Annotated in this window: 45 protein-coding genes and 3 pseudogenes (1 of these 48 cut by a window edge); 30 read left to right on the top strand and 18 right to left on the bottom strand. The window is 72.2% G+C overall.

What is annotated here, in order from left to right; translation table 11 throughout:
• The 5 genes and pseudogenes from ACY35P_RS04515 to folE form a co-directional block, all read left to right on the top strand.
• Nucleotides 1-1,735, top strand: a pseudogene (locus ACY35P_RS04515) (exodeoxyribonuclease V subunit gamma); the annotation flags it as partial.
• A 62-nt stretch (nt 1,736-1,797) separates the two neighbouring features.
• Nucleotides 1,798-5,352: a UvrD-helicase domain-containing protein gene (locus ACY35P_RS04520; RefSeq protein ID WP_462114689.1), complete on the top strand. Its 3,555-nt coding sequence runs from the start codon at nt 1,798-1,800 to the stop codon at nt 5,350-5,352.
• On the top strand, nt 5,349-7,097 hold the full coding sequence (gene recD, locus ACY35P_RS04525) for an exodeoxyribonuclease V subunit alpha (protein WP_462114646.1): 1,749 nt from the start codon (nt 5,349-5,351) through the stop codon (nt 7,095-7,097). Before ACY35P_RS04520 ends, recD begins: the two co-directional genes overlap by 4 nt.
• A gap of 154 nt (nt 7,098-7,251) precedes the next feature.
• Nucleotides 7,252-7,713, top strand: coding sequence for a glycine zipper domain-containing protein (locus ACY35P_RS04530; RefSeq protein ID WP_462114647.1), 462 nt, complete (start codon nt 7,252-7,254; stop codon nt 7,711-7,713).
• A gap of 259 nt (nt 7,714-7,972) precedes the next feature.
• Nucleotides 7,973-8,566, top strand: coding sequence for a GTP cyclohydrolase I FolE (folE, locus tag ACY35P_RS04535; protein ID WP_462114648.1), 594 nt, complete (start codon nt 7,973-7,975; stop codon nt 8,564-8,566).
• A gap of 15 nt (nt 8,567-8,581) precedes the next feature.
• On the opposite strand, the gene ACY35P_RS04540 is transcribed toward folE, so the two are convergent.
• On the bottom strand, nt 8,582-9,730 hold the full coding sequence (locus ACY35P_RS04540) for an aminotransferase class V-fold PLP-dependent enzyme (protein WP_462114649.1): 1,149 nt from the start codon (nt 9,728-9,730) through the stop codon (nt 8,582-8,584).
• Between the two features lie 87 nt (nt 9,731-9,817).
• On the opposite strand from ACY35P_RS04540, the gene egtB reads away from it, so the two are divergent.
• The 5 genes from egtB to ACY35P_RS04565 all read left to right on the top strand — a co-directional run bounded on the left by egtB (nt 9,818) and on the right by ACY35P_RS04565 (nt 15,650).
• The gene (gene egtB / locus ACY35P_RS04545) at nt 9,818-11,110 is read left to right on the top strand and encodes an ergothioneine biosynthesis protein EgtB (protein WP_462114650.1); all 1,293 of its coding nucleotides are present in this window, start codon (nt 9,818-9,820) and stop codon (nt 11,108-11,110) included.
• A gap of 5 nt (nt 11,111-11,115) precedes the next feature.
• Nucleotides 11,116-12,102, top strand: coding sequence for an L-histidine N(alpha)-methyltransferase (gene egtD, locus ACY35P_RS04550; protein ID WP_462114690.1), 987 nt, complete (start codon nt 11,116-11,118; stop codon nt 12,100-12,102).
• On the top strand, nt 12,099-13,091 hold the full coding sequence (locus tag ACY35P_RS04555) for an NAD(P)/FAD-dependent oxidoreductase (RefSeq protein ID WP_462114651.1): 993 nt from the start codon (nt 12,099-12,101) through the stop codon (nt 13,089-13,091). Before egtD ends, ACY35P_RS04555 begins: the two co-directional genes overlap by 4 nt.
• Before the next feature lie 86 nt (nt 13,092-13,177).
• Nucleotides 13,178-14,428, top strand: a complete 1,251-nt coding sequence (locus tag ACY35P_RS04560; RefSeq protein WP_462114652.1) for a TCR/Tet family MFS transporter — start codon at nt 13,178-13,180, stop codon at nt 14,426-14,428.
• 19 nt (nt 14,429-14,447) lie between these two features.
• Nucleotides 14,448-15,650: a DNA topoisomerase IB gene (locus ACY35P_RS04565; RefSeq protein ID WP_462114653.1), complete on the top strand. Its 1,203-nt coding sequence runs from the start codon at nt 14,448-14,450 to the stop codon at nt 15,648-15,650.
• Nucleotides 15,651-15,668: 18 nt separating this feature from the next.
• Here ACY35P_RS04565 and ACY35P_RS04570 read toward each other — a convergent pair whose 3' ends face one another.
• Nucleotides 15,669-16,223, bottom strand: a complete 555-nt coding sequence (locus ACY35P_RS04570) for a GAF domain-containing protein (protein ID WP_462114654.1) — start codon at nt 16,221-16,223, stop codon at nt 15,669-15,671.
• 200 nt (nt 16,224-16,423) lie between these two features.
• Here ACY35P_RS04570 and ACY35P_RS04575 point away from each other — a divergent pair.
• A pseudogene (locus tag ACY35P_RS04575) lies at nt 16,424-18,232 on the top strand (PAS domain S-box protein); the annotation flags it as partial.
• A 190-nt stretch (nt 18,233-18,422) separates the two neighbouring features.
• Here ACY35P_RS04575 and ACY35P_RS04580 read toward each other — a convergent pair.
• From ACY35P_RS04580 to ACY35P_RS04600, 5 genes and pseudogenes are all read right to left on the bottom strand, one after another.
• Entirely contained in the window at nt 18,423-18,749 is a 327-nt protein-coding gene (locus ACY35P_RS04580; RefSeq protein ID WP_462114655.1) for an I78 family peptidase inhibitor, read from the bottom strand.
• A gap of 78 nt (nt 18,750-18,827) precedes the next feature.
• Nucleotides 18,828-19,151 (bottom strand): I78 family peptidase inhibitor, encoded by a 324-nt coding sequence (locus tag ACY35P_RS04585; protein WP_462114656.1) that lies wholly within the window; start codon nt 19,149-19,151, stop codon nt 18,828-18,830.
• Between the two features lie 59 nt (nt 19,152-19,210).
• Nucleotides 19,211-20,164: a ribonuclease H-like domain-containing protein gene (locus tag ACY35P_RS04590; protein ID WP_462114657.1), complete on the bottom strand. Its 954-nt coding sequence runs from the start codon at nt 20,162-20,164 to the stop codon at nt 19,211-19,213.
• Nucleotides 20,161-22,590, bottom strand: a pseudogene (locus ACY35P_RS04595) (DEAD/DEAH box helicase); the annotation flags it as partial. The pseudogene ACY35P_RS04595 and the gene ACY35P_RS04590, both read right to left, overlap by 4 nt.
• Before the next feature lie 193 nt (nt 22,591-22,783).
• Nucleotides 22,784-23,275: a hypothetical protein gene (locus ACY35P_RS04600; RefSeq protein ID WP_462114658.1), complete on the bottom strand. Its 492-nt coding sequence runs from the start codon at nt 23,273-23,275 to the stop codon at nt 22,784-22,786.
• Between the two features lie 216 nt (nt 23,276-23,491).
• On the opposite strand from ACY35P_RS04600, the gene ACY35P_RS04605 reads away from it, so the two are divergent.
• A complete protein-coding gene (locus tag ACY35P_RS04605; RefSeq protein ID WP_462114659.1) occupies nt 23,492-24,175 on the top strand; it encodes a L,D-transpeptidase family protein in 684 nt (227 codons plus the stop codon).
• Between the two features lie 61 nt (nt 24,176-24,236).
• Here the strand turns inward: ACY35P_RS04605 and ACY35P_RS04610 are convergent, their stop codons facing one another.
• From ACY35P_RS04610 to ACY35P_RS04625, 4 genes are all read right to left on the bottom strand, one after another.
• Nucleotides 24,237-25,427: a hypothetical protein gene (locus tag ACY35P_RS04610; protein ID WP_462114660.1), complete on the bottom strand. Its 1,191-nt coding sequence runs from the start codon at nt 25,425-25,427 to the stop codon at nt 24,237-24,239.
• Complete coding sequence (locus ACY35P_RS04615; RefSeq protein WP_462114661.1) at nt 25,402-26,817, bottom strand: MBOAT family O-acyltransferase; 1,416 nt, start codon at nt 26,815-26,817, stop codon at nt 25,402-25,404. Before ACY35P_RS04615 ends, ACY35P_RS04610 begins: the two co-directional genes overlap by 26 nt.
• Nucleotides 26,818-26,898: 81 nt before the next feature.
• Nucleotides 26,899-28,764: a beta-propeller domain-containing protein gene (locus tag ACY35P_RS04620; protein ID WP_462114662.1), complete on the bottom strand. Its 1,866-nt coding sequence runs from the start codon at nt 28,762-28,764 to the stop codon at nt 26,899-26,901.
• Nucleotides 28,765-28,883: 119 nt separating this feature from the next.
• Nucleotides 28,884-32,564 carry an indolepyruvate ferredoxin oxidoreductase family protein gene (locus tag ACY35P_RS04625; RefSeq protein ID WP_462114663.1) on the bottom strand — a complete coding sequence of 1,227 codons (3,681 nt, stop codon included), beginning with the start codon at nt 32,562-32,564 and terminating at the stop codon, nt 28,884-28,886.
• Between the two features lie 213 nt (nt 32,565-32,777).
• On the opposite strand from ACY35P_RS04625, the gene ACY35P_RS04630 reads away from it, so the two are divergent.
• The 4 genes from ACY35P_RS04630 (at nt 32,778) to ACY35P_RS04645 (ending at nt 35,997) form a co-directional block, all read left to right on the top strand.
• Complete coding sequence (locus ACY35P_RS04630; protein ID WP_462114664.1) at nt 32,778-33,419, top strand: tetratricopeptide repeat protein; 642 nt, start codon at nt 32,778-32,780, stop codon at nt 33,417-33,419.
• Nucleotides 33,420-33,521: 102 nt separating this feature from the next.
• On the top strand, nt 33,522-34,217 hold the full coding sequence (locus ACY35P_RS04635; protein WP_462114665.1) for a 2OG-Fe(II) oxygenase: 696 nt from the start codon (nt 33,522-33,524) through the stop codon (nt 34,215-34,217).
• 68 nt (nt 34,218-34,285) lie between these two features.
• Nucleotides 34,286-35,185 (top strand): diacylglycerol/lipid kinase family protein, encoded by a 900-nt coding sequence (locus ACY35P_RS04640; protein ID WP_462114666.1) that lies wholly within the window; start codon nt 34,286-34,288, stop codon nt 35,183-35,185.
• On the top strand, nt 35,185-35,997 hold the full coding sequence (locus ACY35P_RS04645) for a metallophosphoesterase family protein (RefSeq protein WP_462114667.1): 813 nt from the start codon (nt 35,185-35,187) through the stop codon (nt 35,995-35,997). Before ACY35P_RS04640 ends, ACY35P_RS04645 begins: the two co-directional genes overlap by 1 nt.
• Before the next feature lies 1 nt (nt 35,998).
• On the opposite strand, the gene ACY35P_RS04650 is transcribed toward ACY35P_RS04645, so the two are convergent.
• A complete protein-coding gene (locus tag ACY35P_RS04650) occupies nt 35,999-36,202 on the bottom strand; it encodes a hypothetical protein (RefSeq protein ID WP_462114668.1) in 204 nt (67 codons plus the stop codon).
• 98 nt (nt 36,203-36,300) lie between these two features.
• Complete coding sequence (locus tag ACY35P_RS04655; RefSeq protein WP_462114669.1) at nt 36,301-37,785, bottom strand: AAA family ATPase; 1,485 nt, start codon at nt 37,783-37,785, stop codon at nt 36,301-36,303.
• A gap of 137 nt (nt 37,786-37,922) precedes the next feature.
• Here ACY35P_RS04655 and ACY35P_RS04660 point away from each other — a divergent pair, with 137 nt between their 5' ends.
• The 3 genes from ACY35P_RS04660 to ACY35P_RS04670 are packed head-to-tail and all read left to right on the top strand — an operon-like array spanning nt 37,923 to nt 40,886.
• Nucleotides 37,923-38,399, top strand: a complete 477-nt coding sequence (locus tag ACY35P_RS04660; RefSeq protein ID WP_462114670.1) for a SixA phosphatase family protein — start codon at nt 37,923-37,925, stop codon at nt 38,397-38,399.
• The gene (locus tag ACY35P_RS04665; RefSeq protein ID WP_462114671.1) at nt 38,396-38,950 is read left to right on the top strand and encodes a YceI family protein; all 555 of its coding nucleotides are present in this window, start codon (nt 38,396-38,398) and stop codon (nt 38,948-38,950) included. The genes ACY35P_RS04660 and ACY35P_RS04665 overlap by 4 nt, the downstream gene beginning before the upstream one ends.
• The gene (locus ACY35P_RS04670; RefSeq protein ID WP_462114672.1) at nt 38,928-40,886 is read left to right on the top strand and encodes a phospholipase D family protein; all 1,959 of its coding nucleotides are present in this window, start codon (nt 38,928-38,930) and stop codon (nt 40,884-40,886) included. Before ACY35P_RS04665 ends, ACY35P_RS04670 begins: the two co-directional genes overlap by 23 nt.
• A 9-nt stretch (nt 40,887-40,895) precedes the next feature.
• Here the strand turns inward: ACY35P_RS04670 and lnt are convergent, their stop codons facing one another.
• Genes lnt through ACY35P_RS04685 form a run of 3 tightly spaced genes read right to left on the bottom strand, consistent with a single transcriptional unit; the run spans nt 40,896 to nt 45,080 of the window.
• A complete protein-coding gene (gene lnt, locus ACY35P_RS04675; RefSeq protein WP_462114673.1) occupies nt 40,896-43,277 on the bottom strand; it encodes an apolipoprotein N-acyltransferase in 2,382 nt (793 codons plus the stop codon).
• A gap of 32 nt (nt 43,278-43,309) precedes the next feature.
• Entirely contained in the window at nt 43,310-43,990 is a 681-nt protein-coding gene (locus ACY35P_RS04680; protein ID WP_462114674.1) for a hypothetical protein, read from the bottom strand.
• 7 nt (nt 43,991-43,997) lie between these two features.
• A complete protein-coding gene (locus tag ACY35P_RS04685) occupies nt 43,998-45,080 on the bottom strand; it encodes a hypothetical protein (protein ID WP_462114675.1) in 1,083 nt (360 codons plus the stop codon).
• Nucleotides 45,081-45,461: 381 nt separating this feature from the next.
• On the opposite strand from ACY35P_RS04685, the gene ACY35P_RS04690 reads away from it, so the two are divergent.
• The 8 genes from ACY35P_RS04690 to ACY35P_RS04725 all read left to right on the top strand — a co-directional run bounded on the left by ACY35P_RS04690 (nt 45,462) and on the right by ACY35P_RS04725 (nt 52,430).
• Nucleotides 45,462-45,671 (top strand): hypothetical protein, encoded by a 210-nt coding sequence (locus ACY35P_RS04690; protein ID WP_462114676.1) that lies wholly within the window; start codon nt 45,462-45,464, stop codon nt 45,669-45,671.
• Nucleotides 45,672-45,732: 61 nt separating this feature from the next.
• The gene (locus ACY35P_RS04695; RefSeq protein ID WP_462114677.1) at nt 45,733-46,083 is read left to right on the top strand and encodes a PDZ domain-containing protein; all 351 of its coding nucleotides are present in this window, start codon (nt 45,733-45,735) and stop codon (nt 46,081-46,083) included.
• Between the two features lie 32 nt (nt 46,084-46,115).
• Nucleotides 46,116-46,562: a hotdog fold thioesterase gene (locus ACY35P_RS04700; RefSeq protein WP_462114678.1), complete on the top strand. Its 447-nt coding sequence runs from the start codon at nt 46,116-46,118 to the stop codon at nt 46,560-46,562.
• Between the two features lie 49 nt (nt 46,563-46,611).
• Entirely contained in the window at nt 46,612-47,412 is an 801-nt protein-coding gene (locus ACY35P_RS04705) for a lysophospholipid acyltransferase family protein (RefSeq protein ID WP_462114679.1), read from the top strand.
• 2 nt (nt 47,413-47,414) lie between these two features.
• Complete coding sequence (locus ACY35P_RS04710) at nt 47,415-48,398, top strand: YheT family hydrolase (protein WP_462114691.1); 984 nt, start codon at nt 47,415-47,417, stop codon at nt 48,396-48,398.
• A 45-nt stretch (nt 48,399-48,443) separates the two neighbouring features.
• Nucleotides 48,444-50,513: a tetratricopeptide repeat protein gene (locus ACY35P_RS04715; RefSeq protein WP_462114680.1), complete on the top strand. Its 2,070-nt coding sequence runs from the start codon at nt 48,444-48,446 to the stop codon at nt 50,511-50,513.
• A gap of 25 nt (nt 50,514-50,538) precedes the next feature.
• The gene (locus ACY35P_RS04720; RefSeq protein WP_462114681.1) at nt 50,539-51,165 is read left to right on the top strand and encodes a YbhB/YbcL family Raf kinase inhibitor-like protein; all 627 of its coding nucleotides are present in this window, start codon (nt 50,539-50,541) and stop codon (nt 51,163-51,165) included.
• A gap of 95 nt (nt 51,166-51,260) precedes the next feature.
• Entirely contained in the window at nt 51,261-52,430 is a 1,170-nt protein-coding gene (locus tag ACY35P_RS04725; RefSeq protein ID WP_462114682.1) for a hypothetical protein, read from the top strand.
• Between the two features lie 7 nt (nt 52,431-52,437).
• Here ACY35P_RS04725 and ACY35P_RS04730 read toward each other — a convergent pair whose 3' ends face one another.
• Complete coding sequence (locus ACY35P_RS04730; protein WP_462114683.1) at nt 52,438-53,268, bottom strand: undecaprenyl-diphosphate phosphatase; 831 nt, start codon at nt 53,266-53,268, stop codon at nt 52,438-52,440.
• Nucleotides 53,269-53,518: 250 nt separating this feature from the next.
• Between ACY35P_RS04730 and glnA the strand changes: the two genes are divergently transcribed.
• The 3 genes from glnA to ACY35P_RS04745 all read left to right on the top strand — a co-directional run bounded on the left by glnA (nt 53,519) and on the right by ACY35P_RS04745 (nt 56,731).
• Complete coding sequence (gene glnA / locus ACY35P_RS04735) at nt 53,519-54,928, top strand: type I glutamate--ammonia ligase (protein WP_462114684.1); 1,410 nt, start codon at nt 53,519-53,521, stop codon at nt 54,926-54,928.
• 93 nt (nt 54,929-55,021) lie between these two features.
• Nucleotides 55,022-56,344 carry an ammonium transporter gene (locus ACY35P_RS04740; protein WP_462114685.1) on the top strand — a complete coding sequence of 441 codons (1,323 nt, stop codon included), beginning with the start codon at nt 55,022-55,024 and terminating at the stop codon, nt 56,342-56,344.
• Between the two features lie 84 nt (nt 56,345-56,428).
• Nucleotides 56,429-56,731, top strand: coding sequence for a hypothetical protein (locus tag ACY35P_RS04745; protein ID WP_462114686.1), 303 nt, complete (start codon nt 56,429-56,431; stop codon nt 56,729-56,731).
• A gap of 294 nt (nt 56,732-57,025) precedes the next feature.
• On the opposite strand, the gene ACY35P_RS04750 is transcribed toward ACY35P_RS04745, so the two are convergent.
• A protein-coding gene (locus tag ACY35P_RS04750; protein ID WP_462114687.1) for a bifunctional diguanylate cyclase/phosphodiesterase crosses the window boundary here: on the bottom strand, nt 57,026-57,517 show its 3' portion. 2,439 nt of this gene lie beyond the right edge of the window; only the last 492 of its 2,931 coding nucleotides appear in the window; its start codon lies off the right edge, out of view — the gene reads right to left on this strand; it ends in the stop codon at nt 57,026-57,028.

Below are 57,517 nucleotides of genomic sequence, written 5' to 3' on the forward strand. Positions count from 1 at the left end.
GCCCGACCTCGAAGGCGGCGACCTCGCCGCGCTCGACACGCTGATCGGCCTGGTGCGTGTGCTCACCCGCTACGAGCGCGTGCTGTCCAACGCGATGACCGCCGAACACTGGCGCGAGCGCCTGCTCGCGCTGCTTGGCGCGGTGCTGCCGGAGCGTCCGCGCGATCCGCGCGACGAACGCGCCCTCGACCGCCTGCGCACGCTGATCGACGAGTTCGCCGACGCGGCACGTCGCGCGCGCTTCACCGGCCCGGTCGAGCCCGAGATCGTGCGTGCGCACTTCGACGCGAAGCTGGCCGAGCCCGACACGCGCGCACCGCTGATGGGCAGCGGCGTCAGCTTCGGCCGCATGGTGCCGATGCGCCTGCTGCCGTTCCGCGCGATCTGCATCCTCGGCATGGGCGACGGCGAATTCCCGCGCTGCGATCCCGGCGGCGGCATCAACCAGCTCGTGCGCGAGCTCGACGGCCCGCACCGGCGCCGCGGCGACCGCTCGCTGCGCGACGACGACCGTTTCATGTTCCTGCAGCTGTTCGCGTCCGCGAACGATGCCTTCTACGTGAGCTACCTCGGCATGGACCCGCGCGACGGCAGCACGCGCGAGCCGTCGGTGCTCGTCAACGAGCTGCTCGACGTCGCGGCCGCCTACCACGCGGATCCGAAGCGCGCGCGCGACGGCTTCGTCGTGCGCCACCCGTTGCAGCCGTTCTGCGCCGAGGCCTTCGGTGCCGACGGCGAGGGCGTTGAACCGCGACGCTTCAGCTATCGCGACGACTGGCAGGCCGCGGCGCGCATCGCGCTGCCGCGCCGTCGTGAACTGGCGCCGTGGATGGGCCTCGCGCTGTCGCCCGTCGAACCGCGCGTGCCCGACGTCTCGCTCGGCGAGCTCGCGCGCTTCCTGCGCAATCCGCCCGACGCCTTCCTGCGCCAGCGCCTGACGCTGCACCTGCCCGACGTCGGTGCCCCGGTGCTCGACGTCGAGCCGCTCGTGCTCGAGCGCCACATGCACGACCGCCTGCGTGCGGCCGTGTTCGATGCGCAGGTCACCGGCCGCACGCACCAGCTTGCGCGGCGACTCCGCGCGCAGGGCCTGCTGCCCGGCGGCGTGTACGGCCTGCGCGTGCTCGACGACACGGTGGAGACGGTGCGTCCGTTCGCCGAGCTGTTCACCGGCTGGCGCGGCGACGCCGAGGCCGAGTCGCTCGGCTTCGAACTCGACCTCGGCGTCACCCGCCTGCACGGGCGGCTTCCGGCCCTGCATCCGCACGGGCTCGCGCGACTGCGCTTCGACGTGCCGAACGGTCCCTCGCAGATCGCGCACGGCCTCGACTGGCTGGTCGCCTGTGCGCTCGGGCGCGGCGTACCGCTCGTGCAGTTCGTGCTGCGCGACGATCGTGCCGATGCGATCGAACGCGCCCCGGTACCGCCGGCGCAGGCGCGCGACATGCTCGCCCGCCTGCTCGCGCTGCGGGAGGACGGCCTGCTCGCGCCGCTGCCGTTCGGCGCCTACTCGGGCTGGTTGCTGTACGACGGTGGCGAGGAGAAGGGCTGGGGTCGCGCGCGCGACAAGTGGTTCGCCGAGCGTGGCTTCGCCGAAGGCCTGCAACCCGCGGTGCGGCTCGCCCTGCGCGGCCGCGATCCGTTCGTCGACGAGGACGCCGGACGCCAGTTCCGCGCGCTCGCCCGGCGCGTTTTCGATGCGGTGCTGCATGCGCGCGCGGAGATCGACGCGTGAGCATCGTCGACCTGCCGCCACCCGCATCGCTCGACGCCGACGATGCCGACGCGTTCCTCGGGATGCCGCTCACCGGCACGCGCCTGATCGAGGCCAGCGCCGGCACCGGCAAGACGTTCACCCTCGCCACGATCGTCACCCGCCTGATCGTCGAGCGCGGGCTGCGCGTGGGCCAGGTGCTGGCCGTCACCTATACCGAGGCCGCCACCCAGGAACTGCGCGAGCGGCTGCGCCAGCGCCTCGCGCTGCTCGCGCGCGTGGCCTCGGGGGCCGTGCTCGTGGAGGACGGCGAGGTCGCCCTGTGCCGCAGCCTGGTCGAGCGCCAGCAGCGCGTCGAAGATCCCGTCGCACTGCGCCGACGCCTGCAGCGTGCCGCGCGCGAGCTCGACACCGCGGCCGTGCACACGATCCACGGTTTCTGTACGCGCGTGCTCGCCGACCATGCGCTGGAGACCGGCGAGTCCTTCGACCGCGCCGGGCTGGTCGGCAGCGACCGCGAACTGCGCGAAACCGTCGCGCACGACCTGTGGCGCGCGCTCGCGGCCGAGGCGGGCGACGCCGACGTGCTCGCGCAGCTGTGGGCCTCGCCCGATGCGCTGGCGCGTTCGCTTGAGCCCCTGCTGCGCGCGACCCGCGTGCTGCCGGCGCCGATGGACGCGGGCCCCTCGCCCGCAGCGGACGTGCGCGAGGCCGCCCAGGCGCTGCGCGAGGCCTGGTACCTGCACGGCGTCGACGCGCGACGTGACGTCGAGGCGGCGCTCGCGGCCGGCGTGCTGAACAAGCGCAGCTACAACGCGAAGGCCCTGTCGACGCTCTGGGACGCCCTGCACGACTGGTCGCGCGGCACGTCGCCGTCGTGGACGCGCGGCAAGCTCGAACTGCTGACGACGGCCAAGCTCGCCGCCTGCACCAACAAGGGCAAGGACGCGCAGCGTCCGCAGTCGCCCCTGTGCGACGCCGCGCAGGCCCTGCTCGATGCGCTCGCCCGCCATGCGGAATGGCTCGACCGTCGCAAGCTCGCACTCGTGCACCGCGTGCGCGACGAGGCCGCGCGGCGGCTGGCCAAGCTCAAGCGCCAGCGCGGCATGCGCAGTTACGACGACCTCATCGACGGCGTCGCCCGCGCGCTCGACGGCCCGCATGCGCGTGCGCTCGTCGCGCAGCTGCGGCGCCAGTACCACGCCGCGCTCGTCGACGAATTCCAAGACACGGATGCGCGGCAGTGGTCGATCTTCCGCCGCGTCTTCGGCGACGACGGCGACGAGGCGCTGCCGGCGCTCGACGATGCGGTGCGTCCCGCCCGCTTCCTCGCGCTGATCGGCGACCCGAAGCAGGCGATCTACGGCTTCCGCGGCGGCGACGTCCACACCTACCTGCGTGCCCGCGAACACGCGCAGCCGGGCCCGGTGCTGGCGCGAAACTTCCGCTCGCGGCCGTGCCTGCTGCGCGCCGTCGATGCGCTGTACGAGGCCGCGGGCGAGGACGCCTTCGGCGCGACGGGCATCGGCTTCCGTCACGTGTCGCCCGGCGGTCGACGTTCCGACGATGCCTGCCTGCGCGACGGCGTTCCGGCACCCGCGCTGACCCTGCGCCGGCTGCCGCCGCGCGCGGACGGCAAGGAGTGCAGTGCCGACGAGTCGCGGGACGGCGTCGCGCTGGCCTGCACGCAGGCGATCCACGAGACCCTCGCGCTCGCCACGGCCGGGCGCCTCACGATCGACGGCCGCGACGGCACGCGCGCGCTCGGGCCCGGCGACATCGCCGTGCTCGTGCGCAAGCATCGCGACGGGCTGCGCTTGGCGCGCCTGCTGGCGCAGGCCGGCATCCCCGCCGTCACCGCGGCGCCGACCAGCCTGTTCGAGACCGAGCAGGCGGTCGAACTCCTGGCGGTCTTCGACGCGCTGCTCGCGCCGGCCGATCCGCGGCGCCTGCATGCCGCGTTGTCGAGCGTGCTGCTGGGCCTGGACGCCGCACGCATCGATGCCTTGCTGCACGACGACGTCGCGCGCGCCCGCGAACTCGGCCGTGCGCTCAGCTGGCGCGAGCGCTGGCTGCGCGCGGGCCCGCTCGCGCTGGTGGAGGAACTCTGCGCGCAGAATGCGCCGCGCCTGCTCGAGCTGGCCGACGGCGAGCGTCGACTGTCGGACTTCATCCAGCTCGGCGAAGCCCTGCAGGAAGCGGCGCAGCACGTGCTCGGCCCGCAGGCGCTGGTCGACTGGCTGCGCGCGCGCATCGCCGGCGCCGACCGCAGCGACCGCGAGCAGCAGCTGCGGCTGGAATCCGATGCGCGCCGCGTGCAGATCCTCACCGTGCACGGCAGCAAGGGCCTCGAATTCCCGTTTGTGTTCCTGCCGTTCGCGGCGGTGGGCGATGGCGGTCGCCCCACCGACTGGTGCGACTACGACGACGGCGAAGGCCGCGTGCTGCACGTGCGTCCGGACACGGCGGTGCGCTCGATGCAGCAGGCCGAAGCCGCGGCCGAGGACGCGCGCCTGCTCTACGTCGCGCTCACCCGCGCGCAGCATGCGCTGTGGCTCTGCGACGGCCCGCTGTTCCGCCGCGCTCGCACGCCGCTGTCGCCGATGCTCGAAGCCCTGCAGGCCGACGGCGGCTCGATCGTCGTCGACGAAAGCCCGCTGGACGAAACGCTGCCGGCGCCCCTGCGCACCGCCGCGCCGCCGCGACCGCCGCGCGCGCGCCAGCCGCGCCGCGTGCTCGCGCGCGACTGGTCGATCTATTCCTTCAGCGCGCTCGCCCGGCTCGGTACGGGCAACGTCGAAACGCTGCTGCCGCGGGGCGAGCGCGTCGACGCCGCCGAGGAACTGCTAGCCGCGGACGCGCCGATCGACCTCGGCGCCGAGCTGCGCGCCGCAGCGGCCGACGACGCGCGCTTCTCCGGCACGCGGTTCGGCGACGTGGTGCACGGCGCGTTCGAGACGGTCGACTTCGCCGCCTGGCGCGACTGGCGCGACGGGCCCCCGCCGGCCGGCCAGCACGAGGCGCTCATCGAAGCGTTCCGCGCGCAGGGCTATTCGCAGACCGACGTTGACGACGGCCTGCCGCTGCTCGCCGCGCTCGTCGGCCACACGCTCACCGTATCGATGCCCGAAGGCGCGCGGCTGTGCGACGTGCCGGCCGCGTCGCGTCGCGCGGAGATGGAATTCCACTTCGCGCTGTCGCAGGTCGACGTCGAGGTGCTGCTGTCGACGGTACAGGCGCACGGCCTGCTCACCGAGCGTTCGGGCTTCGGCGCGCGTCGCGTGCTGGATGGCCTGATGACCGGCAAGATCGATCTCGTCTACGCGCACGACGGGCGTTACCACGTGCTCGACTACAAGACGAACCGCCTGCCCGATTACACGCCGGCGACGCTCGAGCGCGCGATGCACGAGGGCGAGTACACGCTGCAGGCCGCGATCTACTCGCTCGCGCTGCATCGCTGGCTGCGTTTCCGCCTCGGCGATGCCTACGACTACGAACGCCACTTCGGCGGCGTGCGTTACGTCTTCTGTCGCGGCGTCGACGCGCGCGAGGCGGCGTCGCCGGGGATCCACGCCGCGCGCCTGCCCGTCGCGCTCGTGGACGCGCTCGATCGCCTGTTCGGGGGCATCGCATGAGCCTGCTCGAGGCCCTGCAGCGCGGCGGCGCGGTGCGTCCGATCGACCTCGCGCTTGCGCAGGCCCTGCAGCGCGTGGACGGGGACACCGCCGATCCCGTGCTCGCCGCTGCCGCGCTCGCCTCCTATGCCGTGGCGCAGGGGCATGCCGCTTTCGACCCGGGCACCGTCGCCGCGCTGGTCGACGCGCCGATCGACTGGCCGGACGCGACGCAGTGGTTCGACGTCCTCGCGGCGTGTCCGCTTGTGGCACGACCGGAGGACGGCGACGCGGCCGACGAATCTTCGCCGCTCGTGCTCGAGCACGGGCACGTGTACCTGCGTCGCTACCGTGAGTACGAGCGGCGCCTCGCGGTCGCGCTGCGTCGACTGTGCGCGCCTTCCGTCGCCGCACCCGCCGCAGCGGTGCTCGCGCTGCATGCGCGACTGTTTCCTGTGGACGCCGGCAACGAGGCGCAGGCGCGTGCTGCACGCCGTGCGCTCGATGCGCCGGTGATGCTCGTGACCGGCGGGCCCGGCACCGGCAAGACGACCACCATCGCGCGCCTGCTCGCGCTGCTCGTCGCGCAGGCGCAGGCCACGTGCGATGTCGCGCCGCGCATCGCACTCGCCGCGCCGACCGGGCGCGCGGCCGATCGCATGGCCGGCGGCGTCCGACGGGTGGTCGACGCGCTGCGGGCCGACGGCATCGACGCCGCGATCTGCGACGCGCTGCCGACGCAGGCGTCCACGCTGCATCGCCTGCTCGGGCTCGTGCCCGGCCGTCCGCAGGCGCGCTTCGATGCCGTCGAGCCGCTGAAGTTCGATGTGCTGGTGGTCGACGAGGCGTCGATGGTCGACCTGCCGCTGATGTGCAAGCTGGTCGAGGCCCTGCCGACGGGCGCACGCCTGCTGCTGCTCGGCGATCGCGATCAATTGCCGTCGGTGGAGGCCGGCGACGTGCTCGCCGCACTGGTCGACGCGAGCGATGCGCCGGCGTCCGCCGGGGCGCCGCTCGCCGGTCGGCGCGTGCACCTCGACCGCGGCTACCGGCAGACCGATGCCCTGCTGCTGGCGCCCGTCGCCGATCCGGTGCGCCGTGGCGATGCCGATGCGGCGCTCGCCGCGCTGCGGGCCGGTGCGGGCGGCGTGTCGTTCCACGAGGACGCGGGCGACCCGCTCGCGCCCGGCACGCGCGAGTCGCTGCTCGCGCCGTGGCGCCGCCTGCGCGACTGCAGCGTGCCAGGCGACGCGCTCGCGCAGGTCAATCGCGCGCGCCTGCTCACCGCGCTGCGCGAGGGCCCGCAGGGCGCGGTGCAGCTCAATGCGCGCATCGAACTCGCGCTCGCGGGTGCGCAGCGCGACCCGTACTTCCACGGGCGGCTGCTGATGGTCACCGAGAACAGCGCGCGGCATGGCCTGTTCAATGGCGACGTCGGCGTCTGCCTGCGCGACGTCGACGGTGCGCCCATCGCCTGGTTCGATGGCCCCGACGGCCCGCGCGCGTTCCATCCCGGGGCGCTGCCTGCGCATGCGAGCGCGTTCGCGACGACGGTGCACAAGGCGCAGGGTTCGGAATTCGACAGCGTCTGGCTGCAGCTTCCGCTCGTCGACACGCGCGTGCTCACGCGCGAGCTCGTCTATACGGGCCTCACGCGTGCGCGCAGCGCGTTGCACGTGCTCGGCCCCGCGTCGGCGATCGAGCGTGCGCTCGCCCGCCACGCGCGTCGCGTGTCCGGTCTTGCACGGCGCCTCGGCGCCGTCTGATCACGGTCGCGTGACGATGCACGCCGGTTGCGTTAAGCAGCCGTTGGCTCGAAGCCCCGGTTTCTTCACTCGCGTTGTACCGGTGCCCGCCCACAGTCGGTGCACCGCTGCCGGCCGGTTGCCGGCTCCCCCAAGAAAAACAACGGAGTCCACCATGAGCGACGTCAAGAAAGACCACAACCTCGGTTCCGGCACGGGTGCCGTCGCAGGCGCCGTCACCGGCGCGGCGATCGGTTCCGCCGCGGGCCCTGTGGGCACCCTCGTGGGCGCCGCGATCGGTGGCGTGGTCGGCTCGAAGGCCGGCGACTCGATCGCCGAGGCCGTGAACCCGACCGAGTACGAGAGCCACTTCAAGAACAACTACACGAACACCGAGTACTACAACAGCTCGCGCGACTGGAACGACTACCAGCCGGCGTACAAGTACGGCTACGAGACCTACGGCCAGTACCGCGGCCAGAGCTTCGACACCGTCGAGCCGGAACTGCAGCGCAACTGGGACAGCACGCGTGGCGAGTCCCGCCTGGCGTGGGGCGAAGCGCGCGGCGCAGTGAAGGACGGCTGGCACCACATCGAGCGTGCGATGCCGGGCGACGCGGACCGCGACGGCCGCTGAGCCACGGCGCAGGCGCGCGGACCGCGGTCCGCGTCGCCTGCGACGACTCAACTGCTGCGATTGCTACCCGCAGCATCGGGGGCCGGGAAACCGGCCCCTTTCTTTTTGCCTGACGGGCGAACGCCGACATCGCTCTGCAGGCCGCCACCACGGACCGCGGCCGGATGCGCATGCGGCCGGGACGCGGCATCCCGCGACGGTCGGCCTCGCGCGACGGCCGCTGGGCTACGATGCGCGCGTTCAATTGCGTGGATCGACCATGTCCGACATCGACAAGCCCAGCCGCGAGGAAGCGGAATCCGCCGTGCGCACCCTGCTGCGCTGGGCCGGCGAGGATCCCGCCCGCGAGGGCCTGCTCGACACGCCGCGTCGCGTCGTCGACGCCTACGGCGACTGGTTCAGCGGCTACGGCACCTGCGCGAAGACCTACCTGGAGCGCACGTTCGAGGAAGTGGCCGGCTACGACGAGATGGTCGTCCTGCGCGACATCGAGTTCGAGAGCCATTGCGAGCACCACATGGCGCCGATCATCGGACGCGCGCACGTCGGCTACCTGCCGAACGGCAAGGTGGTGGGCATCAGCAAGCTCGCCCGCGTGGTGGAGAGCTTCGCGCGCCGCTTCCAGGTGCAGGAGAAGATGACCGCGCAGATCGCGGAGGTCATCAACCGCGTGCTGCAGCCGCGCGGCGTGGGCGTGGTGATCGAGGCCAGCCACGAATGCATGACCACGCGCGGCGTGCACAAGCGCGGCGTGTCGATGACGACGTCGACGATGCTCGGCGCGTTCCGCGAGGACGCGCGCACGCGGGCCGAGTTTTTGCAGTTCATCCGCAGCGGCCAGCCGCCGCGCTGACGTACGCGGCCGCGCTCAGCGCGCGGCGATCACCGCCGCGGCGACGGCGTCCCCATCCGCGGCGGTGACGTGCAGGTGCGGCGCGAGCCGGAAGACGCCGTCGCGCTCGATGCAGACGACGCCCGCCCGCGCGAACGCATCGCGCAGCGCCCCCAAGCGATCGGCCGGCGGCGCGAGACCCAGAAGATGCGGCGACGACGGCTCGACGCACCAGGCGCCCAGCCCGGCCCCGGCGAGGCGCGCCTTCAGGGCGTCCGTCCACGCACCGAGCGATGCGGCGATCGCCGCCGGCGTCCAGCCGACCACCGCGCGCAATCCGGCCTCCGCGATGGCGAGCCTGAGCGGATCGGCGATCTCGCCGCCATCGAACCGGCGCGCACCGTCGCGGTAGGGCGGCGGGGCATTCGCGTCGAAGCGCCATGCCTGTGCCGGCGCGCGACCCTGCCAGTGCTGCTCGAGCGGGGCGATGCGCGCCCGCCAGTCCGCGTCCGCCCACAGCAGGCACAGGCCCTTGTGCCCGAGCAGCCACTTGTAGCCGACGCTCATCGCGAACGCGGGCCGCCAGCGCGCGACGTCGCAGGGCAGCGCGCCGAGGCTCTGGCTCAGGTCCAGCACCAGCGGCACGCCGGCGTCGTGTGCGGCGGCGGCGATGCGGTCGAGGTCGAGCCGACGACCGTCGCGCCAATGCGACTGCGACAACACGAGCACGGCGGGTCGCGCATCGGCGATCAGCGCGAGCACGCCGGCCGTCGCGTCCGCGCGCGGCGCGACCTCAATGCGCGCCCCCACGGCCGCGCACCGCGCCTGCCAGGGCAGCAGCGCGGAGGGAAACTCGCCGTCGACGAAGCCGACCACGGCACCCGCCTGCAGCGGCCAACCGGCGGCGACGGTCGACATCGCATGCGCGACCGACGGCACGACGGCCACCGCGTCGGCGTCCTCGCGGCCGTCGACGTGGAACAGCCGCGAGCCCAGTGCGCGCACGCGCTCGACCTGCGCCTCCCAGTCGCTCCACGCCAAGCGCCACGGCGCGAGCCCATCCGCCCAGGCGTCCCGCAGCGCGGCATCGACGTCGCGCAGGCGGGGCGCATTGGACGCGGTGTCGAGGTAGATCGCGCCTTCGGGCAGCAGGAAGGCGTCGCGGGCGTCGTCGGGCACGGGCATGAGCGCACTGTAGCGGGGGCCGCGGAGGCGTCGCGTCGCGCCGACAGCCGTCACCCGTCCGTCGCGGTTCGGCCGTAGGCTGACCCGATGGGACCCGCCCTGCTCACCCCGCCCGCCTCGACGCGGGATGCGCCGCCTTGTGCGGCCGCGCCGCTCGCCGCGCGCTTTGCCGCGGTGCGCGAGCGCTCGGTCGAACTGGCGGCGCCCGTGTCGGCCGAGGACGCGATGCTGCAGTCCATGCCCGACGCGAGCCCGACGAAGTGGCACCTCGCGCACACGACGTGGTTCTTCGAGACGTTCGTGCTCGCTGCGTTGCCCGGGCATGCGCCGGTCGATCCGGACTGGGCGGTGCTGTTCAACAGCTACTACCAGAGCGTCGGCCCGCAGCATGCGCGCCCGATGCGCGGCCTGCTGTCGCGACCGTCGCTCGCACAGGTGCTCGACTACCGCGCGCGCATCGATGCACGGCTGCTCGACGGCCTCGCGCGCGATGCGTTCGACGCGCCGCTCCGCCAGCGCATCGAGCTGGGCCTGCAGCACGAGCAGCAGCACCAGGAACTGCTGCTCACCGACCTGCTGCATGCCTTCTCGTGCAATCCGCTGCGCCCGGCGTACCGCGACGACCTTCCCGCGCGCGGCCCGGCCGCCGGTCCGCTCGGCTGGCAACGCTTCGACGAGGCGATCGTCGAGATCGGCGCGCCGTCGTGGCCCGCCGGCGACGCCTTCGCCTTCGATCCGGAATCGCCACGACATCGCGTGCTCGTCGGCGCGTATGCGCTCGCGACGCGGCCGGTGACGTGCCGCGAGTACCGGGAGTTTATCGACGACGGCGGCTATCGCACCGTCTCGCTGTGGCTCAGCGACGGCTGGACGCGCGTGCAGGCCGAGGACTGGCAGCGCCCGCTGCACTGGCTCGACGAGGCCGCCGAATTCGGCCTCGGCGGCGTGCGCGCCATCGACGACGATGCGCCGGTCGCGCACCTGAGCTACTTCGAAGCCGATGCCTTCGCGCGCTGGGCCGGCGCGCGCCTGCCCACCGAAGCCGAATGGGAGCGGGCCGCGGCCTCGCAGGCCGTGGACGGCAACTTCGTCGAGAGCGGTCGCCTCGCGCCGGCCGGGCACGCCGGCACCGGCCTGCGGCAGATGTTCGGCGACGTCTGGGAATGGACGTCCAGCGCCTTCGTGCCGTATCCGGGCTTCCGGCCGTGGGACGGTGCGCTCGGCGAATACAACGGCAAGTTCATGGTCGGCCAGCAGGTGCTGCGCGGTGGCAGCTGCGCGAGCCCGCGCGACCATCTGCGGCCGAGCTACCGCAACTTCTTCCCGCCCCGCGCGCGCTGGCAGTTCGCCGGCGTGCGCCTCGCCCAGGACGTCGCATGACGCTGCTGCATGCCCGCGCCCGCCGCGCCGCGCCCGCGCTCCCCACGCTGCTCGACCTCTCGCCCACGCCCGACGACCTGCGCGGCGACGTGATCGCCGGGCTGTCGTCCACGCCGAAGACGCTGCCGTCGAAATATTTCTACGACGCGCGCGGCTCGCAGCTGTTCGAGGAGATCACGCGGCAGCCCGAGTACGACCTCACGCGGACCGAAGTCGCGCTGCTGCAGCGCGCGATGCCGGCGATCCGCCAGGCCGTCGGCGCCGATGCGCACGTCGTCGAGTACGGCAGCGGCAGCGGACGCAAGACGCAGTTGCTGCTCGCCGGGCTCGATGCGCCCGTCGCGTACACGCCGGTCGAGATCTCGAAGGAGATGCTGCTCGACGCCACGCAGCGCCTCGCCTACGCCTTTCCCGAAGTGCAGATGCTGCCGGTGTGCGCGGACTTCACCGCGCCGGTCCCGGTGCCGCCCGCGCTGATGGCAGCGGCGCGCACGCTCGCCTTCTTCCCGGGCTCCACGCTCGGCAATTTCGACCAGGCGCAGTCGGTCGACCTGCTCGCGGCTATGCGCGAAACCATCGGCGCGCACGGCCAGGCGCTGATCGGCCTCGACCTCGTCAAGCCGGTCGCGGAGATGGAAGCCGCCTACAACGACGCCGCCGGGGTCACCGCCGCGTTCACGCTCAACCTGCTCGCCCGCATCAACCGCGAACTCGGCGCCGACTTCGACCGCCGCCGCTTCCGCCATGTCGCGCGGTTCTCGGCCGAGCGCAGCCGCATCGAGACGTCGATCGTCAGCCGCGGCCTGCAGATGGTGCGCGTGGCGGGGCAGGCGTTCGTGCTCGAGGACGGCGAGCCGATCTGCGTGGAGATCTCGCACAAGTACACCGACGCGTACTTCGACGCGCTCGCCGCGCAGGCCGGCCTGCGCGTCGTCCACCGCTGGAACGCGCCGGCCGATCGCTTCGGCCTGCGCCTGCTGGAACCCGCATGAGCGACGACGACCTGCTCGACTGCCTGATCATCGGCGCCGGCCCCGGCGGGCTTACCGCCGCGACGTACCTGGTGCGCTACCACCGGCGCATCCTCGTGGTCGACGCCGGCAAGAGCCGGGCGCGCTGGATCCCCGCCAGCCACAACGCGCCCGGGTTTCCGCGCGGCATCGAAGGCCACACGCTGCTGCAGCAGCAGCGCGAGCAGGCGATCGGTTATGGCGCGGACATCGAGGACGCCTGCATCGCGCAGCTCAACCGCATCGACGACGGCTTCGAGGCGGTCGCCGCGGACGGCCGCCGCTGGCGCGCGCGCTTCGTGATCCTCGCCACCGGCATCGTCGACGTGATGCCGCCGCTGGACGGGCTGGAGGAGGCGATCGCCGGCGGCGCGGTGCGCCTGTGCCCGGTCTGCGACGGCTACGAGGCGAGCGACTGCCGCGTCGCGGTGTACGGCCCGGTGGACAGCACGGTGAGCCATGCCGTGTTCCTGCGCACGTTCTCGCGCGAGGTCAGCCTGATCGCGAGCGATGCCGATGCCGACGACGGCGCGCTGGCGAAGGCGCGCGAGGCCGGCATCGACGTGTTGCCAACGCCGTCGAAACTCGCCTTCGAGGGGCGCTCGACGGTCGCGCGTTTCGACGACGGGCGCGAGATGCGCTTCGACACGCTGTATCCGACGCTGGGCAGCCAGCCCAACAGCGGCCTCGCCGAGCAGGTCGGCGCGGAGCTCGACGAGGCGGGCGAGGTGGTCACCGGCGGCGACCAGCAGACGAGCGTCGACGGCCTCTACGCGGTCGGCGACGTGGTGAGCGCGCTGAACCAGATCGCCGTCGCGGTCGGGCATGCGGCGATCGCGTCGACGAAGATCCACAATCGCCTGCCGCGCAACTGGCGCGAGCGCGCGGACCTGCAGCCCGAAACCGCGCAGGCGCTGCCGCAACCGGCGGGCACCACCGGGCCGGAGACGCCCAAGTCCGCACGGCCCTGAGGCGCGCGCGGCCGCCTGGGCCTTCGGCACCGGCACGCCGCGCCCGCCGCGGCTAGACTGCGCGCCTCCCTCCGAGGACGACTCCCGTGGACGCCGCGACTTCCGCAGGCCCGCGCCGCGCCGCGCTCGCCTTCATCTTCGTCACCGTGCTGATCGACGTGCTGTCGTTCGGCCTGATCATCCCGGTGCTGCCGCACCTCGTGCAGAAGCTCAACGGCGGCGACCTCGCGCACGCCGCGGTCTGGGTCGGCATCTTCGGCACCGTGTTCGCCGCGGTGCAGTTCCTGTCCTCGCCGATCCAGGGCGCACTGAGCGACCGCTTCGGACGCCGGCCGGTGATCCTGATCTCGTCCGTCGGCCTGGGCCTCGACTTCGTGTTCATGGCGCTGGCGCCGACGCTCGCCTGGCTCATGGTCGGCCGGATCATCTCGGCGGTCGCCTCGGCGAGCTTCACCACCGCGAACGCCTACATCGCCGACGTCACCCCGCCCGAGGGTCGTGCGAAGGCCTTCGGCTTGATCGGCGCGGCATTCGGCCTGGGCTTCATCATCGGCCCGGTGGTCGGCGGCCAGCTCGGTGCGATCGACCTGCGGCTGCCGTTCTGGGGCGCGGCCGTGCTCGCGCTGGCGAACTTCTGCTACGGGCTGTTCGTGCTCCCGGAATCGTTGCCGGCCGAGAAGCGCGCGAAACGCTTCGACTGGACGCAGGCGCGGCCGTTCGCCTCGCTCTCGATGATCCGCCGCTATCCGCAGATCACCGACCTCATCCTGATCGTGCTGCTCGCAGCGTCCACGCACTACGTCTACCAGAGCACGTTCGTGCTGTTCGGCGACGCGCGCTACGGCTGGGGCCCGAAGGAGGTGTCCTACGTGCTCGCCGCGGTCGGCGTGCTCAGCGTGATCGTCAACGCGGGGCTCGTGGGCCGCATGATCAAGCGCTTCGGCGAACAGCGCGCGATGTCGATCGGCCTGGCCTGCGGCGTCGTCGGCTTCGCGATCTACGGCTTCTCGTCGCAGCCGTGGATGTTCTGGCTCGGCCTGCCGATCAGCGCGCTGTGGGCGGTGTCCCAGCCCGCGGCGCAGGCGCTGATGACGCGCGAGGTCGGCCCCGAGGCGCAGGGCCGGCTGCAGGGCGCGATCATGAGCCTCGTCAGCCTGATCGGCATCGTCGCGCCGATCACGTACGCCTCGACCTTCAGCTTCTTCATCGGCAAGGCGTCGCCGGTCTACCTGCCGGGTGCCGCGTTCTTCCTCGCCGCGATCGTGCTGTCGGTGGCGTGGTTCGTCGCGGTGCGCCACGCGCGCCGCGCGGCGGCCGTGGAACCCGCCGCCGCCTGAACGCGCGTGGCCGATTGGCATGCCGTTGACGACGGCATGCCGATGCTCGGCCGACATGACTCTCTCCGCACCGCCTTCCGCCGAGGGCGCGCTCGCCGCGCGCCAGGCCGGCCTCGTCTACGTCGGCGACGTCGAGCCCGGCCTGCGCCGACGCAAGGCGGGCGCGGGCTTCGCCTATGTCGACGCGCAGGGCCGCGGCGTCGACGACGAAGCGACCCTCGCGCGCATCCGCGGCCTCGCCATTCCGCCGGCCTGGACTGACGTCTGGATCTGCCCGGACACGAACGGCCACCTGCAGGCCACCGGTCGCGACGCGAAAGGCCGCAAGCAGTACCGCTACCACCCCGACTGGGCGGCAGTGCGCGGCGACGGCAAGTTCGAACGCATCGTCGCCTTCGGCGAAGCGCTGCCCAAGCTGCGGCGCCGGCTGGGCCGCGACTTGCGCCTGCCGGGCTTTCCGCGCGAGAAGGTGCTCGCCATCGTCGTCTCGGTGATGGCGCGCACGCTGATCCGCGTCGGCAACGACTGCTATGCGCGCAGCAACCGCTCGTTCGGCCTGACCACGCTGCGCAACCGCCACGTCGGCTTCCTGCGCGGCGGCCGCGCGAAGTTCGCGTTCCGCGGCAAGTCCGGGCTCGAGCACGAGATCGTGCTCGACGACGCGCAGCTGGTGAAGCTGGTGAAGCGCTGCCAGCAGCTGCCGGGGCAGGCGCTGTTCCAGTACGTCGACGACGACGGCGCCTCGCAGCCGGTCGGCTCGGCACAGGTCAACGACTACCTGCGCGAGGCGATGGGCGAGGCGTTCACCGCGAAGGACTTCCGCACCTGGGGCGGCACGCTCGCGGCCGTCGAACGCTTCGCCGCGATCCCACCGCCGGACGACGCGAGCGACCGCGAAGTCGCCTCGATCGAAAAGCAGGTCATCGCGGAGGTCGCCGACCTGCTCGGCAACACCCCGGCGGTCTGTCGCCGCGCCTACATCGATCCGGCCGTGCTGGACGGCTGGCGCGCGGGCCGGCTGCGCGCCCCGGAAGACCGCGTGCGCGGCTGGGAACGCATCGCATTGGCGTTCCTGCGCGAGGAGCGCCGTCGCGTGGCGCGGGGCCGTGCGACGACGTCGACGCCCCGTGTCGCCTCGCGGGCGAAAAAGCGCGGGGTCGTCGCGTCCGCGCACCGGCGGCGTTCGCCCGGCGTCGGTGCGACGGCGCACGCCGCGCCCTGAGGCGGCGTCGACGCGTCGTCAGGCGTTCGCGCGTTCCGGCAGCATCCGGAAGAGCTGCTTGGCGACGTCGTTCATGTCGGCCACCGAGAGCAGTGTGGTGAGTTCGCTGCGCAGGCAGTCCGCGAGGTCGTGCATCGCCTGCAGCTGCGCCGGGGTCGGTTCGCGCGGCACGCGGTCGATCGCGCAGAGCGTGCCCACCGCGATGCCGTCGGGCAGCACGATGGGATGGCCCATGTAGAAGCGGATGCCGGGCTCGCCGGTGACCAGCGGGTTGTCGGCGAAGCGCCCGTCGGCGAGCGCGTCGTGCACCACGAACGGGGCGTCGGCGAGGATCGCGTGGCCGCAGAAGGACACGGCGCGCGACGTACGGTCGACCGGCAGGCCCTCGCAGCCGCGGAACCACTGCTCGTCGGGGCCGACGATCGTCACCGCGGCCATCGGCGTGTCCATGATCGTGCGGGCGAGCCGCGCGTAGCGCTGGCACCGCTCGTCGCGCTGCGCGCCGGACAGGTCCATGCGCTCGAGCACCCGCAGTCGCGCACACTCGTTGTCGGGGAAAGCGGGGACGAGCATGGCGTACTCCGTGCGGGCGCCGGTGCGGACAGGGGCGTCGGCGGCTCTCCCGCGGTTATCGGCAGCGACGCCGCGGCCTTCAGCACGGCGGGCACTCGTGAAACACAGCGGTTCAGGCGACGCGCTGCAGCCGCTCGCGGCGCGGCCGTTACCGAACGACAGCCCCGGTCATCACGGGGCGCATCACGAGATCGCTTGCCATGTCGACCGCCGAACGTTCCCGCAGCTTGCTTACCCATCTGCGGCTGCGTCGGCACGATGCCCACCTCGAAGGACGGCTCGCGGCGCTCGAGCGCTCGCAGGCGGTGATCGAGTTCGACCTCGAAGGCCGGGTCCTCGACGCCAACGCGAATTTCCTCGACGTGTTCGGCTGCCGCATCGAGGACGTGCGCGGCCGCCACCACCGGATGTTCGTCGGCGACGAGGTGGCGAGGGGGCCGGAGTACCGCGACTTCTGGCTGGCGCTGGCGCGGGGCGAGTTCATGTCGGGGCAGTTCCGGCGCGTGCGGCCCGACGGCCGCGAGGTCTGGTTGCAGGCCACCTACAACCCGGTGTTCGACACCGCGGGGCGGCCGGTGCGCGTGGTGAAGTTCGCCACCGACATCACCGCGCGCAAGCAGCGCGAGCTCGACGTGGCCGGCCAGATCGATGCGATCGACCGTGCGATGGCCGTCGTCGAGTTCGCGCTCGACGGCACGATCCTGCGCGCCAACGCGAACTTCCTGGCGGCGCTGGGCTATGCGGAGCACGAGGTCGTCGGGCGCCCCCATTCGATGTTCGTCGACGCCGCGACGCGCACGTCGACCGAATACGCGGATTTCTGGCGGGCGCTCAATGCCGGCGAGTTCCGTGCCGGGCAGTTCCTGCGCAGGGGCAAGGGCGCCCGCGACGTCTGGATCGAGGCCAGCTACAACCCGATCCTGGGCGAGGACGGGCGACCGCTGAAGGTCGTGAAGTACGCGACGGACATCACCGCGCAGCGCAATCGCAACGCGGACTTCGAGAGCCAGCTGCGCGCGATCCACCAGGTGCAGGCCGTGATCGAGTTCGACCTCGACGGCACGATCCTCGATGCCAACGCGAACTTCCTGCAGGCGGTGGGCTATGCGCGCGAGGAGATCGTGGGCCACAACCATGCGCTGTTCGTCCCTCAGGCCGAGCACGCCTCGGCCGCCTACCGCGCGTTCTGGGAACGGCTCGGGCGGGGCGAGGCCGACAGCGGCCAGTACGAACGCCGCACGAAGGACGGCCGCGCGCTGTGGCTGCAGGCGAGCTACAACCCGATCCTCGACGGCACCGGCAGGCCCTACAAGGTGGTGAAGTACACCACCGACGTCACTGCCCAGGTGCAGCTCGCCAACGAGCTCAAGGTGCTGGTGACGCGCGTGGAGACGTTCTCGCAATCGATCACCGCCGGCGCACGCGAGATCGCGATGGGCAATGACGACCTCGCTTCGCGCACCGAGCAGCAGGCCGCCGCGCTGGAGGAGACCGCGGCGACGATGGAGCAGATCGGCGCGACCGTGCTGAGCACCGCGCAGAACGCGCAAACCGCGCAGGAGCTCGCCGGCACCGTGGCGACCGCGGCGCGAGCGGGGCAGGCGGCGGTCGACCGCGTGGGCGAGTCGATGCAGCACATCCGCGATTCCAGCCGCCGCATGATGGACGTGCTCGGCGTGATCGACGCGATCGCATTCCAGACCAACATCCTCGCGCTCAACGCCGCGGTCGAAGCCGCGCGCGCGGGCGACGCCGGGCGCGGCTTCGCGGTCGTGGCCTCGGAGGTCCGCGCACTCGCGCAGCGCTGCGTCGCCTCGTCGAAGGACATCAAGACGATGCTGTCGACGTCCGGCGATGCCGTCGCCCAGGGCGGCGAGCGTGCGCGCGTGGCCGAGCAGGCCATGAAGGCGATCCTCGCCGCGGTGGCGCAGAGCACCGAGCTCATCGAATCGATCAGCCATGCCACGCGCGAGCAGGGCATCGGCATGGGCCAGATCAACGACACCGTGGGCAGCCTCGAGGAAGCGACGCAACACAATGCCGCGCTCGTCGAGCAGGTCGCCGCGGCCTCGGCCTCGCTCGACCGCGTGGCGTCCGAGCTGCAGGCGACGATGAGTGCGTTCGCGGCGCGGCGCACCCAAGCGACGCCGACCCCGCGGCCGGCGATGCGCGCCGCCGGGTGACCGTGGCGGCGCTGGATCAGCCGCAGGCGATGCGCGTGATGAGGTTGGCGGCGTCGACGTAGACGTTCAGACGGCCGTCGCGGAATTCCATCGTCACCATCTGGCCGGGTTTGAGCACACGCGCGACCTCGGCGCCTGCGCGCATGCGCGCGGTCTCGACGTTCTGCGGCGTGGCCGGCTGGCCCACGAGCGACTGCGCCGCTTCGGGGCGGCACTGCTGCGCGGCGGCGGGCGGATGCGGATCGCTCATGGGCGGGGCGCCGGACGGAGTGGCACAGGCGGCGAGCGCGACGTCGAGCGTCGCGCTCGCGAGCAGGGTGGCGATGCGGACAGGGCGGTTCATGCAGCCTCGCGCGAAACGATCGGAGGCGCCAGCCTGCCCGTTCGCGCGCAGCACCGCGTCAACGTGGCGACCGCCGGTTCAGCCGCAGGTGGTCCGCGTGATCAGCGCGCCGCCGTCGAGGTAGAGATTGAGGCGGTCGACGCGCGAGGACTCCTGCGCGGTCTCGTTCGGCATCACCAGGCGCACCGTCGTGCTGCCGCTCGCCTGACGCGCCTGTTCGACGATCGCCGCGCTCGCGGCGCGGCCGACCAGGGCATCGGCATTGCCCGGATGGCAGACGGTGGTCGTGACCGCATCGGCCGGACGCATCGCGCTGCATGCGGCGACTGACGCGACCAGCACCATCACGGGCAGGACGAGACGGGGCCAATCACCTTCGCGGACGGAACCTTGGAGTGGCATGCGATGCACCCGACAACGTCGTGGAGCTTCAGGCTGCGTTCCACGGTGTGGTCGAGATGTCAAGGCCCTTCAGCCTGTTCAGGGAAATCCGACGATAGATCGCACAGCCGCTCCAGCAGCCGTGCGAGCGTCGCCACGTCCTGCCGGTTGTGCTCGGCCACGCGGCACAGGTCGGTCGATGCGCCGCCGCGCAGGTACGACAACCACGCGGCGGGTGCCTGCGAACCCGGCAGGTCGTCCTCGCGCAGGATGCGCAACGCCTCGCGTTCGATCGTCGCGAGCCGGCAGTTCTCCCAGCGGCCGCGCCAGCGACGGCGCGACGGATGCAGCAGGTCGAGATGGTCGAGACCGTGCAGCGGATCCTTGAGGCGCGCGAGGCGGTATCGCGTGCGCAGCAGCGGCGCGTCGTAGCTGCGGCCGTTGTAGCTCGCGAGCACGGTGGACGGCGCGAGCCATCCGGCGAACGTGCGCAGCATCGCGCGCTCGGCCGCCATCGTCGCGATGTAGAGCTGGCGCACGCGCAGGGCGCCGTCGTGCCAGTCGGCGGCGCCGATCATGAAGGCACGCGTGCCGGTGCCGCCGGCGAGACCGGTCGTCTCCGTGTCGAAGAACAGCACGTCGTCGGCCTGCACATGGCCCTCCCGACGCGCGAAGGCGAGCGGCAGCGGCACGTCGGGCGTCGCGTGCGCGACCTGCGATTCGAGCAGCCACAGGCCATCGTCGATCTCCACGCCCGGCAACGTGCGATCGACGCTGCGCGCGCGTGGACGCGGTGCGGCGGCGCGGTCGCGCAGGCCCAGCAGGCGGCGCAGCGAGGGCGGCGGCGCGGACGCGACGACCGACGGCCCCGGCGATGCGGCGTCCGCGGCGAGCACCTTCTCCCAGGGCGCGACCGGCGGGGCGACCGCAGGTTCGCGCAGCGATGACGGCACCGACGAGGCCTGCGGTGCCGGCGCATCGGTCGCGCCGGCCTGCCGCTTGAGCGCTCGCAGGCGATCGAGGGTGAGGCTCATGCGCCGCGCTCCAGTGCGCGCGGCGCGTCGACCGGCCGCTGCGCATCGGAGGCCTTGGACAGCAGCGACAGCACCCGGCGCGCGAGGGCCTTCGGCGACGTGCCGCCCTCGAGGCGATCGCCTTCGGCGACCGCCATCTCATCCGCGGCGAGCACCGGGCCGACGCAGGCCGGGCAGCCCGCGCGGCAGTCGCAGCGTTCGACGAGTTCGGTCGCGCGCTGCACGAGCTCGGCCTGCCGCGTCCACAGCGGTTCGGAGAGCCCGACGCCGCCGGGAAAGTTGTCGTAGAGGTAGATCGTCGGCACGAACTGCTGCAGTTCGAACGGCGCGAGTTCCTGGCCTTCGCCGCCGCGCACCTGGCCGCGACCGTTGGCGTCGGCGGTGGCGAACCACGCGCCGTCGCCGTTGCCGATCGCCTTCTGCAGGTCGCGCGCGTCGGCCATCACCGCGAGCGTCGCCACGACGTGCAGGGCATAACCGGCGCCGAGGAAGCCGTCGAGCGCATCCTGCCGCGACGCGAACCAGGCGAGCAGCTGCGGCTGCGGGATCTGCCACCACGCGGCGGTGGTGTGCAGTTCCTGGTCCGGCAGGTTCACCGGACCGTAGCCGATGTTCTCGTGCGTGTAGTAGCGGATCTTCTTGTAGCCGGCGACACGGCGCACGACATGCACTTCGCCGTGGCGGGCATCGCCGTCGCCGGCCGGTGCGCGGTCGAACTCGGCGAGCACCTTGAGCTTGGTGTAGTCGATCGAGTCGGTGTAGTAGTCGACGAACGTGCGGGTCACGTAGGCCTTGCGGCCGTCCCAGTCGAGCCGCTCCACCTGGTACGGCGTGGACTGCACCATGTGGATCGCGCCTTCGTACAGTGTCAGCGCGGCGGCGGAATAGTCGACCTCCGCGATGATCTGCTGGCGCCCGTCGGTGCGGTCGACCACGACGAAGTTGCCGTCGGCCACGCTGCGCAGGCTCACCGCGTTCGCCGGATAGCTGTCGGCGATCCACTCCCAGCGGTCGCCCTCGCGGTGCACGACCTCGGTTTCGGCGAGCGCCTCCAGGTACAGCTCGGGCTCGATCGGGCCGAAGTTCTCGCCCGTCACGAACGGCAGCTCGAACGCGGCGCAGCGGATGTGGTCGAACAGGATCAGCGGCTGGTCCGGCGCGATGCGCGCGTGCTCGGGCGTGGCATCGATGAAGAACTCGGGATGGCGCACGACGTACTGGTCGAGCGGCTGCGAGTTCGCCACCAGCACGCCGAGCGAGGGCTGCTGACGGCGGCCGGCGCGGCCGAAGCGCTGCCAGGTGCCGGCGACGCTGCCCGGATAGCCGTTGAGCACCACGACGTCGAGCGCGCCGATGTCCACGCCGAGCTCCAGCGCGGACGTGCTGACGATGCCGTCGATGTTGCCGGCGCGCATCGAGCGCTCGACCTCGCGCCGCTCGGTCGGCAGATACCCGCCGCGGTAGGCCCGGATGCGCGGGGCTTTTCGTGGATCGTGGTCGAACACGTCCTTGAGGTACTTCGTCAGCACCTCGACCATGAGCCGCGTCTGCGCGAAGACCAGCGTCTTGAGCCCGGCCTTGATCGCGAGCCGCGCGATGCGGTTGCTCTGCGAGCGGGCACTTGCGCGCAGGCCGAGGTCGGGGTTCACCACCGGCGGGTTCCACAGCAGCACGTGCTTGTCGCCGGTCGGCGCGCCCGACTCGGTGATCGCGGTGACGCCGTGCTCGATCAGCGCCTCGGCGTGCTGCTGCGGGTTGCCGATCGTCGCGCTGCACAGGATGAACTGGGGGTTGGAGCCATAGAACGCGCAGATGCGCTTGAGCCGGCGCAGCACGTTGGTGACGTGAGAGCCGAAAACCCCGCGATAGGTATGCACCTCGTCGATCACCACGTACTGCAGGTTCTCGAAGAACTGCGCCCACTTGGTGTGATGCGGCAGGATGCCCTGGTGCAGCATGTCGGGATTGCTCACCACGATGTCGCCGTGCAGGCGGATCGCCTGCCGTGCATCGCCCGGCGTGTCGCCGTCGAAGGTGAAGGCCTTCAGGCCGAGGTCGCCGGCGCGCGAGAGTTCGAGCAGCTCGGCGACCTGGTCCTGCGCCAGCGCCTTCGTCGGGAACAGGTACAGCGCCTTCGCGCCGCGCTCCATCGCCGCGGTCACCACCGGCAGCGTGTAGCAGAGCGACTTGCCGGACGCGGTCGGCGTGACGACGATGACATGCTCGCCGCGACGCGCGGCCGCCCACGCCTCGGCCTGGTGCGAATACAGGCGCTCGATGCCGCGTGACTTCAGCGCCTCGGCCAGCGCGGCCGGCAGGTCGGCCGGCAGCTCGGCGTACGCGCCCTCGCGACCGGGGATCGTGAAGTGGCCGGTGATGCGGTCGCCGTAGCGCCGCGCGAGCGCCTGCGTCAGCCCGGCGCCGTCGCCTTTCCTCAGTGCGCGCGGTCGCTGCGCGATCGCGGCGGCGGCGCCGTCGTCCTCGAGGTCGATGCCGCCGTCGGCCTGCCGCACCAGATCGCGCCCCGTGGACATCGCCCGCCTCCGTCGTGATGAAGGCGGGGATTGGGCCGCAGGGGCGTCGCAGCCTATGAGTCCGGCGCCCGCGTGAGACGGCGGATCAGGCCGTGCCGGGCACGGGTCCGCGTGACCAGGCGCGGAGTTGCCGCGCCGTCGGGATCGCGATGCCCTTCGCCTTGTTGCGCGTATAGAGCGTCACGTGCGCCGGCGGGACCGGTAGCTGGCGGCCGAGCAGTTCGCCCAGCCAGCGGTAGAAGAAGTCGAGCGCCGGCAGGTCGACGAGCTCGACCACGCTCGCCACCGTGCCGCGTCCGCCGTCGTCGGTGGTACCGGGCTTTTCGATGAGCAGGCGCTCGCCACTGCGGACGTACGACCAGTCGAGCGCTTCGAACGCCGGGCGCGTGGCCTCGTCGAGCCGGTCGCCGAGCGCGCGCCGCAGTTCCTCGCCGAGCGCGGCGCCCACCAGCGTCACGTGCAGCTCGCCCTTCGGCTCCAGACGCTGGCCCCCATGCTCGAGCGGCGACGACGGCGGGACGTCCTCGAGGGGCAGCACGAGGGTGTTCTGGTCGGACCAGCCGGGCCACTGCGTCATCGCACTGCTCCTCATCGATGGGTGGAGCGAGTGAACCACGGCGTCGTCGAGGCCGCGAAAAGCCGCGCCGCACGCGGCCTCGTTCATCCGGCGTGCGGCGACCTGCACGTCCGGTCACGGCGACCGCCTGTTCAGCGGGCACGGCGCCCGTTTCGTTTAGCCCGAAGTGGGCTTGGTCAAATCGGTGCTGATGCGGCGATCGCTAGCGTCCAACCCATGGACACGACCTCGACGACCCCGCTGTTTTCCCGGCCGCGCACCGCGACCGCCCGCGCCATCGGCGTGCTGCTGTTCGGTCTTCTCGCCACGCCTGTCTTCGCGGCGGACGAGCCGTCGACGCCGTCGGACACCGTGATGGTGGCCGGCGACCTCGCACCCGGCACCTACGAATGGACCCCGGAGCGTTCGACCGCCGGGCCCGTCGTCGTGGTGGTGAGCCTGCCCGAGCAGACCGCGCACGTGTACCGCGGCGGCGTGCGCATCGGGCGCTCGAGCATCAGCAGCGGCAAGACCGGCCACGACACGCCGCCGGGCGTGTACGAGATCCTCGAGAAGCAGAAGGTCCACCACTCGAACAAGTACAACAACGCGCCGATGCCCTTCATGCAGCGGCTGACCTGGGACGGCATCGCCCTGCACGCCGGCCATATCCCGGGCTATCCGGCCTCGCACGGCTGCGTGCGCCTTCCTAAGGCCTTCGCCGAGCAGCTGTTCCAGGTGACCGAGCGCGGCGGCATGGTGGTCGTCGCCGACGAGACCACGCATGGCGAGGCGGTGCTGCGCCCGGGCGACCGCGTGCCGGTCGATCCGTGGACCGGCCGCGAGCCCGGCACGCCGGCCGACACGGCTATCGCCGATCGCGGCGGTGCCGGCGCGTCGCAGGCCCTCGCCGGCAAGTAACGGGAGGGCGGCCGCGATCCCGTTCGCGCGGGATCGCGGCCCGGGATGTCGGCGCCCTGCGTCAGCGCGCCGAGAGGGACGCTGCTGACGTCGCGACACCCGCCGTGCAGTCCCGCGGCGACAACGGCGGCGGCGCGTCCGCGCGAAGGCGGACGCGGGGCGTCGCCTCGGCGAGCAGGCGCACGTAGGCGTCGGTGAAGACGACCGCGCAGCGCTGCGACAGGTGCGACCACTCCGGCAGGTCCAGGCCCTGCAGTTCGGCATGGTCCTCGAAGTGGATGCCCTTCGCGTTCGAGCGCGCGAGCAGCGCATCCCAGCCTTTCGCGCGTGGAATGCGCCGCGCCTCGCGTTCGCGCAGCAGGCCGGCCGACGGCGGCCGCACGAAGACGACCTCGCCCCCGCGTGCGCGGATGCGCGCGACCGCCGCCTGCGTCGCCGCCAGCGTCGACTCGATCAGCTTCGGCGGGACCGGCGGACGCGGCGGCCGCCCGGGCATGTCCATCCAGCCCTGCCGGGCCTGCGCGCGCAGTCGCGGGTCGGTCTGGATCTTCGTCCACAGCGAGGCCTGCCCGCGCTCGTCGACGCGCAGCAGCTTCCACGGCATGTAGTAGCGCGATGCGGCACCGCGGCGCTGGCCGCGGTCGGCGGTGTACACCAGCGCACTCAGCCGGTAGGCCGGATCGATGAAGGCGAAGTGCCGTTCGAGCAGGCGCGACAGCCGGTAGCCCGTGCGTTGCGACGGCATCTCGTGTCGGTAGCGCTGCAGCGCGGGGCCGCCATCGCCTTCGCGGAAATACGACATGTCCGCGAGCCCGACGATCAGCAGGCCGTGGAAGTGCGGATCGGCCGCCACGTCCTGCAGGAACGGCCGCGCGTTGGTGCCCGGAAGCGCGAGCTGCAGCGGCCGCACGCCGGTCAGGCGTTCGAAACGGTCGAGGTCGGTGTCGAAGAGGATGCGCGAGTCGCCGACGATCGCGACCGGCACGTTGCCGGTATCGATGCGGCGTCGCGCCTCCGACCAGCCCGACGGATCGATCGCGTAGTCGCCGGCCGCCAGCCCGATCTGCCGCATGCGCCATTCCCAGGCGGCAAGTGCCACGACGAGCAGCACCAGGGCCGCCACGCCGATGCCGCGCCACGGCTGCGCCGGGATCGGCCGCACCGGCACCGGCTGCGCTTCGCCCGGGCGATCGGCCGCGGTCGCGCGATGCACCTCCGGCACGGCCTCAAAACTGGAAATAGATGAAGGCATTGCCTTCTCCCTGCTCGATCACGATCGCGAACGCCATCGCCGCCCACCCGAGGGCGATCGCGGGCGCGGGCATGCGCGCGACGACGGCCTCGAGCGTGGTGTCGCGCATGCGCCAGTGCACGGCCACCACTGACGCCATGATCAGCGCGACGGCGACGACCTCGACCGCCGACAGCAGCGGCAGCGGATGCGGCGTCGCGCCGGCCATGCCGCGCAGCACGGTGAACGCGCCCTCGAACGTCTTCGCCCGGAAGAACACCCAGGTGACGTTGACCAGTGCGTACGTCAGCAGGCCCAGCGCGAAGAAGGCGAGCGGCCCCGGCCGCCAGTGGCCGAACCGCGACCGGAGCAGGCGCTCGGCGGCGAGGTAGGCGCCGTGCAGGCCGCCCCAGGCGACGAACGTCCAGCTGGCGCCGTGCCAGAGCCCGCCGAGCAGCATCGTCAGCATCAGCGCGATGTACGTGCGCGCCGGGCCGTGGCGGTTGCCCCCCAGCGGGATGTAGAGGTAGTCGCGCAGCCACGCCGACAGCGTGATGTGCCAGCGACGCCAGAAGTCGGAGAAGCCCACCGCCGCGTACGGGAAGCGGAAGTTGTCCGGCATGGCGAAGCCCAGGCACATCGCCGCGCCGATCGCGGTGGTCGAGTAGCCGGCGAAGTCGCAGAAGATCTGCCCGCTGAAGGCGAGCGTGCCCATCCAGGCATCGAGTGCCCCGGGAGCGGTCTTCGCGTCGAAGACGCCTTCGGCCGGGCCGGCGAGGAAACCGTCGGCCAGCACCACCTTCATGAAGAGCCCGAGGGTCATCAGCGCGAGGCCGAAGCGGATCGCATCTCCGGTCGCGCGGCGTGGCTGCTCGAACTGCGGCACCAGTTCGGTGGGCCGCATGATCGGGCCGGCGACGAGGTGCGGAAAGAACGTCACGAACAGCGCATAGTCGAGGAAGTTGCGCGCCGGCAGCGCGCGCCGCAGGTAGATGTCGAGCGTGTAGGACAGCGTGGCGAACGTGTAGAACGAGATGCCGACCGGCAGCACGATGTCCGGCTTGGGCGCCTGGTAGGCCACGCCCAGCGAATGCATCAGCGCGGCGAAGTTGTCGAGCATGAAGCCGCCGTACTTGAACCAGGCGAGCATGCCGAGGTTCACCACCACCGACAGCAGCATCCAGGCCTTGCGGGCGGCGGGCCGCTGCGCGCGCACCAGCCCCTGCGCCGCGTACCAGTCGACGACGGTCGACAGCCACAGCAGCAGGATGAACGGCGGGTTCCATGCCGCGTAGAACAGGTAGCTGGCGAGCAGCAGGTTGAACTTGCGCGTGGTCCAGCCCAGTGGCAGCGAATGCATCGCCAGCACCAGTGCGAAGAACACCGCGAACGTCAGCGAGTTGAAGACCATCGTGTGGCTCCGGCGCGGGGCGCCGGAGCCCTTATAGGCGATGCCGACGGGCGCTGCGCCCCGCCCGTCGGCCGCGTCGCGTTAGCGGACGGTTATCGACTGCGGCGCGGCGAAATTGGCGCGGCGGCGCTCGTGGATCGCGCCGGCCTCGAGCCGGCCTTCCACCAGCTCGTAGCCCATCAGCGCGAAGACACGGTCGCCGAGGAAGATGGGGCGGGCATTGCCGTACCAGTCGACGCAACTCGCCCGGCAGGCGTCGTCCACCTCGCCCACGCGCGAGTCGAGCGTGCCCAGCGGCGACAGCGCGAGCGCGCGGTTGCGCAGGTACAGCACCGAGGCGCCGGGATGATCGCCGCCGCGCACGATCGGCAGGCCGAGCAGGCCCTCGTCCTCGCCGGTCGGGCGATAGAAGAAGCCGTGCGTGCGGTCGTCGCCCTGCTGTGCATCCTTGCGACGATAGGCGCCCGCGAGCGCCGCATGCGTGCCGCGCAGGCGCAGGCCGGTGAACACGAGGTCGCTGCCGTCGCCGCCGACCAGCACGCCGTCACCGCCCATCGCATCGATGCGCTCGAGCGAATGCGGCAACGGGAACGTCTGCACCGGCGCCGGCGCGGCATAGCGCAGCGCGTGCACCTGCTGGCGGCTGCCGTCGTGGTCGCCGTAGACCAGCCAGTCGCCGATGAAACGCTGGTGCAGGTTCCAGCCCGAGGTGCCGGGCAGCAGGCGGTAGCGCGACTTCGGTGCACGCGCCTCGATGTCGCCGAAGTCCGACAGCGGCACGCGCAGCAGCGCCATGTCTTCGCCGGCCTGGCGCGAGGACCACATGCCGTCGCCGTTCGCGGTGCGCGCGACCAGCACGTTGAGCCAGCCGTCCTTCTGCAGGAAGCCCATCTGGTCGACCGGGCCGCCCCAGGCGCGCAGCATCGATGGCGCGCCGCCGTCGAGCGGCATCCGGAAGATGCTCGCGGTCGGCGTGCCGCGTGCGTTGCGGCCGCCCGTGGTCCAGACATAGACGGCGTCCTCGGCGACGTAGAAGACCTCGCCGCTGCCACCGAGCACGGCGGTCGACTCGCAGGCCATGCGCGGGCGATCGAGGTCGCAGACCGACACCGTGTGCAGCGCGACGTCGTCGTCGAGTTCGTCGAGCCCGCGGTAGATGCGCGACGCCGGCAGCATGCGTTCGAACGAGGCCGGCGTCGCACCCGCCCAGCGCCGGTACGCCGGCAGCCGGTCGCGCCACGGCGACCACGGGTTCAACGCCATCGGCGTGTAGAACACGAGCTTGTGGCCGACCAGCCGGCTCGCATAGTTGCGGGCGGAGTAATAGTCGTTGCTGCGCAGCTGGTAGGTGGCGCGATACTTCAGGCCGCCGCGCGCGTCGAGGTCGAACAGGCCCACTTCGGTACCGCCGCGCGAATAGCTGTAGCCGATGATCGCCACGGTGCCGTCGCTGACCAGCATCTCGTCGTACCACGTGCCCGACGGGTCCGCGTCGGGCGCGAAGGCGTCCACCGCCGACACCGGCTCGAGCCGATCACCGCCCACGCGCACGGTGAACAGCCGGCCCCGGCGCAGCACGATCAGGTAATCGCCCTGGCGCTTGACGATGTCGCCCTCGTCGACGCCCTGGGTCTGGACGTTGGTGATCGTCTCCGTATCGGCGGCCGCGATGCGCGAGCCGGTGACCTGGACGCTGTTGAGCTCCTGCGACGCGGGGGCGCTGAGCGCCACCGGTGCGGGAGGCGGCATCGGCGGCATCGACGACTTCATCGTCGCCATGCGCCGCTGTTGGCGTTCCATCTCGCGCACCTTCTGCGCATGCCAGGCATCGAGCGTGCGGGCGAACTGCGCCTCGCTGCGGAACGGGGTGAGCGTGTCGCCCGCGGCGAGCGCGGGCAGTACGGCGAGGGCGAGCGGAAGGGCGAAGGCGAGGTGCAGTCGGCGCATGGAAGTCCCCGGGTGGCGGTGTCGAAGGCTCCAACGCACGACCCGGGGCCGTGGGGTTGCACCGCGACCGGAGGATGCCGCAAACGACGAAGCCCCGCCGGAGCGGGGCTTCGCGTCGATCAGGCGACCCGCACCAGTCGCAGCGGGTTGTCCCAGTCGCGCAGCAGTTCGGCCTCGCGCGCCTTCGCCTGGGCGACGTGCTCGTCCTTGACGTGCCCGTAGCCGCGGATGTGTTCCGGCACGCTGGCGATCTGCGCGGCGAGGTCGACGTTGCCGGCATCGAGCTTCGCGAGGAGGCCGTCGACCGTGCGGACGTAGTCCTCGATCAGCTGGCGCTCCATGCGACGCTCGTGGGTCTTGCCGAAGACGTCAAGCGCCGTGCCGCGCAGGAACTTCAGCTTCGCCACCAGCTTGAACGCAGTGAACACCCACGGGCCGTACTGCTTCTTCACCAGCCGGCCCTGTGCATCCTTCTTTGCGAGCAGCGGCGGCGCGAGGTGGAACCTCAGCGTGTAGTCGCCCTCGAACTGCTGGTCGAGGCGGCGCTTGAACTCGCCACTCGTGTAGAGGCGGGCGACCTCGTACTCGTCCTTGTAGGCCATCAGCTTGAAGGCGTAGCGGGCCACGGCCTCGGTGAGGTCGGTGCTGCCGGGTGCCTTCGTCTCCTCGGCCTCGCGCACCTTCGCGACGAAGCCCGCGTAGCGCTTCGCGTAGGCCGCGTTCTGGTAGTCGGTGAGGAACTTCACGCGACGCGCGATGACCTCGTCGAGCGAACGCGACAGGCGCGCATCGTCGAGCGGCAGGAAGGCGACGTTGTCGAGCGCGTCGTGCGAGGGCACGTGGCGCAGGTCGTCTTGGTTCGCCAGCGCGCGCGGCGCGGCGGGGCCGCCGGCCTCGTGGCCTTCCCATTCGCCCGGCGCGAGCATCGGCAGCTCGAGCTTCGCGGTCGACGGCGCCGTCTTCGGCGCGAGGCCCGCGGCCTCGGCGACCGCGGTCGGGTCGATCGCGGCGAAGCGGCCCCAGGCGAACGCGGTCTTGTTCATGTCGACCGCCGCGCCATTGAGCTCCACCGCGCGCATCAGTGCCTCGAACGAGACGGGCACCAGCCCGCGCTGCCAGGCATAGCCGAGCATGAACAGGTTGGTCGCGATCGCGTCGCCGAGCAGCGCGGTCGCGAGCTGCGTGGCATCGACGACAAAGGGTTCCGCGCCATCGAGCGCACGGCGCACGGCTTCCACGATGCCGTCGGCCGGGAACTGCATGTCCGGCCGCGTGGTGAACGTGCCCGGCATCGCCTCGTAGCTGTTGAGCACGACGTTGCTGCGGCCCGCGCGGATCTTCGACAGCGCCCAGTAGTCGTTGACCACGACCATGTCGCAGCCCAGTACGAGGTCGGCCTCGCCCGCGGCGATGCGCACGGCATGGATGTCGGCCGGCGCGTTGGCGATGCGGATGTGCGTGGTGACCGCGCCGCCCTTCTGCGCGAGGCCGGTCTGGTCGAGCACGCTCGCGCCGCGGCCTTCGAGGTGGCCGGCCATGCCGAGCAGCGCACCGATGGTGACGACGCCGGTGCCGCCGACGCCGGTGATCAGGATGTTCCAGGGACGGTCCAGCGCCGGCAACTGCGGCATCGGCAGGTCCGCGAGGCGATCCTTCGCGCTGGAGGGCTTCTGCTTGCGCAGCTTGCCGCCTTCCACCGTCACGAAGCTCGGGCAGAAGCCTTCGGTGCAGCTGAAATCCTTGTTGCAGTTGCTCTGGTCGATGTCGCGCTTGCGGCCGAACTCGGTCTCCTTCGGCAGCACGGAGACGCAGAACGACTTCTTGCCGCAGTCGCCGCAGCCTTCGCAGACCAGCGAATTCACGACCACGCGCTTCTGCGGATCGACCATCTTCCCGCGCTTGCGGCGACGACGCTTCTCGGTCGCGCACGTCTGGTCGAAGATCAGCACGCTGACGCCCTTCACCTCGCGCAGGCGACGCTGCGCGGCGTCGAGCTCGCGGCGGTCGAGGAATTCGACGCCCGCGGGGAAGATGGACGCGTCGCTCCACTTCTCGATGTCGTCGGACAGCAGCACGATCGTCTGCACGCCCTCGCTGCGCACCTGGTGCGCGATCTGCGGCACCGACAGCGTGCCGTCGACCGGCTGTCCGCCCGTCATCGCGACCGCGTCGTTGTAGAGGATCTTGTAGGTGATGTTGACGCCCGCGGCGATCGACTGGCGGATCGCCAGCGAACCGCTGTGGAAGTACGTGCCGTCGCCGAGGTTCTGGAAGACGTGCGGGGTCTCGGTGAACGCGGCCTGCCCGGCCCACGTCACGCCTTCGCCGCCCATGTGCGTGAAGGTGTCGGTGTTCCGGTCCATCCACGTGACCATGTAATGGCAGCCGATGCCCGCCAGCGCACGCGAACCGTCGGGCACGACCGTCGACGTGTTGTGCGGGCAGCCCGAGCAGTAATGCGGCACGCGCGGGAATGCGGCGCGCGGCAGCGCGAGCTCGGACTCCTTCTGTTCCATCCACGCCAGCACGTCGCGGATGTGCGAGGAGTCGTGGAAGCGCTGGATGCGGCGCGCGATCACCTTCGCGATGCGCGCGGGCGTGAGCTCGGATGTCGACGGCAGGATCCACTCGCCGCTCTCGTCGTACTTGCCGACCACCGACGGGCGTTCGGCCCAGTTGAACATCTGCTCCTTCATCTGGCTCTCGATGAAGGACAGCTTCTCCTCGACCACGAGCACGTCAGACAGCCCGCGCGCGAACGCACGCAGCCCGACGGGCTCGAGCGGCCAGGTCATGCCGACCTTGTAGACGCGGATGCCGAGGTCGCGGCAGGCGCGCTCGTCGAGACCGAGGTATTCCAGCGCCGTCAGCACGTCGAGGTAGGACTTGCCCGTGGTGATGATGCCCAGGCGCGCATCCGGCGAATCGATGACGATGCGGTCGAGCCGGTTCGCGCGCGCGAACGCCTGCGCGGCCTTGACCGCGTACTGGTGCAGGCGCATCTCCTGCTCGAGCGGCGGATCCGGCCAGCGGATGTTGAGCCCGCCCGCCGGCATCTCGAAGTCGTCCGGCGTGACGATGTTGAGCGCCAGCGGATTGGCGTCGACGGACGCCGACGACTCGACGGTCTCGGCGATCGTCTTGAAGCCCACCCAGCGCCCCGTGTAGCGGCTCATCGCCCAGCCCACCAGGCCCATGTCGAGGATGTCCTGCACGCCGGCCGGGTTCAGGACCGGCATCAGCGCACTGACGAATTCGTGTTCGGAACCGTGCGGCAGGGTCGAAGAGCGACACGCATGGTCATCCGCCGCCAGGGCCAGCACGCCGCCGTGCCGCGAGGTGCCCGCCGCGTTGGCGTGCTTGAAGACGTCGCCGCAGCGGTCCACGCCCGGGCCCTTGCCGTACCACATGCCGAACACGCCCTCGACGGTCGCGCCGGGGAACAGGCCGGTCTGCTGCGTGCCCCAGACCATGGTCGCGCCGAGATCCTCGTTGAGGCCGGGGGTGAATTTCACGCCGGCCGATTCGAGGTGCTTCTTCGCCTTCCACAGCTCGAGGTCGAAGCCGCCGAGCGGGCTGCCGCGATAGCCGGAGACGAAGCCGCCCGTGTTCAGGCCCATCGCCTGGTCGCGCAGGCGCTGCATCAGGGGCAGCCGCACCAGTGCCTGCACGCCCGACAGGTAGATCCGGCCCTCGACGCGGCTGTACTTGTGGTCGAGCGAATAGTCGGGATCGACGACCGAGCGGGTGAGGCCGGTGTCGGCCGAGGCCGGGGAGCTGAGTTCGGCGGTGCTGGACATGCGGCAGGCTCCGACGCGGCCGCAGGGGCCGCGAGGTGGCGTCAGAAGGGAGGCCGCCGGCGGAGCGGACACGGGCCGGCGAGGCCGCGAATTCTACCAGCGGGGTCGGCACCGCCCCGTTCGGGGGCGTACGGCGCCGCGTGGCACCGGACTTGCTTGTGATCGGGCGCGCCCGCGCGGCGCCCGACTTCCGAAGCCCAAGGTCCCCCGTCCATGATCCGCCGCACCCTGATCGCCGTCGCGCTCGCCGCCGGCCTCGCCTTCGCTGCGCCGTCCCGCGCGCAGACCCCCGAACTTCCGCGCGTGGCCGAGTTCTACTTCGACGCCGACGCCGCCACCCTGCGTCCGGTGCTCGAGCTCAAGGAGCGCACGCCGGCCGCCCTCGACCGCATGAGCCGCCTCGTCGAACGACGCCCCGAAGCGGTGCTGGAAACCGCGCAGCTCGCCCATTACGCGATGCAGGGCGGCCAGCTCGACGTCGGCCGCGACCTCTACGGCCACGTGCTCTCGCGCCTCGACATCACCAGCGCGCTGTGGAAGCCGGTGAAGTTCAACTACGGCTGGGACCTCTACCGCAGCGGCAACGCCGCCGGTGCGCTGGCGCAATGGTCGGAGATCGCGGGTCGCGGCGTCACCGCCTCGTGGATGCCGCCGAGCTTCGCGGTCGCGCTGTGGACGCTCGGCCGCCGCGACGAGGCGGTGCGCTGGTACGCCGCCGCCGTGCGCACCGAGCCGGGTCAGTGGTCGACCCCCGCGCGCTACGCCGAGCTGCTGCCGCAGTGGCGCGACGAGGACCGCGCCACGCTCGCGCAGGTGCAGGCCGCCTGGGCCGCGAATCCGCCGCGCTGGCCGTAAGCGGCCGCGCCCGACCGGTCGCCGCCACGCCGCGGCCGGCCGGGCGCTTCCGTCCCGACGCGCCCCCGTCCATGATCGGGGCGGGGATTGCGCGGGGGCGGCATGATCAACGAAGGGCTCGACGTCGCGGCCATGCGCGATGCGCTGCGGCAACGCGGGCGCGTGCAGGTCGACGACTTCCTCGACCCGGCCGTCGCACGGCGGCTGCGCGACTGCCTGGAGCACGAGGTGCCGTGGACGCTCGCCGTGCGCGACGACGCCGGCGCCCGCACGATCCGCGGCGACGAATACGCGCGGCTGCAGGCCGGCGACATGGACGGCTTCCTGCGCGGCGTGGCCGACGGCGACGGATTCCGCTTCGCCTACGAGAGTTACATGATGGTGCGCGCCTACACCGAGGGCCTCGACCCGGGCCTCGTGCTGCATCGCGTGCTGGAGAGCCTCAATTCGCCGTCGGCGATCGGGTTCTACCGGGCGGTCACCGGCGACGAGCGGATCCGTCGCGCCGGCGCTCAGGCCACGCGCTACCGCCGCGGCCACTTCCTCCGCCAGCACAACGACGAGGACGCCGCGAAGGAGCGTCGCTTCGCCTACGTCATCAACCTCACGCGCGACTGGCAGGCCGACTGGGGCGGCCTGCTCCAGTTCGTCGACCGCGACGGCCGCGTCGTCGACAGCTTCGTGCCGCGCTGGAACACGCTCTCGCTGTTCGAGGTGCCGGCCGACCACGTGGTCAGCCTCGTCGCGCCCTGGGCGCGGCAGGACCGGCTGTCCATCACCGGCTGGTGGTCGCTGTAGCCGGGGATCGACCGTCCTGACGGCCGCTGCACGGCCGCCGGCCGATGCTGGCGGCTGCAGGAGGGCCCGTGGACCGCATCGTTCCCGTCATCGTCAACGCGAGTTCGCACAGCGGCGGCAACGACGCCGACGCGCTGCGCGCGGCGCTTCGACAGGCGGGCCTCGCCGCGGAACTGCACGTGGTGCGCGACCCGGCCCGGCTCGACGAGGCGATCGACACCGCCCTCGCCGGGTCGCCGCCGTGCATCGTGGCCGCGGGCGGCGACGGCACGATCAACGCGGTCGCCGCGCGCGCGCTCGATGCCGGCATCCCGCTCGGCGTGCTGCCCGGGGGCACCCTGAACCACTTCGCGCGCGACCTCGGCCTGCCCGACGACCTCGAGGGCGCCGCGCGTGCGATCGCCGCCGGGCACGTGCGCGAGGTCGACGTCGGCGAGGTGAACGGCCGGCTGTTCCTCAACAACGCGAGCCTCGGCCTGTACGCGACGATGGTGGCGCACCGCGAGCGCGCGCAGGCGCGCCGCCACCTCGGCAAGGGCGCCGCGCTGCTGCAGGCCGCCTGGCGCGCGTTGCGACGCCCGCATGCCTTCTCGGTCGTGCTGCATGTCGACGGCCAGGACCTGCCCCGGCGCACCCCGTTCGTCTTCGTCGGCAACAACGACTACGTGGTACAGGGCCCGAACGCCGGTGCCCGTCCTACGCTGGACGACGGCGTGCTCTCCGTCTACGTCCTGCGCCGCACCGGGACGTGGTTCCTCATCGGCCTCGCGCTCCGCGCGCTGGTCGGCCGGGTGTCGGACGAGCACGACCTCGAAGGCTTCGCGGTGACCGAGCTGGTGGTCGAATCGCGGCGCACGCGGGTCCGCCTCGCGCGCGACGGCGAGGTCGGCTTCACCGAGTCGCCGGTCCGGTTCCGCGTCCGTCCGCGCGCCCTGCGCGTGCTCGCCCCCCCTCCGGAACCCGACTGATGCGCACGCTCGTCCAGATCTCCGACCTGCATTTCGGGCGCGTCGACGACGCGCTGCTCGCGCCGCTGCGTGCCGCGATCGAGTCCGTGAAGCCGGATGTCGTGGTGGTGTCCGGTGACCTGACGCAGCGGGCGCGTGGCTCGCAGTTCCGCGCCGCGCGCGACTACCTCGCCACGTTGCCGAAGCCGCAGATCGTGGTGCCGGGCAACCACGACGTGCCGCTGTACGACGTCGCGCGCCGGTTCCTGTCGCCGCTGCGCCGCTTCCAGCGCTACATCACCGACGACGAATACCCGACCTACATCGACGACGAGATCGCGGTGGTCGGCGTCAACACGGCGCGCTCGCTCACCTTCAAGGGCGGCCGCATCAACACCGCGCAGGTGCGCGAGATCGAGCGCCGCTTCCACGGCCTGCCGGAGCACGTCACGCGCGTCGTCGTCACCCATCACCCGTTCGACGTCCCGGCCGGAGGCGACGAGGACGACGTGCTGGGCCGCGCGCCGATGGCGATGGCCGAGTTCGCGAAGGCGGAGGTCGACGTCTTCCTGTCGGGGCACCTGCATCGCAGCAACATCGGCACCAGCGCGAGCCGCTACCGCATCGCGGGCTTCGCCGCGCTCATCGTGCAGGCCGGCACGGCGACGAGCACGCGCGAGCGCGAAGAAACCAATGCCTTCAACGTGCTGCGCATCGGCGCGACCGAGCTGCAGGTGCAGACCTGGCGCCGGCAGGGCGACGCCGCGCAGTTCGCGCAGGACGGCACGACGAACTTCCACTACGAGCACGGAACGGGCTGGCACCCGGCCTGAGTCAACCGAAGCGCGCGAACTCCACCCAGCCGTCGTCATTTGCGACGACGGCGCAGGCCGGTCGGCCCGAACGCTCGTGGAACTCATGCGCGACGCTCTCGGCGGCGCGCTCGGCCCAGCTGCGCGTGTCGATCCATTCGGCGCGGCCGTCGGGGCGGCGCAGCAGCCAGCCGTCTTCAAGCGGTTCGATCACGACGCGGTGCATGGCGGTGCCCGGCAGGGAGTGCAGCCATCCTGCCCATCGCGTGCGGCGGGCGCCGTCGGTGGACGCTGCCGCGTCGCATCGGATTAATCCGACGCGCTTCAGTCCGCCGGCACCGTGCGCCCCTGCGCCCAGTCGCGGAGGGCGGCCACGCGCTCGGCCATGACCACCGACAGCGGCCGCGTGTTGCGCAGTTCGGCGCGCAGGGTGAAGTCCGAGAGCGGGGCGCCGGCCGCGTGCGCGGAATACAGGGCGGAGACGATGGCCTGCTCGATCTCCGCGCCGGAGAAACCGTCGCTCGCGCCGGCGAGCGCGGCCGTGTCGAACCCGTCGGGCTCGAGCCCGCGCTTCTTCAGGTGCACGTGGAAGAGCTGCTCGCGCACCTCGGCGTTCGGCAGGTCGACGAAGAAGATCTCGTCGAAGCGACCCTTGCGCAGCAACTCCGGCGGCAGCGCGTCGATCTGGTTGGCGGTGGCCACGAGGAAGACGCGCGACCTGCGCTCGGCCATCCACGTCAGCAGGTAGCCGAGCACGCGGCGCGAGACCCCGCCGTCGCCATTGCCCTCGTCGGTCGACAGGCCCTTCTCGATCTCGTCGATCCACAGCACGCACGGCTCGAGCTGCTCGACCGACTCCAGCGCCTGCCGCAGGTTCTTCTCGGTCTCGCCGTGGAACTTGTCGTACAGCGTGCCGAAGTCGAGCCGCACCAGCGGCACGCCGAAGCCCGTGGCTACGGCCTTGGCGAGCATGGACTTGCCGCAGCCCTGCACGCCGAGCAGCAGCATGCCCTTGGGCGGATCCAGGCCGGGCGGCGGCTCGGCCGACAGGAAGACCGCCTTGCGCTGTTCCACCCAGCGCTTGAGGCGGCGCGCGCCGGCGACCTCGTCCATCTGCGCGGCATCGTAGTCGTAGTGCAGGTGGCCCGAGCGGTTGAGCAGCTCGAACTTGAGCTTGGCGAGCTCGGGCAGGTCGTCCGGGCCCAGCGCGCCGTCGCGGAAGATCAGGTGGCGCGCGATGCGACGCACGTCCACGGGGTCGAGCCCGCGCAGGTTGCGCACGATCTGCTGGACCGCCTCGGCGTCCACTTCGACGCGACGGCCGTTCTCGCGGGCGAAGGCCTCGGCCTCCTCGCGCACGATCTTCAGGCGCGCGTTCGCATCGGGCAGCTTGGGGCGGTACCGCACCGCGAGCGATTCGAGGTCGCCGGGCAGTTCGATGCTGTGGCCGACCAGCACGATGACGTGCGGCTCGCAGTCCCGGCGCTGCACCAGGTCGCGCAGCATGCGCTGGCTGCCGGCGTAGCCGAGGTAGGGATGCATGTCGAACAGCACGTAGATGCCACGCTGCTCGGCGTCGCGCATCGCCTGGAAGGTGTTCGTGGCATCCGGCGCGACGTGCGGCGGGTCCTCGCGGTCGAGATCGATCCGGCGAAGGCCCTCGGTGATCGTCCAGCGGTAGAGCTCGCGCCAGGTGTGCATCAGGGCCTGGCGGAACAGCTCCACCACCCGCGCCTCGTCGCGGGTCTCGATCACGATCAGCGGCGTGTTCGAGCGGATCAGGGCGACGAGGTCGTGCAGTTCGCTCATGCGCAGGCATCGGCTGGGCGCGTCCGGCGCCGCGGAGCGCGAATCATACGGGCCGTCCGGCGTGTAGGCTCGACAGGGCGCGTTCACCCCGCGCTGATCCCCGTATCCCAAGCTGACCTTCCCGGAGCCGACGACCGATGCGCGAACTCATCCTCCTGCGCCATGCCCATTCCGACGCGCCGCGGTCGGGCCAGTCCGATGCCGACCGCCCCCTGTCGCCGGAAGGCGTCGCCGCGGCCGAGGCCGTGGGGCACTGGCTCGTCGAGCACGACCTGGTGCCCGACTGCGTCCTCTGCTCGCCCGCGCTGCGCGCGCGGCAGACGACCGAGGGCGTGCTGCGCGTCACCGGCTTCGTCGATCCCGTCTACGAGGAAGGCATCTACGAGGCCACGCCGGGCACCCTGATCGAGATCGCCGACCGCTTCCGCGACATGCGCCGCGTGATGCTGGTGGGCCACAACCCGGGCCTCGAGCAGCTCGCCGCGCTGATGGACACCGGCCAGACCGGCGACTACCGCGGCATGCCGCCGGCGGGCGTGGCCGTGCTGCAGATGCCCGCGGATGCGGCGCTCGAGCCGGGCGTCGCCCGGCTCACCCGGTTCTGGTGGCCGTGACGGCAGGCAGCGCCACGCTTCTCGCCTCCGTCCTGCTCGCGGCCTGCGGCCCCTGTGGCGCGCAGGCGTTCGACCCCGCGCGCTCGCGCATCGAGTTCGACGTGCACACGCGCGTCGGCTCGGCGGTGAAGGGCCGCTTCCCCGTGTTCGACGGCCGCGTGGACACGCTCGCCGACGGCCGTCGGCGCGTGCGCCTGCGGATGTCGGCGCGCGACCTGGAGATCGCCGGCTCGCCGCGCTACACGCGGCTCGCGCGGGGCCCGCAGCTGTTCGATGCCGAGCGCCATCCGGTGATCGAATTCATTTCCGAGCCCTACACCCCCGAGCTCGCCATGCGCGGCGGCGCGCTCGCCGGCGAGCTGCGGCTGCACGGCACCGCGCGCCGCGAGCGCTTCGAGCTCGCGCCCGCCACCTGCGACGCGCCCGGCCGCGCCTGCCCGATCCTCGCCACCGGCCGCGTCAGCCGCGATGATTACGGCCTCGATGGCTGGCGCTGGGCGCTTGCCGACCGCGTCCGGTTCCGACTCGATGTCCGCTTCGCTCCCGACTGACCGCCTGCGCCGCGCCGGCCGCCTCGCCGCGGCGGCGTTCGCCTGCCTGCTCGCCGGTTGCGCGGGACTGAACCCGCGGCAGACCGCGGCGGTCGATGCCGTGGTCGAGGCCGCGCGCCCCGCCGTGGTCGAATGCGCGCGCCCCGACGCCTGCGCACGGCCGTCCGCGCTGCATGCGCTCGCCGGGCAGGCCTTCGCCGAGTCCGCGCCCGACGCCCCGCGCCATTACACGCTGCTGCTCGACCGCGGCAGCGACGCGCTGCTCGCGCGCATCGACCTGATCCGCAGCGCGACCACGTCGATCGACCTGCAGACCTACATCTTCGACGAGGACGACGCCGGGCGTTTCGTGCTCGACGAGCTGATCGCGGCCGCCCGCCGCGGCGTGCGCGTGCGCGTGCTGATGGACCAGCTCTCGGCCCTGAAGCGCGTCGACTCGCTCGCCGCGCTCGCCGGCGTGCATGCGAACTTCCAGGCGCGCGTCTACAACCCGGTGCTCGGGAAGGCGCGTCTCACGTATCCCGATTACGTGCTGGCCAGCGCCTGCTGCTGGCGACGCCTCAACAAGCGCATGCACACCAAGCTGCTGCTGGTCGACGGCGCGCTCGGCATCACTGGCGGCCGCAACTACCAGGACGACTATTACGACTGGGACGCCGAGTACAACTTCCGCGACCGCGACCTGCTCGTCGCGGGCCCGGCCGCGCGCGAAATGCGCGACAGCTTCGACCGCTACTGGGGCGATCGCCGCAGCGTGCCGGTCGAGCACCTCAGCGACGTCGCGAAGCTGCTGCTGCGCAAGGGCGTCCCGGCGATGCGGCAGGACGCCTATGCAGAGCCCGCCAGGCTCGCCGCGGCGAAGGCCGAGGTCGACGAGCCCGGCTTCGTGCAGGACCGCCTGCTCGGCAACGTGCTTCCGGTCGGCGCGGTGGACTACGTCGCCGATCCGCCCGGCAAGGGCGCGACCGATCGCGTGCTCTCGCCCGCGAGCCGTACGCTGCGCGACCTGATCCTCGGCGCGCACGACCGGGTAATGCTGCAGACGCCGTATCTCGTGCTGTCCAAGCCCGCGCGCGCGGTGTTCCGCGAACTGCACCGCCGCGCCGACCCGCCGCGCGTCATCGTCTCGACCAACAGCCTCGCAGCGACCGATGCGTTCATCGCCTACGCGCTCTCGTACAAGTACAAGCGCCGCTACCTGCGCGAGTACGGCTTCGAGATCTACGAGATGAAGCCGTTCCCGCAGGACGCGCCGATCGACGTCGCGACCACCGGCGCGCTCGAACCGGCCGCGGTCGCCACGCGGCCGGCCGTCGCGCCCTGCGATCGCAGCAGCGTGCTCGACTGTCGCCTCGCACGCGAGCGGGCGCGTCGCGTGGTGCGCCGTCCACTGGAGCGCGAATTCACCGCGCTCGCCTACGGCAGCCGCCGCAGCAATTCGCCGGTGCCGCTCAAGCGCGCGGGCGTGCGCATGGGCCTGCATGCGAAGTCTCTCGTCATCGACGAGGCCGTCGGCGTGGTCGGCAGTCACAACTTCGATCCGCGCGGGGACCGCTACAACACCGAATCGATGGTGGTGATCCGCAACCCCGCTTTCGCCCGCCAGCTCGCCGCGAGCATCGAGCGCGACATCGCGCCGGCCAATTCGTGGGTGATCGCCCCGCGCGAGAAGCCGCCGGTGCTGTCCGGCATCGATTACTCGCTCGGCAAGGCGTCCGAACAGCTGCCGATCTTCGACCTCTGGCCGCGGCGGTATGCGACGAGCTACGAATTCCGTCCCTCGCCCGAATGCCCGCTGCCCCTGCCGCCGACGGACCCGCGCTTCCGCGACTGCTACGAGGCGGTCGGCGACTTCCCCGAAGTCGCGCTCGGCTTCAAGAGCGTGATCACGCGGATCTTTACCGCCTTCGGTGCCGGGCTCGCGCCGATCCTCTGACCTGCGGGCTCAACCGCCTAGCAGGCGCAGGCCGAGCCAGGCCGGCACGCCGATGAAATAGGCGAGGCGGGCGAGGGCGAGCAGCTGCCGTCGCACGGGGCGCGTGCGGTGCGGCCGCAGGGCGAGGGCCGTCGCGCTGCCGAGCTCGGCCACGAGGCGCAGCCCGGCGGCGATGAGCACGAGCGCGACCGCCCAGGAGCCCCACCAGAGCGCCAACGCCCGGAGGTAGGCGGTGGCGCCGAATGTGTAGTACTCGCCGAACGCGCTGCCATACGCGATGACCTGGTGCAGGCGGAATGCGGGCAGCGCCGGCAGCAGCGGAAACAGGCCGAACTTGAGCAGCGCATGGTCGAGGCGCGCGCGCGGCAGGTCGAGCGCGTCGAGGGCCGCCTGCCGCCGCGTTCCGTCGAAGCTGCGGTCGGCGAGCGCGAGCACGCCGGCACCGGCGAGGCCGTGCGACCAGCGACGGCCGTCGCGAAACGCGATGTCGACACCGGGCGCCGGCCACGGCAGGCGCCACGGTCGCATCCCGACGATCTGCGCGCGCTCGATCTCGATGCGACGCGACCGCGAATCCAGCACCAGCCGATCGGCGTCGACACGAAGCGTCGCCCTGCACCCCACCGCCAACAGCGCTGCGAGGACTTCCGGCGCGAGGACGACGATCGCGAACACGCGCAGCTGCGCGAGCATGCCCGGCGATTCCGCGGCGAACAGGGCCTGCGCGGCCAGCGCAAGCACGGCGATCCGCGCGAGGGCGCGCAAGGCACCGATCGCATGGCGTCGCCAGGGTCGCAGCAGCAGGATCGTTCGATCGCGTGCTTCGTCGATCGCACTGGATTCGGCGTCCGCCGCGGCGCCGGGTCGTGCTCGTCGCCGCACGGATGCGAACGCACCGCCCAGCGCGACGAGCAATGCTCCGGGCCCGATCCAGTCGCCGGTCCGCACGAACAGCGTCGGCGGCATCTCGACCAGGGAGACGGTCGCGAGCAGCACCGTGCGCTCGCCCATGCGGGTGCGCGCGACGACGTCGCCGCTCGCGTCGACGACGGCGCTGAGCCCGTTGGTGGTCGCGCGCACCTGCGGCAGGCGCGTCTCGACGCTGCGCAATGCGGCGGACTGCAGGTGCAGGCGTGCGCCCTGCGGATCGCGGGTGAACCAGGCGTCGTTCGATAGGCCCACGAGCAATCGCGCGCCGAGCCGTGCGCCGTCGCGGGTGAGCATCGGGTCGAGGTCGTCGCGGCAGATCAATGGCGCCACCGGCACCTCGCGACCGCCCGCGGTGAACAGCGGGAACACGCGCGCGCCATCCCCGGGCCGCCACGTGCCGGCCCACGGCAGGGCACCGCGCAACATCGCGCCGTCGAGCATCGGTGGCACGTATTCGGTAAGCGGGAACAACCGCGTCTTGCGATACGCGCCGAGCGGGCCGCGCGCGGGGTCGACGAACGCGGCGGCGTTGTATTCGCCCGCGTCGTCGCGATCGTAGGTGCCGAAGACGAGGGGGACGCCGCTGCGGGCGACGAAGCCGGTGAGTTCGCGATCGAGCTCGGCGCCCGCCTCGCTGCGCGGCTGGCCGAACGTGGTCGGATACACGGTCTCCGGCCAGACCAGCGCGTCGACGCCCTGCGCGCGCAATTCCTCCGACAGCCCGTAATGCGCATCGAGCACGCGCCGCACCACCGCGTAGGCGCCGATCCGTGCGCGCAGGCGCTCGTAGTCGACGATCGCGGCCTGCACGAGGCCGATGCGTAGCGGCGTGCCGGCGGGCAGGCGTTCGATCTGCGCGAGGCGCATCGCGCCGTAACCGGCGAGCGCGATCGGCACGAGCAGCGCGACGCCGATCGCGCGTAGCAATGCGTCGCGCAGTCCCTTGCGGCGCTCGATCGCGCGCGAGACGGCTTCGTTGACCACCAGCGCGAGCAGCGTGAGCCCGGACGTCCCGGCAAGGTCGGCGCCCTGCCGCAGCAGGCGCGAGGGCTGCAGGCCCTGGCCGAGCGTGTCGTCGAAGACGCGGGGCACGAGCCATTCGGTCGCGAGCCAGGCGGCGATCGCGAGCACGGCGGTGACCGCCGCACCGTGCCGACGCGCCGCGCGCGCGCGCACCAGTGCGAACGCGACGAGTTGCGGCTGTAGCAGCGGTGCGGCGACGAGCAGCAGGGCGAACGCGACGGCGGGGGCAAGCCCGGTGTAGTCGGACACCGCGGGCGCGAACCAGCCGAAGCCCGCCGCGACGAAGGCGACCGCCATGGCGACGCCGGCCCACAGCGTGTCGCGCAGGCCGTGGACGCGCGCGAGCGCCAGTCGCCACGGCACCAGCACGACGAAGGCCAGCGGCCAGGCGCCGCGCGCATACAGCGCGACGAGAACGCCCGAGAGCGCGGCGCCCACCAGGACGCCGCGAGGACCCGCGAACCCCCGGCTCAGGGGGAGGGGCCCTCGGTGCGCGGCGGCGGGAGGGTCACCCACTTCAGCGGCATGCCGGGCGGCGCGAGGTCGGGCGGCACGATGCGATCCGGCGGGATCGCCACGCGCCGCCCGCGCACGGTGATCGAATCGATGTCGGGGGAGAACATGAGGATCGGCGAGATGGACTGGCCGTCGTCGGTCGCCTGGTGATGGCGCACGTAGCCGTCCGGCAGCGGAAAGCCGTCGGGCACTTCGAGACCGCGACGCGGTGGCCGCGTGCCCGGCGGCGGGAACGCGCCGAGCCCGGTGCGGATGCCCCGCGCATGCAGGGCGTCGATGACCTCGCGCATCGTCGGCGCTTCGCCGGGCAGCACGTAGTCGGAGAGATCCGGCGTCGGATCCTCGCCGTCGCGCGTCGCCGCCGCGGTGCCGGCGCCGATTCCGCGGGATGCGGCGCGGGTCGGCGTCGGGGCCGCGTCGTCGATGGGCGACGGCCCGGCGTCACGTCGGGTGACCTGCGCCGTTCGGATGGCCGCGGTGGACGACGACGCGCGACGCGCCATCGTCCACCAGCCGAGGCCGGCGACGATCGCGACCAGCGCGAGCATCGCCAGCACCTGCACCGCGCCGCGCGCGCGACGCGGATGCGCGGTGACGCGCACCCCGTCGAACCGGTCGCGGTCGCGGCGGCCCATGCGCCCGTCAGGCCGGCGTCAGCAGCGACAGCAGCCAGCCCATCCGCTCGTGGCCGAACTGGTTCCAGATCGAGTTCTTGCCGCCGGTGAACGTCGTGTAGCGCGGTGCGCCGGTGCCGGTGGTGCCGCCGAACAGGCCGGCGGTGACGGTGCCGCCCGTGTACGTCGGATGCGTGTCGTCCGACTGGATGTAGTCGTAGCTGCTCGACGAGGACACGAAGTGCGTGTTCGCGTCGCGCAGGGTCGAGCGCAGCGTGGAGGTAATGCGAGTCACATAGCTGGACTCGCTCTCGCCGGGCACGTAGCGCAACGCGTCGGTGTCGACCTGGCCATCGCCGTTGCTGTCGTAGTCGGCCGCCATGTACTGCGCGAAGTTGTCGGCGCAGACAAAGCCCTTCTGCCGCGCGTACTCGCACATCCAGTAGTTCATGCGCGCGAGCGAGGGCAGGAACGTGTCGCGCATGTTGACGCGCGCGCCGGTCGTCGCGTCCGTGCACGAGCTGGACACGTTGTCGGCGTTGTAGCCCGGGTAGTAGAGGTTGCCGACGATCTTGACCCGCGTGCCGGCGTAGGCGTTCGCGTTGATGAAGTCCATCGAGCGCGCGACGTACGTCTTGCAGTTGTTCTCCGCGGTGGTCAGCACCCCGTAGTTGCAGGTGCCGCTCTGGCCCTTGAAGCTCGAGCGCGCCTGCAGGCCGTCGTTGCCGCACATCTCGAACGTCACCACGCGCGTCGCGGCCGACTGCATGTACGACCTCTCGGCGACGATCTTGTTGTTGTAGACGTCCGACGCCACGGCCCCGCTCTTCGTGCGGCGAACGCTCTCCACGTCGGTGTTCCAGACGGAAGCGAGGTATTCGGCCTGCACGGTCGGCGCGGCGTACTTCGCCGCACTGACGGTCGAGCCGTTGTAGCCGGCGTAGATCGAATCGCCATAGGCCACCACGCGCACCTTCGCGGTGGTGTTGGCGCGGTCGATCGTCCACGAGACGTTCTGGTTGAGCGTATTGGCCGAGGCCTGCGTGCCGAGCGCGAGCAGGGCGAGCGCGGGGAGCAGCGTGCGGGCGGTCCGACGGGAGTTCCGGGTCATGAGCCTGTCCTTTTGCGACGGGGGATTGCGCGGACGGGGACGCCGCGCCGGGTCGGGTGGAACGGAACGGCATCCGTGGGACGAGTCGGCCATACGGTGCCGTTCCGTACGCTAGCGTCTTGTCCAGCGTCGGTCACACCGCACTGCAGCGAAGCGCAAGCGGTTGATTCCGCGGAACTTTTTATCGAGGCCCCGTGTTGCGGCACAGCATCGGCGCTGGCGCCGCGGCCGCTTCGGGCCGTTGGCGAACCCCGTCGGGAGACGCGGTATCGGCCGGTGCAGGGGTGGGCCATCGGTGGGGTGACTTCCGGCCCATGCGGGAGGTCCTAGGTGTTGTACTCTACCAACACACCGATTCACTAACTCACCGAGGACACCGCCATGACCACCAACGACCGCACCGTGATCCCGACCCCGACCCCGACCCCGGCCCCGACCCCGACCGCCCGCGTCGTCCCGTTCGCCGTCTCCGCCAACCGCCTGGCCCCGCGCGAGCGCGACTTCGGCATCGGCTACGGCAAGAGCAGCGGCTATGCCACCGCCCGCCGCTACACCAGCGAATGGGCCGGCCCGCGCTTCCGCGTCGCCTGATCCGCCGCTGCCTCCCGCTCCCACCGAACCGCTCCACCCCTCCAGCTCCCGAGACCCCGCCGTGAACCAGAACCTGCGCTCCTTCGTGCTCGTCGCCCTCCTCGTCGCGACCCCCGCCGTCTTTGCCGCGCAGGCACCTGCGGGGCTCTCGGTCGAGCTTCACTCTTCGGGCGTGCCGAGCGCCGTCGTCCGTGCCGCCACCGTGGCGCGCGTCCAGCCGGACTCCGCCGCCGCCCGCGCCGGGCTGCGCGCCGGTGACCGCATCGTCGAGATCGACGGACGCCCGCTGCGCACCGCCGGGGCGCGTCCGATCGCGACGGCCCTGCGGAGCACGGCGGAAGGTCGCCACGTGACGCTCGGCATCGAGCGCGACGACGGCCGTATCGACGTCGCGCTGCTCGCCGCGCGCTGATTCCTCCGGGCGCCGGGCGGTATCGTGGGCGGATGACCTCCCCGCGCCCCCCGTCGCCCTTCCGCGGCACCGTTTCCCTCGCCGACCTCAACGCCCTCTCCCGCGGTACCGCCATCGAGCGGCTGGGCATCGAATTCACCGAACTGGGCCCCGACGTGCTGCGCGCGACCATGCCGGTCGACGAACGCAGCCGCCAGCCGTACGGCCTGCTGCATGGCGGCGCCTCGGTGCTGCTCGCCGAGACGCTCGGTTCGACCGCCGGCAACCTCTGCGTCCCGGACGACCGCATCTGCGTCGGCATCGAGATCAATGCGAACCACGTCCGCGGCGTGCGCGACGGTCTCGTGACCGGCAGCGCACGCGCGCTGCACGTCGGCGCCAGCACGCACGTCTGGGAGATCCGCATCGAAGATGCGCGCGGCCGGCTCGCCTGCATCTCGCGGTTGACGCTCGCCGTCGTCGCGCGCGATCCGCGTTGATCCGCGCTGCCGCTCCCGGCGCCGACGGGCCTCCGGTACCCTTTCACCGATGACCGCGCCGACTTCCCCCGCAGGCGCCACGCCGGGCGCTGCCGTCCTGCGCGTGTCGCGCTACCTGGTCCGCGTGCCCATGCTGCTCTGGCATGCGCTCGTGCACCTGCCGCTGCTCCTGGTGGTGCTGACCCCGTTGGCGCGCGGCTGGCGCTGGCGCGACGAGCCGTTCCAGCACCGGATGATCCGCGCCTGGCAGGCCGGGCTGATGCGCGTCTTCGGATTCCGCCTGCGACGCGCCGGCACGCCGCTTCCGGGCGCGACGATGTTCGTCGCCAACCACGTCGGCTGGGTCGACATCTCGATGCTGCACAGCCAGCGGATGATGGGCTTCGTGGCGAAGGACGAGATCGCCGGCTGGCCGCTGGTCGGCTGGCTCGCCGCGCGCGGGCAGACGATCTTCCATCGCCGGGGCAGCACCGAATCGCTCGGCGGCGTGCTCGGCGAGATGGTGCGCCGCCTGCGCCGCGGGCAGTCGGTCGGCGTCTTCCCCGAGGGCGGCACGCGCGGCGGCACCGAGATCGGCCCGTTCCACGCACGCATCTTCACCGCGGCGGTGGAGGCCGGCGTGCCGGTGCAGCCGGTGGCCCTCGTGTACGGCCACCACGGTGCCGCGCAGACGACGGTCGCCTTCGGCCGTCGCGAGAGCTTCGCCGCCAACTTCGTGCGCCTGCTCGGCGAGCCGGCGCGCACCGCCACCGTGCATTTCCTCGAGCCGATCCCGCCGGGCGGCGACGAGGGCCGCCGGCGCATCGCCGAGCTCGCGCGCTCGCGCATCGTCGACGCGATGGGCGGTTGAGCGTGCGCGACGCCGGCTTCGCGCCGCCGCGCGGGCTGCGCAATGCGCACCTGCAGACGATCCTCGGCACGAGCATGTTGCGCGCCCGCATCGGGCGGAAACGACTCGCCGCCGCCTCGGCCTGCACGACGCCGCACATCGTCGATGCCGGCGAGGGCATCCGCCTGTCGGGCCTGCACGACGTCCCGCGCACCGCGCCGAAAGGCCTCGCGCTGCTGCTGCACGGCTGGGAAGGCAGCGTCGACTCGAGCTACATGCGGCTCACCGCGGCCGCGTTGCTCGCCCGCGGCTGGTCGACGTTCCGCCTGAACTTCCGCGACCACGGCAACAGCCACCACCTCAACGAGGCGATCTTCCATTCCGGGCGCATCGACGAGGTCGTGCGCGCGGCGGTCGACGTGACCGCGCGCTTCCCCGCCGCGCGCACCGTCGCCGCCGGCTATTCGCTCGGCGGCAACTTCGCCTTGCGCCTCGCGCTGCGCGCACCCGCGGCGGGGCTGCGGCTCGAACGCGTCGCCGCCGTCTGCCCGGTGCTCGACCCGGCGCGCACGATGGACGCGATGGATCGCGGCGTCGGCCTCTACCGTCGCTATTTCGAGCGCAAGTGGCGGCGTTCCCTGCAGCGCAAGCGCGAACTGTTTCCGCACCTGCCGCATCTCGACGACGCCACCCTCGGCCGCCGCCTGCGCGAACTCACGCGCGCGCTGGTGGAGGGCCATACCGACTACGGCTCGCTCGACGGCTACTTCGACCGCTACACGATCGCCGGCGACCGCCTCGCCGGGCTCGACGTGCCGGCCGAGATCCTCACCGCCGCGGACGATCCGGTGATCCCGGTGGCGGACTTCGAGCGCCTGCGCCTCGCGCCGTCCACCCGGCTCACGGTCACCGCGCACGGTGGCCACTGCGGCTTCCTCCGCGACGCCCGGCTCGACGGCTATGCCGAGCACTGGGTGGCGGACGTGCTGGACGTTCCGCCCCCGTAGCCCCCGCTACAATCGCCGACCGCTTCGGCCTCCATCGGGATTTCCATGTACGACACCGTCCTCGACGCGCTCCGCCGCGGCGCCGCCGACGAGGCGCGCGCCTCCGCGCAGGCCCTCGTCGAGAGCCAGCCGGACGACCTCCGCGCGCTGCGCCTGCTCGCCGCCGCGCAACGCCTGTCCGGCGATGCCGACGCCGCGCTCGCCACGCTGGACCGCGCGCTCGAGCGCGCACCCGAAGACGCCGACCTGCACCTCGAACGCGCCGGCCTGCTGCTGCAGGCGCGCGACCTCGACCGCGCACAGGCCGCGCTCGCGCGTTCCGTCGGCCTCGATCCGAACCAGTTCCCCGCCTACATCGTGCAGGCGCAGCTCGCGCTCGGCCGCGGCGAGCTCGACGAGGCCGAGCGCCTCGTCCGCACCGCCGCGCGCATCGCGCCGGAGCACCCGCAGGTGAGCGCGGTCGAAGGCATGCTCGCGCTGCGTCGCGGCCGCCCGGACCACGCGCTCGAGCTGCTGTCGCAGGCGTCGAACCTCGCGCCCGACGAGCCGATGCTGCGGCACTCGCTCGGCTTCGCCTACCTCGCCAAGGGCCACCTCGCCTTCGCCGAACAGGCCTTCCGCGGCGTGCTGCAGACCGCGCCCGGCCACCTGCCGATGCGCGCGCTGGTCGCCGACATCGTGCGCCGCCAGGGTCGCCCGGCCGAGGCCGCCGACGAACTCGCCCCGCTGCTCGACGGCCCCGACGCGAGCCCCGCGCTGCATCGCCTGGTCGGCGAGCTCGAGCTGGAGGCCGGCCGCGCCGAGGCCGCGATGCCGCGCCTGAAGCATGCGCTCGCGTGGCTGCCGGGCGACCGCCGTACGCTGTCGGCGCTGATGCTCGCCTGGCAGGAGCGCGACGACCGCGACGACGCGCGCAGCACGCTCGACGCCGCGCTCGCGACCCATCCGCAGGCCGTGGACCTCTGGCTCGCGCGACTCGGAATCGAGCCGTTCGCCGGCCCCGAGGCGCTCGCGGTGATCGACCGCTGGCTGGTCGCCATGCCCGACCACGTGCCCGCGCTCGTCGCGCGCATGACGGCCCTCGACGCGAGCGGCGATGCCGACGGCGCCGAGCGCATGGCCGAACGCGTGGTCGCCCTCGATCCGGGCAACACGCAGGCGGAGATGCGCCTGATCGACGGGCTGATGAAGCGCGAGCCGGAAACGGCGGTCGAGCGCGTGCGGACGCTGGCGTCGAGCGCCGAGGACCCGCAGGTCGCGCGGAGCCTGCGCCACCTGCTGGGCTTCGCGCTCGATCGTGCCGATCGCCCGGCCGAGGCCGTCGAGGCCTGGCTCGCGCTGCATCGCGAGACCCAGGCCGAGCGCCTCGCGCCGCCGCCCGCGAGCGGCTTCGCCGGCCCGTGGCCCGAGGCCGCGGCGCTGCCGGAGAACGCCGGCGGCGTGCTGCTGATGTGGGGCGCCCCGGGTGCGATGGTCGAGCGCCTGGTGCGCACCTTCGAGCTCGGCGGCGCGCCGATGCTGCTCGACCGCTTCGGCCCGGAGCCGCCGAACGATCCGCTGCAGCGTTTCGAGACGCCGCAGGCGCTCGTCGCCGGCGGCCTCGACCCGGCCTATCTCGTGGCCCAGTGGCGCGCCGCGCTGCCCGGCCGCGGCAGCGACGGCCGCAATGCCTTCGACTGGCTGCCGCACTGGGACAACGCGCTGCTGCTCGCGGTGCGCCCGCACATGCCCGATGCGGTGGTGATGATCGCCCTGCGCGATCCGCGCGACATGTTGCTCGACTGGCTCGCCTTCGGCGGCCCGGTGCCGCTGCGCTTCGACTCGCCGGTGGCCGCGGCCACGTGGCTGGCCGCCTCGCTCGAGCAGGTCGCGGACCTCGAGGCACAGGACCTCGCGCCGCACCGGATCGTGCGCCTGGACGGCATCCAGGACGATCCGGCCGGCGTCGCGCAGGCGCTCGCCGATGCCCTCGGCGTCGACGTGCCGGTGCCACCGATGGCCTCCTTCGGCCCCGGCCGCCTCGCCAGCGGCCACTGGCAGCGCTTCGCCGGCCCGCTGGACGAGGCCTTCGCGCTGCTCGGCCCGGTGGCCGCGCGCCTGGGCTATACCGCCTGATCCGTCCGCCCTCGGAGACACCGCGATGCGCCTGACCAGCGACAGCTTCCAGCACCGCCAGCGCCTGCCGGCCGAGTTCGCCGCCGGCCTGCGCAGCGGCGACGACGTCGGCTTCGGCCCGAACCGCAATCCGCAGCTCGCATGGGACGAGGCGCCGGCCAACACCCGGTCGTTCGCGCTGCTGGTCATCGACCCGGACGTGCCGACGGTGCCGGAGATGGTCGGCAAGCCGGGCGTCGAGATCCCGGTCGAGCAGCCGCGCGGCGACTTCATCCACTGGGTGATGGTCGACATCCCGGCCGAAGTGCGCGAGATCGCCGCCGGTGCCTGCAGCGACGGCGTGGTGCCGCACGGCAAGCGCGAGCCCGCGGGCCCGGCCGGCAGCCGCCAGGGCCTGAACGACTACACCGGCTGGTTCGCGGGCGACGAGGGCCTGCGCGGCGACTGGCGCGGCTACGACGGCCCGTTCCCGCCGCCCAACGACCTGCGGCTGCATCGCTACTTCTTCCGCCTGTTCGCGCTCGACGTCGCGCGGCTGGACGTGCCGGAGCGCTTCACCGGCGCCGACGCGCTGCGCGCGATGCACGGCCACGTGCTCGGCGAGGCACTTCTGCAGGCGACGTATTCGCTGCATCCGCTCGTCAAGGACTGAACGTATCCGCCGTTAGACTCGACATGGCGGCCCAGCCCCGGTTCATCGGAACGGCCGCAGGATGCGGTGACGGCGTGGCGGCAGGAGAAACGGCAGTGCAGCGGTCGGGACGTTGGATCGGACAGGGCCTCGCGGCGACGCTCGCGACGCTGCTGGTCGCGTGCAGCCCGGCCCCACCTGCGGCGCAGGCGCCGGTCACGCTCGGCGACACCTCGGTCGCGCGACTGCCCTCCACCGAAGCGCCCCAACCGCAGCCCGGCGACGACCTGCAGGGCACGCAGTGGCCGCCGGCGCGCGTCGACGGCGGCCTGGCCCAGGTCAGCTGCGAGCGCGACGACGCCGACGATCCGCCTCGCGTGCTCGACAGCGTGGGCTTCTACGCCCTCTACGACGCGATGGCGAACTGCGAGTCGACCGGCCTCGTGCGCCTGCAGTACCGCGGCCGCATCGACGGCGATTTCTACGGGCTGATGCGCCGCGTCTCGGCGATGGCCGACCGCATGGACCTCCCCGAGCGGCTGCTCGACATCGATTCGGCCGGCGGCCACGTCGAACAGGCGATCCGCGCGGGCGATGCGATGGCCGATGCGCGCTGGACCGTGCGCGTCGGCGAGGGCGCGAACTGCCTCAGCGCCTGCGTGCTGGTGCTGGCCGCGGCGGACGACCGCGTCGTGCGCGGCAACGTCGGCGTGCACCGTCTGATGCGCGACCAGTCGAACGCGACCTCGCGCGCCGAACTCAACGACGAGCTGCGCAACGTCAACTCGATGGTGCGCGACTACTTCGAGCGCCACGGCGTCGCGCTCGCGGTCGCCGACCTGATGATGACGGTGCCGAACCGGCGCCTGCGCCTGCTCACCACGGACGAACTCGACGAGTACGGCCTGGTCGGGCGCAATGCCGCGCAGGACGACCTCGAGCGCATCGTGATCCGCCGCAAGTGCGGCGAGGACTTCATGCGTCGCCGCGACGCCTTCCAGCGCCAGTTCGAGAGCCGCTGCGGCGTCGACGATCGCCCGTGGGACGAGTCGACGCGGTGCGGGCTCGAACTCCGCGATGCCTACGGTTTCCCCGATGCGCGCTGCCCGGACGAGACGCCGCTGGCGGATGCCGAGCGCCGCCTGCAGCTGGAGACGGCCCGCCAGGCGCGCCGCGAGGCGGAGCGGGCCGCGACTGAAACGGGTGTCGCGACCGCCGCGGAAGACGGCAGCACGACAGTCGCCGCGGTGGCGACGCCGTCCGCGCCGGGCCGCGCGACGCGCTGAGGCGTGCTCAGCCGCCCGACGGCAGCAGCGCGAGCAGGGCGATGCCCAGCACCAGCCGGTAGACCGCGAACGCGGTGAAGCGGTGGGTCTGGATGTAGCGCAGCAGCCAGGTCACCGCGGCGAACGCGGTGAGCGTCGAGGCGACGAAGGCGATGCCGAGCGCCGACCAGTCCTCGCCGGCGGCACCACCGTCGCGCAGCACGTGCAGCAGCTCGTAGCCGGTCGCGGCGAACATCGTCGGGATGCCGACGAGGAAGGCGAACTCGGTGGCCGCCGCGCGCGACGTCGTACCCGCCAGCAGGGCGACGAAGATGGTCGCCGCCGAGCGCGAGGTGCCCGGGAACACGCCGGCCAGCATCTGGGCGAGGCCGACCAGCACCGCGACCGTCCAGGTGATGTCCGCGCGCTCGCCGATCGCGGCCGCGCGCCGCGCCGCCAGCACTTCGGCCAGCACCATCCACACCGCGCCGGCGATCAGCGCCCAGGCGATCGGCGCGACCTCGTCGGGCAGTTCGAAGCCGAGCTTCTTGACCACCAGCCCGAGCACCGCGGTGACGCCGAACGCCGTGCCGAGCTTCAGCGCGTAGTCGCGCGCGGGCTGCCCGTGCACGTCGGGCGTGCCGCGCCCGAGCATGCCGAGCGCCAGCTGCAGCAGCCGCTGCCGGTAGATCACCACCACCGCGAGGATCGCGCCGGCCTGGATCGCGATGTTGAAGAGGTCGGAGCGGTGCCCGAGCCAGCGCTCGGCGATCAGCAGGTGGCCCGTGCTGGAGATCGGCAGGAATTCGGTGATGCCCTCGATGACGCCGAGCAGGAGGGCCTGGAGGAAGTCGGGCATGTCGTGCGCATCGCGAATGGAGCGGCGAGGGTACGGGCCGGGGTCGGCGCCGTCACGCCCCCGCGCCTGCACCTCGGTGGTGCGAAAGGCCCGGGTTCTGCACCTCCATGACGCGAGTTCAAGCGGCGCCCAGCTTCGCGGCCGTTATCAATCAATGCCTTGGCGGCGCCGTGCCGTTGGCATCGTCCTTGCTGTGAAGGCTGCGTCAGCGCAATTCCGCGCCGTGCCCTTGCCCGCCCTTGGAGCCGCCATGTCCCTCGAGAACGTCGAAAAGCTGATCCGCGACCACGCCGTCGAATTCGTCGACCTGCGTTTCACCGACATGCGCGGCGTGACGCACCACGTGACGTTCCCGGCGTCGATCGTCGAGGCCTCCCTGTTCGAGGACGGCAAGATGTTCGACGGCTCGTCGATCTCCGGCTGGCGCGGCATCCAGCAGTCCGACATGGTGCTGCTGCCCGACCCGGCCACCGCCTTCCTCGATCCGTTCACCGCGGACCCGACGCTGGTGCTGATCTGCGACATCCTCGACCCGACCACGATGCAGGGCTACACGCGCGACCCGCGCGGCATCGCCAAGCGCGCCGAGGCCTTCCTGAAGTCGTCGGGCGTCGCCGACACCGCCTTCTTCGGCCCGGAGCCCGAGTTCTTCATCTTCGACTCGGTGCGCTTCGCAAACGAGATGGGCCACACCTTCTTCCACGTCGATTCCGAGGAAGCGTCGTGGAACTCCGGCCGCGAGTACCAGGGCGGCAACACCGGCTACCGGCCGATGGTGAAGGGCGGCTACTTCCCGGTCGCGCCGCTCGACACGCTGCACGACATCCGCGCCGAGATGTGCAAGACGCTCGCGGCCGTCGGCCAGGAAGTCGAGGTGCACCACCACGAGGTCGCGAACGCGGGCCAGTGCGAGATCGGCGTCAAGTTCAACACGCTCGTGCGCAAGGCCGACGAGCTCACGACGATGAAGTACGTGGTCAAGAACGTCGCGCACCGCAACGGCAAGACCGCGACGTTCATGCCCAAGCCGATCGTCGGCGACAACGGCAGCGGCATGCACGTGCACCAGTCGCTCGCGAAGGGCGGCCAGAACCTCTTCAGCGGCGACGGCTACGGCGGCCTGTCGCAGATGGCGCTGTGGTACATCGGCGGCATCTTCAAGCACGCGCGCGCGATCAACGCCTTCGCGAACTCGACGACGAACTCGTACAAGCGCCTGGTGCCGGGCTACGAGGCGCCGGTGATGCTCGCGTACTCGGCGAGCAACCGCTCCGCCTCGTGCCGCATCCCGTACGTGGCCAACCCGAAGGCGCGCCGCGTCGAGATCCGCTTCCCCGATCCGATGAACTCCGGCTACCTCACCTTCGCGGCGCTGATGATGGCCGGCCTCGACGGCATCAAGAACCAGATCGACCCGGGCGCACCGAGCGACAAGGACCTGTACGACCTCCCGCCGGAAGAAGAGAAGAACATCCCGACGGTCTGCCACTCGCTCGACCAGGCGCTCGAGGCGCTCGACAAGGATCGCGACTTCCTCAAGGCGGGCGGCGTGTTCACCGACGACTTCATCGATGCCTACATCGCGCTGAAGATGAAGGAGGTCACGCAGTTCCGCGCGGCGACCCACCCGCTCGAATACCAGATGTACTACACGATCTGACCGAACGGCGGCCCGGGGCTCACACCCCGGGCCGCTTCGCTTCGGGCGCATTGCGCGCGGGTTCGCCGCGCGCCATCGACCTGCCGAGGTGCCATGCCGCCCGCGTTCGCTTCGCCCGCCGCACGCCGCATCGCCGCGACCCTCGCCCTGCTGGCGACGTCGCCGGCTGCGCTCGCCAACCCGGTTCGCGTCGATCGTGGCGACACCGCCTGGATGCTGGTCGCGACGCTGCTGGTGGTGCTGATGATCGCGCCCGGCCTCGCGCTGTTCTACGGCGGGCTCGTGCGCGGAAAGAACGTGCTGTCGGTGCTGGTGCAGGTGGTGCTCGTCGCGGCGCTCGCGCTGGTGCTGTGGATCGCCTACGGCTACTCGCTCGCCTTCGACGGCGGCGGCGCCTGGATCGGCGGACTCGGCAAGGCGATGCTCCGCGGCGTCGGCCCTGCGTCAACGGTCGCGACGTTCACGCCGGGCACCGCGATTCCCGAATTCGTCTACGTCGCCTTCCAGGGCGCGTTCGCGGCGATCGCGTGCGCGCTCGTCGTCGGCGCGGTGGCCGAGCGCGCGCGCCTCGCCGCGGTGCTCGCCTTCTGCGCGCTGTGGTTCACCTTCGCCTACGTGCCGCTCGCGCACATGGTCTGGGCGTCGAACGGCTGGCTGTTCGCGCACGGTGCGCTCGACTTCGCCGGCGGCACCGTCGTGCACGTCAACGCGGGCGTGGCCGGGCTCGTGGCCGCCTGGCGCCTCGGGCCGCGCCTGGGCTTCGGGCGCGAACGCATGGCGCCGCATTCGCTGCCGCTCACGCTCGCCGGCGCGACGCTGCTCTTCGTCGGCTGGTTCGGCTTCAATGCGGGCTCCGCGCTCGAGGCCAATGGCGTCGCCGCGCTCGCTTTCGTCAACACGCTGGTGGCGGGCGCGGCCGGCATGCTCGCCTGGTGCGCGATCGAATCGCGCCGCCGCGGCTATGCCTCGATGCTCGGCGCGGCCTCCGGGCTGGTCGGCGGGCTCGTCGCGGTGACGCCCGCCTGCGGCACGGTCGGCGTCGGCGGTGCACTCGCGATCGGCGCGGCCGGCGGGCTCGCCGGGTTCTGGGGCGTCGGCGCACTCAAGCGGCGCCTGCGCGCGGACGACACGCTGGACGTGTTCGGCATCCACGGCGTCTGCGGCATCGCGGGTGCGCTGCTCACCGCGGTGTTCAGCGCACCGGCGCTCGGCGGCACGTCGCCCGCGGGCTATTCGATGCTGCGGCAGATGGGCGTGCAGCTCATAGGGATCGGCGTGACCATCGTGCTGTCCGGTGCGGTCGCATGGATCGCGCTCGAAGCGGTGCGGCGGGCGGTGCCACTGCGCGAGGAAACCGACGCCGAACGCACGGGTCTCGACACACACCGGCACGGCGAATCGGCGTACGCCCCCTGAGCCCGCTTACCCGCGTCAACGCACGGCCGCTTGTCGCGCCGAGCGCGCGCGCACCCGCATCGGGACGACGACCGGAGCGCGCGAATGCCCGAATCCTTCAAGGACGAACGCGAATTCGACGGCGACTCGCCGCCCGGATCGGCGTCGGCGTGGCTGCACGACGCGCGCAACTCGGTGAATACGCTCGGGGTGACCGTTGCGCTGGGCCGCCGGATGCTGGAGCGTGGGGATCGGGACGCCGCCGTCGACATGCTCGCGCGCAGCGAGCACGCCTGGCGCGAATGCCGCGACCTGCTCGGCAACGCGCCGCTCGAACTCGGCGCCGCCCCGCTGCCGTTCACCGCAGCAGCCGCGACAGGGCGGCCGCCACCGCCGGTCCATCGATAGGCGCGATGCAGATCCCCGCATCGCGGTCGCGATCGGACCTCGCCGGCGTGTCCTGGTCCGGCGCGAGCCCGAACCGCACGCGCTGCGCGACGAGCGCATCGGCCAACGGGAACAGCGGTTCACCGTCGAGGTGGCGTCGCGCGGCGCCGCGTTCTCGTGCACCGCGTGCTCGATTGGCTGCGGGGCATTGTCGATGCGCGATCGAATTAACTAGGCGTGCGCCGAAGCCGGGAAAAGTGTCACGAGGTACATCGCGGCAGGTTCCGTACTCGACGGCCCGCAGCGGTCGCGGGCTCAGGCCGGCGCGGCCGCCAACTCGACGAGCCGGAATGCGCCATCGTGCGCACGCTTGGCGGCGTACATCGCGCCGTCGGCCTCGCGCACGAGGCGCTCGCCGTCGAACCCGCCCTGCTGCACGGCGACGCCGATGCTCGCGGCCATCGCGAGCCGCAGCGGCCCGACCTCGAACGGCAGCGCCATGGACTCGCCGATGGACGCGGCGATGCGCTCGGCGACCTGCGCGACGTCGTCCACGCCGCGCAGCAGCACCACGAATTCGTCGCCGGCGAGACGCGCGATGAGGTCGCCCTCGCGCACGCAGCGCCGCAGCCGTGCGGCGAATTCGCGCAGCACCGCGTCGCCGACCTCGTGGCCGTGGGTATCGTTGACCCGCTTGAAGCCGTCGAGATCGAGGAACATGACGGCGGACGGGGCGGACTCGTCGGCATCGCGCGGCTGCGGCTCGATCGCGCGCGCCCAAGCGGCGCGATTGGGCAGGCCGGTGAG

Source organism: Lysobacter xanthus, assembly GCF_047159895.1.

Excerpts from the sequence above, each read along its gene's own strand:
- ACY35P_RS04520 (WP_462114689.1), top strand. The coding sequence starts at position 1,798 with ATGCCGCTCACCGGCACGCGCCTGATCGAGGCCAGCGCCGGCACCGGC.
- recD (WP_462114646.1), top strand. The coding sequence starts at position 5,349 with ATGAGCCTGCTCGAGGCCCTGCAGCGCGGCGGCGCGGTGCGTCCGATC.
- ACY35P_RS04530 (WP_462114647.1), top strand. The coding sequence starts at position 7,252 with ATGAGCGACGTCAAGAAAGACCACAACCTCGGTTCCGGCACGGGTGCC.
- folE (WP_462114648.1), top strand. The coding sequence starts at position 7,973 with ATGTCCGACATCGACAAGCCCAGCCGCGAGGAAGCGGAATCCGCCGTG.
- ACY35P_RS04540 (WP_462114649.1), bottom strand. The coding sequence starts at position 9,730 with ATGCCCGTGCCCGACGACGCCCGCGACGCCTTCCTGCTGCCCGAAGGC.
- egtB (WP_462114650.1), top strand. The coding sequence starts at position 9,818 with ATGGGACCCGCCCTGCTCACCCCGCCCGCCTCGACGCGGGATGCGCCG.
- ACY35P_RS04555 (WP_462114651.1), top strand. The coding sequence starts at position 12,099 with ATGAGCGACGACGACCTGCTCGACTGCCTGATCATCGGCGCCGGCCCC.
- ACY35P_RS04565 (WP_462114653.1), top strand. The coding sequence starts at position 14,448 with ATGCCGTTGACGACGGCATGCCGATGCTCGGCCGACATGACTCTCTCC.
- ACY35P_RS04570 (WP_462114654.1), bottom strand. The coding sequence starts at position 16,223 with ATGCTCGTCCCCGCTTTCCCCGACAACGAGTGTGCGCGACTGCGGGTG.
- ACY35P_RS04580 (WP_462114655.1), bottom strand. The coding sequence starts at position 18,749 with ATGAACCGCCCTGTCCGCATCGCCACCCTGCTCGCGAGCGCGACGCTC.
- ACY35P_RS04585 (WP_462114656.1), bottom strand. The coding sequence starts at position 19,151 with ATGCCACTCCAAGGTTCCGTCCGCGAAGGTGATTGGCCCCGTCTCGTC.
- ACY35P_RS04590 (WP_462114657.1), bottom strand. The coding sequence starts at position 20,164 with ATGAGCCTCACCCTCGATCGCCTGCGAGCGCTCAAGCGGCAGGCCGGC.
- ACY35P_RS04600 (WP_462114658.1), bottom strand. The coding sequence starts at position 23,275 with ATGACGCAGTGGCCCGGCTGGTCCGACCAGAACACCCTCGTGCTGCCC.
- ACY35P_RS04605 (WP_462114659.1), top strand. The coding sequence starts at position 23,492 with ATGGACACGACCTCGACGACCCCGCTGTTTTCCCGGCCGCGCACCGCG.
- ACY35P_RS04610 (WP_462114660.1), bottom strand. The coding sequence starts at position 25,427 with ATGCCTTCATCTATTTCCAGTTTTGAGGCCGTGCCGGAGGTGCATCGC.
- ACY35P_RS04615 (WP_462114661.1), bottom strand. The coding sequence starts at position 26,817 with ATGGTCTTCAACTCGCTGACGTTCGCGGTGTTCTTCGCACTGGTGCTG.
- ACY35P_RS04620 (WP_462114662.1), bottom strand. The coding sequence starts at position 28,764 with ATGCGCCGACTGCACCTCGCCTTCGCCCTTCCGCTCGCCCTCGCCGTA.
- ACY35P_RS04625 (WP_462114663.1), bottom strand. The coding sequence starts at position 32,564 with ATGTCCAGCACCGCCGAACTCAGCTCCCCGGCCTCGGCCGACACCGGC.
- ACY35P_RS04630 (WP_462114664.1), top strand. The coding sequence starts at position 32,778 with ATGATCCGCCGCACCCTGATCGCCGTCGCGCTCGCCGCCGGCCTCGCC.
- ACY35P_RS04635 (WP_462114665.1), top strand. The coding sequence starts at position 33,522 with ATGATCAACGAAGGGCTCGACGTCGCGGCCATGCGCGATGCGCTGCGG.
- ACY35P_RS04645 (WP_462114667.1), top strand. The coding sequence starts at position 35,185 with ATGCGCACGCTCGTCCAGATCTCCGACCTGCATTTCGGGCGCGTCGAC.
- ACY35P_RS04650 (WP_462114668.1), bottom strand. The coding sequence starts at position 36,202 with ATGCACCGCGTCGTGATCGAACCGCTTGAAGACGGCTGGCTGCTGCGC.
- ACY35P_RS04655 (WP_462114669.1), bottom strand. The coding sequence starts at position 37,785 with ATGAGCGAACTGCACGACCTCGTCGCCCTGATCCGCTCGAACACGCCG.
- ACY35P_RS04660 (WP_462114670.1), top strand. The coding sequence starts at position 37,923 with ATGCGCGAACTCATCCTCCTGCGCCATGCCCATTCCGACGCGCCGCGG.
- ACY35P_RS04670 (WP_462114672.1), top strand. The coding sequence starts at position 38,928 with ATGTCCGCTTCGCTCCCGACTGACCGCCTGCGCCGCGCCGGCCGCCTC.
- ACY35P_RS04680 (WP_462114674.1), bottom strand. The coding sequence starts at position 43,990 with ATGGGCCGCCGCGACCGCGACCGGTTCGACGGGGTGCGCGTCACCGCG.
- ACY35P_RS04685 (WP_462114675.1), bottom strand. The coding sequence starts at position 45,080 with ATGACCCGGAACTCCCGTCGGACCGCCCGCACGCTGCTCCCCGCGCTC.
- ACY35P_RS04690 (WP_462114676.1), top strand. The coding sequence starts at position 45,462 with ATGACCACCAACGACCGCACCGTGATCCCGACCCCGACCCCGACCCCG.
- ACY35P_RS04700 (WP_462114678.1), top strand. The coding sequence starts at position 46,116 with ATGACCTCCCCGCGCCCCCCGTCGCCCTTCCGCGGCACCGTTTCCCTC.
- ACY35P_RS04705 (WP_462114679.1), top strand. The coding sequence starts at position 46,612 with ATGACCGCGCCGACTTCCCCCGCAGGCGCCACGCCGGGCGCTGCCGTC.
- ACY35P_RS04715 (WP_462114680.1), top strand. The coding sequence starts at position 48,444 with ATGTACGACACCGTCCTCGACGCGCTCCGCCGCGGCGCCGCCGACGAG.
- ACY35P_RS04720 (WP_462114681.1), top strand. The coding sequence starts at position 50,539 with ATGCGCCTGACCAGCGACAGCTTCCAGCACCGCCAGCGCCTGCCGGCC.
- ACY35P_RS04730 (WP_462114683.1), bottom strand. The coding sequence starts at position 53,268 with ATGCCCGACTTCCTCCAGGCCCTCCTGCTCGGCGTCATCGAGGGCATC.
- glnA (WP_462114684.1), top strand. The coding sequence starts at position 53,519 with ATGTCCCTCGAGAACGTCGAAAAGCTGATCCGCGACCACGCCGTCGAA.
- ACY35P_RS04740 (WP_462114685.1), top strand. The coding sequence starts at position 55,022 with ATGCCGCCCGCGTTCGCTTCGCCCGCCGCACGCCGCATCGCCGCGACC.
- ACY35P_RS04745 (WP_462114686.1), top strand. The coding sequence starts at position 56,429 with ATGCCCGAATCCTTCAAGGACGAACGCGAATTCGACGGCGACTCGCCG.